This window comes from Micromonospora inyonensis (assembly GCF_900091415.1).
In the GTDB taxonomy this organism is placed as follows: domain Bacteria; phylum Actinomycetota; class Actinomycetes; order Mycobacteriales; family Micromonosporaceae; genus Micromonospora; species Micromonospora inyonensis.
In genome coordinates this window covers 3134451-3192121 of sequence record NZ_FMHU01000001.1, presented here as the reverse complement: position 1 = coordinate 3192121, position 57671 = coordinate 3134451, and the positions used below count along the sequence as shown (strand labels likewise).

The 57671-nt window shown below is 72.3% G+C and carries 43 protein-coding genes (2 of these 43 cut by a window edge); 18 read left to right on the top strand and 25 right to left on the bottom strand.

Annotation, left to right across the window (positions count from 1 at the left end; translation table 11 throughout):
* Positions 1 to 309: the 3' portion of an endonuclease/exonuclease/phosphatase family protein gene (locus GA0074694_RS14440; RefSeq protein WP_091458239.1), read on the top strand. The gene continues 687 nt to the left of window position 1, outside the view; 309 of the gene's 996 nt are visible here — the last part of the coding sequence; its start codon lies beyond the left edge, outside the window; its stop codon occupies positions 307 to 309.
* 48 nt (positions 310 to 357) lie between these two features.
* Here GA0074694_RS14440 and cimA read toward each other — a convergent pair whose 3' ends face one another.
* On the bottom strand, positions 358 to 1938 hold the full coding sequence (gene cimA, locus GA0074694_RS14435; protein WP_091458236.1) for a citramalate synthase: 1581 nt from the start codon (positions 1936 to 1938) through the stop codon (positions 358 to 360).
* Between the two features lie 341 nt (positions 1939 to 2279).
* Here cimA and GA0074694_RS14430 point away from each other — a divergent pair, with 341 nt between their 5' ends.
* The 4 genes from GA0074694_RS14430 (at position 2280) to GA0074694_RS14415 (ending at position 4862) form a co-directional block, all read left to right on the top strand.
* Positions 2280 to 2834 carry a peroxiredoxin gene (locus GA0074694_RS14430; RefSeq protein ID WP_091458234.1) on the top strand — a complete coding sequence of 185 codons (555 nt, stop codon included), beginning with the start codon at positions 2280 to 2282 and terminating at the stop codon, positions 2832 to 2834.
* A gap of 3 nt (positions 2835 to 2837) precedes the next feature.
* On the top strand, positions 2838 to 3368 hold the full coding sequence (gene ahpD / locus GA0074694_RS14425) for an alkylhydroperoxidase, AhpD family (RefSeq protein ID WP_091458232.1): 531 nt from the start codon (positions 2838 to 2840) through the stop codon (positions 3366 to 3368).
* A 239-nt stretch (positions 3369 to 3607) separates the two neighbouring features.
* Positions 3608 to 4063, top strand: coding sequence for a hypothetical protein (locus tag GA0074694_RS14420; RefSeq protein ID WP_091458230.1), 456 nt, complete (start codon positions 3608 to 3610; stop codon positions 4061 to 4063).
* A 49-nt stretch (positions 4064 to 4112) separates the two neighbouring features.
* A complete protein-coding gene (locus tag GA0074694_RS14415; protein ID WP_425413597.1) occupies positions 4113 to 4862 on the top strand; it encodes a tyrosine-protein phosphatase in 750 nt (249 codons plus the stop codon).
* 271 nt (positions 4863 to 5133) lie between these two features.
* On the opposite strand, the gene GA0074694_RS14410 is transcribed toward GA0074694_RS14415, so the two are convergent.
* The gene (locus GA0074694_RS14410; protein ID WP_091458226.1) at positions 5134 to 6231 is read right to left on the bottom strand and encodes a branched-chain amino acid aminotransferase; all 1098 of its coding nucleotides are present in this window, start codon (positions 6229 to 6231) and stop codon (positions 5134 to 5136) included.
* 222 nt (positions 6232 to 6453) lie between these two features.
* Positions 6454 to 7485 carry a 3-isopropylmalate dehydrogenase gene (locus tag GA0074694_RS14405; RefSeq protein ID WP_091458223.1) on the bottom strand — a complete coding sequence of 344 codons (1032 nt, stop codon included), beginning with the start codon at positions 7483 to 7485 and terminating at the stop codon, positions 6454 to 6456.
* A 220-nt stretch (positions 7486 to 7705) separates the two neighbouring features.
* Between GA0074694_RS14405 and GA0074694_RS14400 the strand changes: the two genes are divergently transcribed.
* Positions 7706 to 8545, top strand: coding sequence for an FAD:protein FMN transferase (locus GA0074694_RS14400; protein WP_091458221.1), 840 nt, complete (start codon positions 7706 to 7708; stop codon positions 8543 to 8545).
* Positions 8546 to 8999: 454 nt separating this feature from the next.
* Positions 9000 to 9401, top strand: a complete 402-nt coding sequence (locus GA0074694_RS14395) for a hypothetical protein (protein ID WP_091458219.1) — start codon at positions 9000 to 9002, stop codon at positions 9399 to 9401.
* A gap of 212 nt (positions 9402 to 9613) precedes the next feature.
* Here the strand turns inward: GA0074694_RS14395 and serA are convergent, their stop codons facing one another.
* The gene (serA, locus tag GA0074694_RS14390; RefSeq protein ID WP_091458217.1) at positions 9614 to 11209 is read right to left on the bottom strand and encodes a phosphoglycerate dehydrogenase; all 1596 of its coding nucleotides are present in this window, start codon (positions 11207 to 11209) and stop codon (positions 9614 to 9616) included.
* A gap of 348 nt (positions 11210 to 11557) precedes the next feature.
* Between serA and GA0074694_RS14385 the strand changes: the two genes are divergently transcribed.
* Positions 11558 to 11812: a hypothetical protein gene (locus GA0074694_RS14385; protein WP_091458214.1), complete on the top strand. Its 255-nt coding sequence runs from the start codon at positions 11558 to 11560 to the stop codon at positions 11810 to 11812.
* A gap of 66 nt (positions 11813 to 11878) precedes the next feature.
* On the opposite strand, the gene ilvC is transcribed toward GA0074694_RS14385, so the two are convergent.
* The 4 genes from ilvC to GA0074694_RS32910 all read right to left on the bottom strand — a co-directional run bounded on the left by ilvC (position 11879) and on the right by GA0074694_RS32910 (position 18294).
* Entirely contained in the window at positions 11879 to 12892 is a 1014-nt protein-coding gene (ilvC, locus tag GA0074694_RS14380; RefSeq protein WP_091458212.1) for a ketol-acid reductoisomerase, read from the bottom strand.
* A 120-nt stretch (positions 12893 to 13012) separates the two neighbouring features.
* Entirely contained in the window at positions 13013 to 13528 is a 516-nt protein-coding gene (gene ilvN / locus GA0074694_RS14375) for an acetolactate synthase small subunit (RefSeq protein ID WP_091458210.1), read from the bottom strand.
* 82 nt (positions 13529 to 13610) lie between these two features.
* Positions 13611 to 15467: an acetolactate synthase large subunit gene (locus GA0074694_RS14370; RefSeq protein ID WP_091458207.1), complete on the bottom strand. Its 1857-nt coding sequence runs from the start codon at positions 15465 to 15467 to the stop codon at positions 13611 to 13613.
* 235 nt (positions 15468 to 15702) lie between these two features.
* Positions 15703 to 18294: a putative bifunctional diguanylate cyclase/phosphodiesterase gene (locus GA0074694_RS32910; RefSeq protein ID WP_245714752.1), complete on the bottom strand. Its 2592-nt coding sequence runs from the start codon at positions 18292 to 18294 to the stop codon at positions 15703 to 15705.
* A 129-nt stretch (positions 18295 to 18423) separates the two neighbouring features.
* Here GA0074694_RS32910 and ilvD point away from each other — a divergent pair, with 129 nt between their 5' ends.
* Both ilvD and GA0074694_RS14350 read left to right on the top strand, forming a co-directional pair.
* A complete protein-coding gene (ilvD, locus tag GA0074694_RS14355) occupies positions 18424 to 20271 on the top strand; it encodes a dihydroxy-acid dehydratase (protein WP_091458205.1) in 1848 nt (615 codons plus the stop codon).
* Between the two features lie 89 nt (positions 20272 to 20360).
* On the top strand, positions 20361 to 20573 hold the full coding sequence (locus GA0074694_RS14350) for a hypothetical protein (RefSeq protein WP_091458204.1): 213 nt from the start codon (positions 20361 to 20363) through the stop codon (positions 20571 to 20573).
* An 82-nt stretch (positions 20574 to 20655) separates the two neighbouring features.
* Here GA0074694_RS14350 and ygiD read toward each other — a convergent pair whose 3' ends face one another.
* From ygiD to GA0074694_RS14325, 5 genes are all read right to left on the bottom strand, one after another.
* Positions 20656 to 21537, bottom strand: coding sequence for a 4,5-DOPA-extradiol-dioxygenase (ygiD, locus tag GA0074694_RS14345; protein ID WP_245714694.1), 882 nt, complete (start codon positions 21535 to 21537; stop codon positions 20656 to 20658).
* A gap of 209 nt (positions 21538 to 21746) precedes the next feature.
* A complete protein-coding gene (locus tag GA0074694_RS14340) occupies positions 21747 to 23894 on the bottom strand; it encodes a DEAD/DEAH box helicase (protein ID WP_245714693.1) in 2148 nt (715 codons plus the stop codon).
* On the bottom strand, positions 23891 to 25192 hold the full coding sequence (brxD, locus tag GA0074694_RS14335) for a BREX system ATP-binding protein BrxD (RefSeq protein ID WP_091458199.1): 1302 nt from the start codon (positions 25190 to 25192) through the stop codon (positions 23891 to 23893). The genes GA0074694_RS14340 and brxD overlap by 4 nt, the downstream gene beginning before the upstream one ends.
* Positions 25192 to 27957: a BREX-2 system phosphatase PglZ gene (gene pglZ, locus GA0074694_RS14330; protein WP_091458197.1), complete on the bottom strand. Its 2766-nt coding sequence runs from the start codon at positions 27955 to 27957 to the stop codon at positions 25192 to 25194. Before pglZ ends, brxD begins: the two co-directional genes overlap by 1 nt.
* Positions 27954 to 31712, bottom strand: a complete 3759-nt coding sequence (locus GA0074694_RS14325; protein WP_091458195.1) for a BREX-2 system ATPase PglY family protein — start codon at positions 31710 to 31712, stop codon at positions 27954 to 27956. The genes pglZ and GA0074694_RS14325 overlap by 4 nt, the downstream gene beginning before the upstream one ends.
* Positions 31713 to 31998: 286 nt before the next feature.
* On the opposite strand from GA0074694_RS14325, the gene GA0074694_RS14320 reads away from it, so the two are divergent.
* Positions 31999 to 32832 (top strand): hypothetical protein, encoded by an 834-nt coding sequence (locus GA0074694_RS14320; RefSeq protein WP_141714116.1) that lies wholly within the window; start codon positions 31999 to 32001, stop codon positions 32830 to 32832.
* The gene (locus GA0074694_RS14315) at positions 32829 to 34124 is read left to right on the top strand and encodes a 7-cyano-7-deazaguanine synthase (protein WP_091458191.1); all 1296 of its coding nucleotides are present in this window, start codon (positions 32829 to 32831) and stop codon (positions 34122 to 34124) included. Before GA0074694_RS14320 ends, GA0074694_RS14315 begins: the two co-directional genes overlap by 4 nt.
* A gap of 26 nt (positions 34125 to 34150) precedes the next feature.
* Here GA0074694_RS14315 and GA0074694_RS14310 read toward each other — a convergent pair whose 3' ends face one another.
* Genes GA0074694_RS14310 through GA0074694_RS32905 form a run of 3 tightly spaced genes read right to left on the bottom strand, consistent with a single transcriptional unit; the run spans position 34151 to position 36656 of the window.
* Positions 34151 to 36103, bottom strand: coding sequence for a hypothetical protein (locus GA0074694_RS14310; RefSeq protein ID WP_091458188.1), 1953 nt, complete (start codon positions 36101 to 36103; stop codon positions 34151 to 34153).
* A complete protein-coding gene (locus GA0074694_RS14305) occupies positions 36100 to 36351 on the bottom strand; it encodes a hypothetical protein (RefSeq protein WP_091458186.1) in 252 nt (83 codons plus the stop codon). Before GA0074694_RS14305 ends, GA0074694_RS14310 begins: the two co-directional genes overlap by 4 nt.
* Complete coding sequence (locus GA0074694_RS32905; RefSeq protein ID WP_091459167.1) at positions 36348 to 36656, bottom strand: DivIVA domain-containing protein; 309 nt, start codon at positions 36654 to 36656, stop codon at positions 36348 to 36350. The genes GA0074694_RS14305 and GA0074694_RS32905 overlap by 4 nt, the downstream gene beginning before the upstream one ends.
* Positions 36657 to 36952: 296 nt before the next feature.
* Here GA0074694_RS32905 and GA0074694_RS14295 point away from each other — a divergent pair, with 296 nt between their 5' ends.
* Both GA0074694_RS14295 and GA0074694_RS14290 read left to right on the top strand, forming a co-directional pair.
* Positions 36953 to 37834: a helix-turn-helix domain-containing protein gene (locus tag GA0074694_RS14295; protein WP_091458184.1), complete on the top strand. Its 882-nt coding sequence runs from the start codon at positions 36953 to 36955 to the stop codon at positions 37832 to 37834.
* Positions 37827 to 38021 (top strand): DUF397 domain-containing protein, encoded by a 195-nt coding sequence (locus GA0074694_RS14290; RefSeq protein ID WP_091458182.1) that lies wholly within the window; start codon positions 37827 to 37829, stop codon positions 38019 to 38021. Before GA0074694_RS14295 ends, GA0074694_RS14290 begins: the two co-directional genes overlap by 8 nt.
* Positions 38022 to 38126: 105 nt before the next feature.
* Here GA0074694_RS14290 and GA0074694_RS14285 read toward each other — a convergent pair whose 3' ends face one another.
* The 6 genes from GA0074694_RS14285 to GA0074694_RS14260 form a co-directional block, all read right to left on the bottom strand.
* Positions 38127 to 38417, bottom strand: a complete 291-nt coding sequence (locus GA0074694_RS14285; protein ID WP_141714112.1) for a hypothetical protein — start codon at positions 38415 to 38417, stop codon at positions 38127 to 38129.
* Between the two features lie 157 nt (positions 38418 to 38574).
* Positions 38575 to 39849, bottom strand: coding sequence for a PIN-like domain-containing protein (locus tag GA0074694_RS14280; protein ID WP_091458178.1), 1275 nt, complete (start codon positions 39847 to 39849; stop codon positions 38575 to 38577).
* Positions 39850 to 39853: 4 nt separating this feature from the next.
* Positions 39854 to 43360, bottom strand: coding sequence for a BREX-2 system adenine-specific DNA-methyltransferase PglX (gene pglX, locus GA0074694_RS14275; protein WP_091458176.1), 3507 nt, complete (start codon positions 43358 to 43360; stop codon positions 39854 to 39856).
* Complete coding sequence (gene pglW, locus GA0074694_RS14270) at positions 43357 to 47502, bottom strand: BREX system serine/threonine kinase PglW (protein WP_091458174.1); 4146 nt, start codon at positions 47500 to 47502, stop codon at positions 43357 to 43359. The genes pglX and pglW overlap by 4 nt, the downstream gene beginning before the upstream one ends.
* A 320-nt stretch (positions 47503 to 47822) precedes the next feature.
* Complete coding sequence (locus GA0074694_RS14265; RefSeq protein ID WP_245714692.1) at positions 47823 to 49460, bottom strand: DUF2075 domain-containing protein; 1638 nt, start codon at positions 49458 to 49460, stop codon at positions 47823 to 47825.
* A 377-nt stretch (positions 49461 to 49837) separates the two neighbouring features.
* On the bottom strand, positions 49838 to 50206 hold the full coding sequence (locus GA0074694_RS14260) for a nucleotide pyrophosphohydrolase (protein ID WP_091458173.1): 369 nt from the start codon (positions 50204 to 50206) through the stop codon (positions 49838 to 49840).
* A gap of 138 nt (positions 50207 to 50344) precedes the next feature.
* On the opposite strand from GA0074694_RS14260, the gene GA0074694_RS14255 reads away from it, so the two are divergent.
* A complete protein-coding gene (locus tag GA0074694_RS14255) occupies positions 50345 to 50848 on the top strand; it encodes a flagellar protein FlhE (protein ID WP_176737903.1) in 504 nt (167 codons plus the stop codon).
* Between the two features lie 63 nt (positions 50849 to 50911).
* Here GA0074694_RS14255 and GA0074694_RS14250 read toward each other — a convergent pair whose 3' ends face one another.
* On the bottom strand, positions 50912 to 53047 hold the full coding sequence (locus GA0074694_RS14250) for a putative bifunctional diguanylate cyclase/phosphodiesterase (protein ID WP_245714691.1): 2136 nt from the start codon (positions 53045 to 53047) through the stop codon (positions 50912 to 50914).
* Positions 53048 to 53226: 179 nt separating this feature from the next.
* On the opposite strand from GA0074694_RS14250, the gene GA0074694_RS14245 reads away from it, so the two are divergent.
* The gene (locus GA0074694_RS14245) at positions 53227 to 53607 is read left to right on the top strand and encodes a PH domain-containing protein (RefSeq protein WP_091458169.1); all 381 of its coding nucleotides are present in this window, start codon (positions 53227 to 53229) and stop codon (positions 53605 to 53607) included.
* A gap of 67 nt (positions 53608 to 53674) precedes the next feature.
* On the opposite strand, the gene GA0074694_RS14240 is transcribed toward GA0074694_RS14245, so the two are convergent.
* Complete coding sequence (locus GA0074694_RS14240; protein WP_091458165.1) at positions 53675 to 54598, bottom strand: 2-hydroxyacid dehydrogenase; 924 nt, start codon at positions 54596 to 54598, stop codon at positions 53675 to 53677.
* Positions 54599 to 54616: 18 nt separating this feature from the next.
* Positions 54617 to 56287 (bottom strand): glycosyltransferase family protein, encoded by a 1671-nt coding sequence (locus GA0074694_RS14235; RefSeq protein ID WP_245714690.1) that lies wholly within the window; start codon positions 56285 to 56287, stop codon positions 54617 to 54619.
* 125 nt (positions 56288 to 56412) lie between these two features.
* On the opposite strand from GA0074694_RS14235, the gene GA0074694_RS14230 reads away from it, so the two are divergent.
* Together GA0074694_RS14230 and GA0074694_RS14225 are read left to right on the top strand one after the other, a co-directional pair.
* Positions 56413 to 57585 carry a PQQ-dependent sugar dehydrogenase gene (locus GA0074694_RS14230; RefSeq protein WP_091458163.1) on the top strand — a complete coding sequence of 391 codons (1173 nt, stop codon included), beginning with the start codon at positions 56413 to 56415 and terminating at the stop codon, positions 57583 to 57585.
* 83 nt (positions 57586 to 57668) lie between these two features.
* Positions 57669 to 57671 carry the beginning of a metallophosphoesterase gene (locus GA0074694_RS14225; RefSeq protein WP_091458161.1) on the top strand. Its footprint extends 1530 nt past the window's final position, so 3 of the gene's 1533 nt are visible here — the first part of the coding sequence; its start codon is at positions 57669 to 57671; its stop codon lies off the right edge, out of view.

Genomic DNA, 57671 nt, shown 5'->3' with positions numbered 1-57671 from the left:
GCCGCCCAGCCCCCGGCCACCCCGGACGGGCAGCTGTCCGTCCTCGCCGGGGACTTCAACGCCACCCTGGACCACGCGCCGCTGCGGGACCTGCTGGACACCGGGTACGTCGACGCGGCCGACGCGGTCGGTGCCGGGCTGACCGGCACGTGGGGCCCGTACGACGGGGACCCGATCCCGCCGGTCGCCATCGACCACGTGCTGGTCGACCGGCGGATCGCGGTCCGCTCGGTGGCGGTGCGCCCGCTGCCGGGCAGCGACCACCGCACCGTCCTGGCCGAACTCCGCCTGCCCGGCCGCACCGCCTGAACCGGCCGCTGGCCGCGGGTGGCCGTAGCGTCCCGGCCCGGCACGGGGTCAGGCGTGTGCGCGGTCGAGACCGTAGGTCAGGGCGTCGACCAGGGCGTGCCAGCTCGCCTCGACGACGTTGGGATGCACGCCGACGGTGGTCCAGTCCCGGCCGGCACCGGTCGTCTCCACCAGCACCCGGGTGACCGCGCCGGTGCCCTGGCTCCCCTCCAGGATGCGCACCTTGTAGTCGGCCAGCCCGAAGTCGCGCAGCTCCGGGTAGTGCCGGGCCAACCCGACCCGCAGCGCCTCGTCCAGGGCGTTGACCGGGCCGTTCCCCTCGGCGGTGGCGATCACCCGCTCTCCCCGTACCCGGATCTTCACCGTCGCCTCGGAGACGACCGCGCCGTCCTCCCGGTGTTCGACGATCACCCGGTACGACTCCAGGGTGAACGGCTTCGCCGGGGAGTGGTCGGGCAGCTCGGAACGGACCAGCAGCTCGAAGGAGGCGTCCGCGGCCTCGAACGACCAGCCGCCGGCCTCCAGTTCCTTGACCCGGTTGGTGACCCGGGACAGCGTCTCCGGACGGCCGGCCAGGTCCAGCCCGAGCTCGCGGCTCTTGAGCTCGATGCTGGCCCGGCCGGCCATCTCGGTGACCAGGATCCGCATGTCGTTCCCCACCACGGCGGGGTCCACGTGGTTGTAGAGCAGCGGATCCACTTTGATCGCGCTCGCGTGCAGCCCCGCCTTGTGGGCGAAGGCGGCGGCCCCGACGTACGCCTGGTGGGTGTCGGGGGCGATGTTGGCGATCTCGGCGATGGCGTGCGAGACGCGCACCATCTGTTCGAGACACCCGTCCGGTAGGACGGGGATCCCGAGCTTGAGCTGGAGGTTGGCGACGACCGCGAAGAGGTCGGCGTTGCCGGGGCGTTCGCCGTAGCCGTTGGCGGTGCCCTGGAAGTGCCGGACCCCGGCCTCGACGGCGGCGACGGTGTTGGCGACCGCGCAGGCGGTGTCGTTCTGGCAGTGGATGCCGAGCCGCTCCGGGCCGACCCCGGTGCGGGCGGTCAGGTCGACGATGGCGGCGGTGACCTGGGAGGGCAGCATGCCGCCGTTGGTGTCGCAGAGCACCATCACCTCGGCCCCGGCGTCGAGGGCGGTCTCCACCACCGCCGCGCCGTACGCCGGGTCGGCGCGGTACCCGTCGAAGAAGTGCTCCCCGTCGACGAAGACCCGGCGTCCCTCGGCGACCAGGTGGGCCACGGTGTCCCGGATCATGGCGAGGTTCTCGGCCGGCGTGGTCCGCAGCGCCCGTTCGACGTGCCGCAGGTCCGCCTTGGCGACCAGCGCGATCGCCGGGGTCTCGGCGTCGAGCAGCGCACGGACCTGCGGGTCGTCGCCGACCGCGACCCCGGCGCGGCGGGTGGCGCCGAACGCGACCAGCAGGGCGTGACGCAGGTCGAGTTCGGTGCGGGCCCGGCGGAAGAACTCGGTGTCCTTGGGCACCGCGCCCGGCCAGCCGCCCTCGATGAAGCCGACGCCGAACTCGTCGAGCAGCCGGGCCACCCCGAGCTTGTCGACCACGGAGTAGCTGATTCCCTCGCGCTGGGCACCATCGCGCAACGTCGTGTCGTAGACCTGGTACGTCATGGGAGACCTTTCTGGAACCAACAAAAAGACCCCCCGCGGGATGCGGGAGGTCTGCGCGCTCGGCGGAGGGTCGCCGGCGCGCTAGGTGCCAATAATCAGGGCGGTCCTGGTCACAGTCCGTACTCTGCCACCTGCGAGCCGAATCTGGGAGGCAGAATCCACATCGCGGGACGGCCGGTGGCGGCGGGTCGTTCCGGCGGGCGACCGCCCCATGCCTGATCGGGGCATCGATCGGTGATCGACTTCACAGGTGGCCCGGCCGCCGGCCACCGGACTTGCGACTGCGACACAATCTGGAACCAGTCCAGTTACGGCCCTGCGCCACACGTCAAGGAGGACCTGTGCTCACTGTCGGTGACCGCTTCCCGGAGTACGAACTCACCGCCTGCGTCTCCCTGGAGGCGGACAAGGCGTTCGAGACGATCAACCACAAGTCGCACCAGGGCCAGTGGCGGGTCGTCTTCTTCTGGCCGAAGGACTTCACCTTCATCTGCCCGACCGAGATCGCCGAGTTCGGCCGGCTGAACGGCGAGTTCGCCGACCGCGACGCGCAGGTTCTCGGCGTCTCGATCGACAACGAGTTCGTCCACTACGCCTGGCGCAAGGACCACCCGGACCTGCGTGAGCTGCCCTTCCCGATGCTCAGCGACATCAAGCGCGAGCTGTCCGAGGCCTGCGGTGTGCTCGGCGAGGACGGCGTGGCCCAGCGCGCCACCTTCATCGTCGACCCGAACAACGAGATCCAGTTCGCCATGGTCACCGCCGGCTCCGTGGGCCGGAACGTCTCCGAGGTGCTGCGGGTGCTCGACGCCCTGCAGACCGACGAACTGTGCCCGTGCAACTGGAACAAGGGCGGCGGCACCCTCGACGCCACCACGCTGCTGGCCGGGGCCTGACCGATGGGCCTCGACGCCGTCAAGGCGGCTCTGCCGGAGTACGCCAAGGACATCAAGCTCAACCTCGGGTCCACGGTCGGCACCTCGACGCTGAGCCCGGTCCAGGCCTGGGGTACCGCGCTGGCCTGCGCGGTGGCCGCCCGCAACCCGGTGGTGCTGCGCGAGATCGCGGCCGAGGCGGCCGACCACCTCAAGCCGGAGGCGGTCGAGGCCGCCAAGGGCGCGGCCACCATCATGGCGATGAACAACATCTACTACCGGTCCAAGCACCTGATCGGTGACGAGTCGTACGCCTCGATCCCGGCCCGGCTGCGGATGCAGATCATCGCGAGGCCCGGTGTGGACAAGGGCGACTTCGAACTCTGGTGCCTGGCGGTGTCGGCGATCACCGGGTGCGGGGTGTGCCTGGAGTCGCACGAGAAGACCCTGCGCGGGTCCGGGTTCACCCGGGAGCAGGTGCACGAGGGGCTGCGCATCGCCGCCGTGGTGCACGCCGCCGCGGTGGCGCTCGACGCCGAGGCCGCGCTGGGCTGACGCCCCCGCGTCCGCCCGGGACTCCGGCCGGGGCCGTCCGATCGCTGGACGGCCCCGGCCGCGTCGTCTCCGGGTCCTCCGGTTCGCGCCGCCGGCCGATCCGCTCGTACCGCCGCCCCACCGCGCGCCCACGGGACCGGTCACGGCGGTCGGGTGTGCGACCGCGACCAGGGGGTACGAAGAGCCCTGACGGGAACAGTCTCCGCGATACGACGCAGTCGAGGCAGGAGGGCGGCGGAATGGACAGGCTCGATCCGGGTGCGGCGCACGCCTCACCGAAGCCGGTGACCGACGACGGACAGGGCGGGTTCGCCGGTGGCGCACCCGCAGGGGCGTTCGACCCCTGGCGCTACCGCGACGAGGCCGGGGTCACCGACGCCGACCTGGCCGGCTACAAGGTCGAGGCGACCGACGGGTCGATCGGGAAGATCGACGAGGCGAGCCACGAGGTCAACGCCAGCTACCTGGTGGTGGACACCGGCCCATGGATCTTCGGCCGGAAGGTGATGCTCCCGGCCGGCACGGTCAACCACGTCGACCACGACGCCCGTACGGTGTCCGTCGACCGGAGCCGCGACCAGGTCAAGGCCGCGCCGGAGTACGACGAGACCGACACCGACCCGGCATACCGGGACCGGCTGGGCGGCTACTACGACGACACGTACGCGCCCGTGCCACCGGGCACCGCCCGGTAGGTGACCACGACGTGACGGCCGGTGGGGTTCCGCCCCGCCGGCCGTTACCGTGTCGGGTGTGGACACCTCTCAGGTCAATCGACGAATCCCCTTCTCCGCGATGTTCAACTTCCGCGACGTCGGCGGCTACCGGAGCCACGACGGACGCACCGTACGGTGGGGCCGGCTCTACCGTTCCGACTCCCTGCACCGTGTCGACGAGACCGACCGGGCGGCGTTCACCGCACTCGGCGTCCGGACGGTGATCGACCTGCGCCGACCGACCGAGGTGACCCGCCACGGCCGGGTGCCGGCGTACGACGGGCTCACCTACCGCCACATCCACCCCGAGCACCGGTCGTGGGGGGAGCAGATGTACGACCCGGAGACCAGCCTGGCCGGCTTCCTGGTCGACCGGTACGTCGCCCTCGCCACCACCGGCGCGGCCGGGCTGGGCGAGGCGGTCGGGCTGATCGCCGACGCCGAGAACGCCCCGGTCGTGGTGCACTGCGTGGCCGGCAAGGACCGCACCGGCATCGTCTGTGCGCTGACCCTGTCGGTGCTCGGGGTGAGCGACGCGGACATCGCCGCCGACTACGCGCTGAGCACCGAGGCGTCGGCCCGGTTCAGCGCCTGGCTCGCCGCCAGCAACCCGGACGCGGAGGACCCGCCCGCACCGTTCCTCTCCTCACCGGCCGAGACGATGCCGCTCTTCCTCGACGAGCTGCGCGGACGGCACGGATCGGTCGAGGGGTACCTCCGCCACGCCGGACTGACCGACGCGCAGCTCGACGCGCTCCGGACTCACCTGCTGGAGTAACCCGCCGGGTGGAGCCGCCGGGGGCCCGCCCAGGACCGGCGGTGGCTCACGCGGTGACCGACAACTGCCGACATGCTGACTCCCTATGACGCACCAAAGGTTCTGCGTCAGCAAGATAGGTCAACATGGATGACCTCCGGTAGTCCGACGCGCCGGTCACCGACTGTGATCAGCGCCTCCACCGGCTGAAACAACGACATCCCGGGGTGATGTCCGATAGTGGACATCATCCCGGGACGCCGACGTGGAGGGGTCACGACCCCCTGACGGGTCAGAGCACCCGGTGGACCCAGCCGTGCGGGTCGGCGGTGACGCCGCGCTGGAGGTCGACGAGCTGTTGGCGCAGCTCCATGGTGACCCGGCCGGGCCTGCCCGCCCCGATGGGGAACTCGCCGTCGGGGAAGCGGACGTGCCCGATCGGCGTGATCACGGCGGCCGTGCCACAGGCGAAGACCTCACGCAACCGCCCGCTCACCGCGTCGGCCTGCCAGTCGGCGAAGCTGACCGACCGCTCCTGCACGGTCAGTCCCGCCTCGGCGGCCAGGGTCAGCACCGACTCCCGGGTGATGCCGGGCAGGATGCTGCCGGTCAGCGGCGGGGTCACCAGCGTGCTGTCGTCGTAGACGAAGAAGACGTTCATGCCGCCCAGCTCGTCGACGAAGCGCCGCTCGACCGCGTCCAGGAAGACCACCTGGTCGCAGCCGTGCTCGATCGCCTCGGCCTGGGCCGCCAGCGAGGCCGCGTAGTTGCCGCCGCACTTCGCCGCGCCGGTGCCGCCCGGCGCGGCCCGGGTGTAGTCCGGGGAGATCCAGACCTTCACCGGCTTGACCCCGCCGGAGAAGTACGCCCCGACCGGGGCGGCGATCAGGACGTAGAGGTACTCCCGGGCCGGCCGGACACCGAGGAAGACCTCACTGGCGAACATGAACGGTCGCAGGTAGAGACTGCCGTCCTCGCCGGTCGGGATCCACTCCCGGTCGATCTCGATCAGCCGGTGCAGCGAGTCGAGGAACGCCTCCGGCGGCAGCGGCGGCATCGCCAGCCGCTCGGCCGAGGCGACGAACCGGTCGGCATTGGCCTCCGGACGGAACAGCGTCACCCCGCCGTCGGCGGTGCGGTACGCCTTGAGCCCTTCGAAGATCTCCTGCGCGTAGTGCAGCACGGCGCTGGCCGGGTCCATCGGGATCGGGGCGCGTGCCTCGACCCGGGCGTCGTACCAGCCCTTGCCCTCCGCATAGCGGATCGTGACCATGTGATCGGTGAAGACCCGGCCGAAACCGGGGTCGACCAGCAGCGCGGCCCGGTCGGCGGCGGATACGGGCGCGGGGTTCCGACGGATCTCGAATTCGAGCTTGTCACCACCGCTCATCGCGCTGACCTCCCTGGGACGACGTCACGGCGCGCTGGAGCGCACGCCGAAGGACTGGTGTTGTGGAACTTACCCCGAACGGCCGTTCAGCGGGAGGGCCGACCAACGCCCCGGCGCTACGTTGCGTGACGCCGGGCCTGGTTGCAGGGGACCCCTCCTCATCACGAGACGGTAGGAGGGGCCCCCTGCAACCAGCGTCCGGGTAACGGACTGTGCGAGCGGTCAGCCGGCCGCGTACTCGGCCAGGCGGTCGCCCACCTCGTCGGTGCGCAGCGGTACGCCCGGCGCCCGGTTCGCCAGTTCGCTGGCTACGGCCTCGGTGACCCGGCTGGCGGCGTCGGCGTGGCCGAGCTGTTCCAGCAGCAGCGCGGCGGAGAGCACGGCGGCCACCGGGTCGGCGACGCCCTTACCGGCGATGTCCGGGGCCGAGCCGTGCACCGGCTCGAACATCGAGGGGTAACGGCCCTCCGGGTTGATGCAGCCGCTGGCGGCCAGCCCGATCCCGCCGGTGACGGCGGCGGCGATGTCGGTCAGGATGTCCCCGAAGAGGTTGTCGGTGACCACCACGTCGTACCGCTGCGGTTGCGTCACCAGGAACATCGCGGCGGCGTCGACGTGCTGGTACTCGGTGGTCACGTCGGGGTGCTCGGCGGCGACCGCCGCGAAGGCACGGGCCCAGAGCGAGCCGGCGTGGGTGAGCACATTGGTCTTGTGCACCAGGGTGACCTTGCGCCGTTCCCGGCGGCCCGCGCGGGCGAAGGCGTCCCGGATCACCCGTTCCACGCCGTGCCGCGTGTTCAGGCTCTCCTCGGTGGCCACCTCGGCGGCGGTGTCCCGGTGCAGCGAGCCGCCCGCGCCGGCGTAGAGCCCCTCGGTGCCCTCCCGGACCACCACCAGGTCGACCTCGCCCGGCTTGACCGTGGCGAGCGGCCCGGTGACGCCCGGCCAGAGGCGGGACGGACGGAGGTTGACGTACTGGTCGAAGGCGAAACGGAGCTTGAGAAGCAGGCCGCGCTCCAGCACACCCGGCGGGACGGTCGGGTCGCCGACCGCGCCGAGCAGGATCGCGTCGTGCCCGGCCAGCTCGGTCAGGACCGAGTCCGGCAGCACCTCGCCGGTGCGGTGGTAACGGGCGGCGCCGAGGTCGTACCCGGTGGCCTCCACCCCGGGGAGGACGGCGTCGATGACCTTACGGGCCTGCGTGACCACCTCGGGCCCGATCCCGTCCCCGGCCACCACCGCGATCCGCGTCACGTTCCACTCCTCAGCTCACCGTTGAACTCGTACGTTACGACGCCGTCCCGCCTCCCGGTACGTTACGCCCAGGATATGGGATATGGAGATGCACAGCAGCTTTCCAGGTGACATTCATGGTCCAGTCACCTCGGCCCCCTAGGGTGGGGTTCGCGCGGGTCACGGGGGCCCGTGACGGAGGGTCGGCGACGGCGCGGCACCGTCCGGAGGGAGCAGGCACATGCGCATCGAGGAACAGACGCGGACGCGGTGGGTGGACCGACCCACCCACGTCAGCCGCCGTCCCGACCTGCGGCTCGGCGGTCGCGGCCTGCTCGACCGCTGGGGTGGGGTGGCCACCGACCGGCTCACCGTCACGCACACCGTGCGCACCTCGACCGGTGAGTACACCCTCGTCCTGAACGCCCCCGACTGGCTCGGGCGGCGGGGGGTCGGCGAGGCGCTGCGCGACGCCGTCGCCGAGCTGCGCGCCGTCGACCTGACCTACGGGCCCGGTCGACCGCAGAGCCTGGTCTCCCGGCTGCGTCGGGGCGAGATCGGCACCGAGTCGTACGCGCCCCTGGCCGACCTGGTCAACCGCTGCACCGCGATGCGGGCCGCGACCGACGGCTGGTTCGACGCCTGGGCGGTGCCCGGCGGCTTCGACCCGGGTGGCCTGCTCGGCGGGTGGGCGGTGGAGCGGGCCGCCGCCCGGTTACGCGCCGCCGGGGTGCACGACTACGCCGTGGTCGCCGGTGCGGATTTGGTCGTCCGGGGCCACGCCCCGCACGGCGGACCGTGGCGGGTGGCGGTGCACCACCCGGACGGCGAACACGCCCCGCTGGTGCTGGAGATGACCGCCGGCGCGATCGGCACCTCCGGGGTCAGCGGCCGGCGCGACCACGTGGTGGACCCGCACACCGGGGAGCCGGCCCGCCAGATGACCGCCGCCACCGTGGTGGGGCCGGACCTGACGGTCGCGGACGCGTACGCCACCGCCCTCTACGCCGCCGGCCCGGCGGGGCTGGCCTGGTTCGCCGACGGGTCGCACTACCGGCCGCTCTTCGGCCACCGGCACTGACCCGCCTCGGCCACGGGCACGCCCGCCGCAGGCACCGGCACTGACCCGCCTCGGCCACCGGCACTGAACCCGCCTCACCCACCGCCACTGACCCGCCGACGGCTCCAGCACGACTCGCTGGGCACGGCGGGGTCAGGGGACGCGGACCGGGGAGAAACGCGATCGGCTCCCACGGTCGCGGCAACGACGGTGGGAGCCGGTCAGCGACGAGTGCGCGTGGCTCGCGCATCCGAGGGGTGCGGAACCGAAAGGTCGGACGCCGGACACCGTCACCCGAAGACAGGTCGACGCCGCGAGTTCGTTCAGTAACCGCACGTGTACGCTAGCGAACTCCCGTGGACCGCCGCAAGGGCCTCCACAGCGGACCGTCCCGGTACGACGCTGCGGCTTCCCCTCCGGACGGTCCAACGGGGTCGGTGACACGGCGCGTCGACCGGATGGCACGCTGTCCGCCGTGAGTTTCGATCTGAGCGTGTGGGCCCTACCGGAAGGGGCCTCCCCCGCCGACGTGCGGGCGGCCGTGCAACGGTGCCGTCAGGGACAGCACGTCGAGAGCTATCCCGACCCCCGGGTGGTCGCCTTCTACCGGGCGATCACCGCCAGCTACCCGGACCGTCCCGGGCCGGGATCGCCGTGGGAGGTGACGCCGTTGCACGCCGCCGCCGACCACGTGGCGATGTACCTCTATCCGACCTGTGAGGACCAGGTCCTCCTGGACATCGAACGGCTGGCCGCCGAGAACAACCTGATGCTCTTCGACCCCCAGGACGGCTCCGTCTACCCGCCGCCCGCGACCGTCCCTTCCCCCGTGCACCGCGGGTCCGCTCCCGCGCCCCACGGCACCCGCGTCGTCTAGGGCCGGTCACCGGGGGACGCCCTGGTGACCGGGAGCGGGCACCGACCCGCCGGGACGTCCGGGCCGGGAACGGGCACCGACCCGCCGGGACGTCCGGGCCGGGAACGGGCACCGACCCGCCGGGACGTCCGGGCCGGGAACGCGCGGGCCCGACGACGGCACCGGGGCCCGGCCGTCGCTGGCCGGGCCCCGGTGCCGTACGGGGTGTGGGACTACTCGTCGCGCAGGTCGGCGGCGGAGGCGGCGGTCGCGCCGATCGACTCGGCGGCCGAGGTGAGCAGGTCCGCGCCGAGGGCCTGGTCGACGGTGAGCGTCATCAGCGTCTCGCCACCGGCCTCGCGACGGGCCACCTGCATGGCCGCGATGTTGATGCCGGCCTCGCCGAGCAGGGTACCGACGGTGCCGACCACGCCGGGACGGTCGACGTAGCGGAGGAAGAGCAGGATGCCCTCCGCGCCGATCTCCACGTCGAATCCGTCGACCTCGGTCAGCTTGATGACGTCGCGTCCGCCACTGCTGGCGACGGTGCCCGAGACGCTGACCGTACGGCCGTCGGGCAGCGCGCCCCGGACGGAGACCAGGGTCGGCTGGTCGGCCTCGGCCTGGCTGGTCAGGGTGACCTCGACGCCGCGCTCGGCGGCGAGGTGCGGGGCGTTGACGTAGGTGACCTGCTCCTCGACGACCGAGCTGAACAGCCCCTTGGTCGCGGCGAGCTTGAGCACCGAGACGTCGTGGTTGGCGATCTCGCCGCGCACCTCGACGGTGACACTGGCGGCCACCCCGCCGGCCACGGCGGTGAACGCCCGACCGAGCTTCTCGGCCAGCGGCAGCAGCGGCCGGACGTCCTCGGCGACCACGCCGCCGGCCTGGACGTTCACCGCGTCCGGCACGAACTCGCCCTGGAGGGCGAGCTTGACGCTCTTGGCCACCGCGAGACCGGCCTTGTCCTGCGCCTCGTGGGTGGAGGCGCCCAGGTGCGGGGTGGCCACCACGTTGTCGAAGGCGAACAGCGGCGAGGAGGTGCAGGGCTCCTTGGCGTAGACGTCGACACCGGCACCGGCGACCCGGCCCTCGGCGATGGCGTCCGCGAGGGCCTGCTCGTCGACCAGGCCACCCCGGGCGGCGTTGACGATCCGTACGCCCGGCTTGACGATCGCCAGTTCCTTCTCGCCGATCAGGCCGACCGTCTCCGGCGTCTTCGGCAGGTGGATCGAGATGAAGTCGCTCTCCCGCAGCAGCTCCTCCAGTCCGACCAGGCGGACCCCGAGCTGGGCCGCGCGGGCCGGCTGGATGTAGGGGTCGTACGCGATCAGCCGGGTGCCGAAGGCGGCGATGCGGGACGCGAACAGGACGCCGATACGGCCCAGGCCGACCACGCCGACGGTCTTGCCCTGGATCTCGACGCCGGTGTACCTGGACCGCTTCCACTCCCCCGCCTTGAGCGCGGCGCTGGCGCTGGCGGTGTTGCGGGCCACGGCCAGCAGCAGGGCGACGGCCTGCTCGGCGGCGGAGACGATGTTCGAGGTGGGCGCGTTGACCACCATCACGCCCCGGGCGGTGGCGGCGGGCACCTCGACGTTGTCCAGACCGACGCCCGCGCGGGCGACCACCTTGAGGCGGGGTGCGGCGGCGACGGCCTCCGCGTCGATCTGGGTGGCACTGCGCACGATCACCGCGTCGGCCTCGGCGAGGGCGGAGAGCAGCGCCGGACGGTCGGTGCCGTCGACGTGACGTACGTCGAAGTCGTGGGCGAGCACCTCGATGGCGGCGGGAGCGAGTTCTTCGGCGATCAGTACGACAGGATTCATCGGTCCTCGTAGATATCGTCAGGGCGGTCGGCTACCTCGACGGGACGCCGCGCTGCGCCCTGTGCTTGACCGGGGCCATGGGCCGTGCGGGTGCCGGCAGCACCCACCGCGATGGCGTGCGGATGCCGGGAACACCTACCCGCGATGGTAGGCCGCCGCCCACCACGGCCGTCCCAGGTAGCGGGGTGAGGGCCCTCACACACCAGCCGGCCATGAGACGGTTCTCGACCGAACGTGCGGATTCGACGCGAGCACCGGAACGCCTCACCCGTCCGGCATCGTCCGTTCAACCGCTGGCCGCGGCCGGCCACAAGGGGAGACCGCACCCATACGGGGCGGGAGTCGCCGATGCCGCTCGTCGTCCGGATCGCGCTGCCACGCCCACCGGCCGGACGCCGGCCTCCACGCCGGGGTCCACGGCTGACCGAGGCGTTGATCACCCGGTCCCACCACCTGAGTGTGCTGCCCGGCGCGACCGCCCGGCGCGCGGCTGCGGCCCCGGTGGCGCTACCGGCGGTTGTCCAGCCTCCGGCGGGCCCGGTGGCTGCTCCGGTGGTCTGGCCTGCCTCGCTGCCGGGCACCGTGGAGCGGGCCGCGACATGACGGCGGCCCGTGGCCGGACGCCGGGGAGGCGTCGGCCACGGGCCGCGTCGGTACGCCCCGACCGGGTCAGGCGGTCTCGGTGAGCGGACGGTCGACCCAGCTCATCATGCCGCGCAGCTTCTGGCCGGTCTCCTCGATCGGGTGCGCCGCGCCCTCGGCCTGCCACTTGCGGTAGTTCGGGCGGCCCGCGTCGTCCTCGGCGATCCACTCGCGGGCGAACTCGCCGGACTGGACCTCGGAGAGGATCTTGCGCATCTCCTCCTTGACCCGGGCGTCGACCACCCGCGGCCCCCGGGACAGGTCGCCGTACTCGGCGGTGTCGGAGATGCTGTAGCGCATCCGGGCGATGCCGCCCTCGTACATCAGGTCGACGATGAGCTTCAGCTCGTGCAGGCACTCGAAGTAGGCCACCTCGGGCGCGTACCCGGCCTCGGTGAGCACCTCGAAACCGGTCTGCACCAGCGCGGACGCGCCACCGCAGAGCACCGCCTGCTCGCCGAAGAGGTCGGTCTCGGTCTCCTCCTTGAAGGTGGTCCTGATCACGCCGGCCCGGCTGCCACCGATGCCCTTCGCGTACGACAGGGCCAGGGCGAGCGCGTTGCCCGAGGGGTCCTGCTCGACGGCGACCAGGCAGGGCACGCCCTTGCCGTCGACGTACTGGCGGCGGACCAGGTGACCCGGGCCCTTCGGGGCGACCATCGCCACGTCGACGTCGGCCGGGGGCTTGATCAGCCCGTACCGGATGTTGAAGCCGTGGCCGAAGAAGAGGGCCTTGCCGGCGGTCAGGTTCGGGGCGATCGACTCGGCGTAGAGCTTGCGCTGCGCGGTGTCCGGGGCGAGGATCATGATCACGTCGGCCTCGGCCGACGCCTCCGCCGGGGTGAGCACCCGCAGCCCCTGCTCCTCGGCCTTGGCCCGGCTCTTCGAGCCCTCGGGCAGACCGATCACCACGTCGACGCCCGAGTCACGCAGCGACAGCGCGTGCGCGTGGCCCTGGCTGCCGTAGCCGATGACCGCGACCTTCTTGCCCTGGATCAGGCTCAGGTCGGCGTCGTCGTCGTAGAACACCTCAACGCTCATGAGAACTTCCCTTTCGTACGACGGCCCGGTCGGCCCGTCGTGGTCGGTGCGGCTGGGTTTCCGCGGCGCGCGACGCCGGTCCGGTCGGGTTCCGGCGACTCGCGACGCTCATCGGTCGGGTCAGGCGGCCCGCAGCGACGGACCGACGGTGATGGAGCGCGAACCGCGCCCGATCGCCACCGTGCCCGACTGGACCATCTCCTTGATGCCGAAGGGTTCGAGGTCACGCAGAAGGGCGTCCAGCTTGTCGGGGGTGCCGGTCGCCTCGATGGTCAGCGTGTCCGGGGCGACGTCGACCACCCGGGCGCGGAAGAGGTTCACCGTCTCCAGCACCTGGCTCCGGGCCGCGCGGTCGGCGCGCACCTTGACCAGCAGGAGTTCCCGGGCGACCGAGACCTGCGGGTCCAGCTCGACGATCTTGAGCACGTTGACCAGCTTGTTGAGCTGCTTGGTGACCTGCTCCAGCGGCGAGGACTCGGCGTTGACCACGATGGTGATCCGGGAGACGTCCGGGTTCTCCGTCTCGCCGACGGCGAGGCTGTCGATGTTGAACCCACGCCGGGAGAAGAGCCCGGAGACCCGGGCCAGTACGCCCGGCTTGTTCTCCACCAGAACCGACAGCGTGTGCAGGTTCATGCCACGGCCTCGCTTCGCTCGGTCGCGCCGGGGCGCGACATCCGACTGCGTCTGCTGATTCGTCCGCCTCGTCCACCCATGGTCAGACGTCGTCCTCGTCGAAGACCGGGCGGACGCCACGGGCGAACATGATCTCGTCGTTGCTGGTGCCGGCGGCGACCATCGGCCAGACCATCGCGTCCTTGCCGACCACGAAGTCGATCACCACCGGCGCGTCGTCGATCGCCATCGCGGCCTCGATGGTCTTGTCCACGTCGGCGGCGTTCTCACAGCGCAGGCCGACGCAGCCGAGCGCCTCGGCCAGCTTGACGAAGTCCGGGATGCGGTGCTTGTGGGTGCCCAGATCGGTGTTGGAGTAGCGCTCCCCGTAGAAGAGGGTCTGCCACTGCCGCACCATGCCCAGGTTGCCGTTGTTGATGATCGCGATCTTGACCGGGATGCCCTCCAGGGCACAGGTGGCCAGCTCCTGGTTGGTCATCTGGAAACAACCGTCGCCGTCGACCGCCCAGACCACCGTGTCCGGCTTGCCGACCTTCGCGCCCATCGCGGCCGGGACGGCGTACCCCATCGTGCCGGCACCGCCGGAGTTCAACCAGGTGTACGGCTTCTCGTACGAGATGAACTGGGCCGCCCACATCTGGTGCTGCCCGACGCCGGCCACGTAGATCGCGTCCGGGCCGACGACCTCGCCGAGCCGCTTGATCACGTACTGCGGGGCGAGGGTGCCGTCGACGGGCTCGTCGTAGCCGAGCGGGTAGCGCTCGCGCAGGTCGTCGAGCTGCGCCCACCAGTCGGTCAGGTCCGCCGTCCGACCGGCGGCGTGCTCGACGGTGACCGCCCCGATCAGCTCGTCGATCACCTGCCGGGCGTCACCGACGATCGGCACGTCCGCCGTCCGGCTCTTGCCGATCTCGGCCGGGTCGATGTCGGCGTGCACCACGGTCGCGCCGGGGGCGAACGAGTCCAGCCGGCCGGTCACCCGGTCGTCGAAGCGCGCCCCCAGCGCCACGATCAGGTCCGACTTCTGCAACGCATACACCGCGGCGACCGTGCCGTGCATGCCGGGCATGCCCAGGTGCTGGGCGTGCGAGTCGGGGAACGCCCCGCGCGCCATCAGCGTGGTGACCACCGGGATGCCGGTCAGCTCGGCGAGCCGGCGCAGCCCCTCGGTGGCCCCGGCCTTGAGCACGCCGCCGCCGACGTAGAGCACCGGCCGGCGGGAGCCGGTCATCAGCCGGGCCGCCTCCCGGATCTGCTTGCCGTGCGGGTGCAGGGTCGGCCGGTAGCCGGGCAGGTCGAGGGTGGGCGGCCAGTTGAACGTGGTCTGTGCCTGGAGGACGTCCTTGGGGATGTCGACCAGCACCGGCCCGGGACGCCCGGTGGCGGCCAGGTGGAACGCCTCGGCCAGCACCTGCGGGATCTCCTCGGGGGTCTGCACGAGGAAGTTGTGCTTGGTGATCGGCAGCGTGATGCCCTGGATGTCCGCCTCCTGGAAGGCGTCCGTGCCGATCGCCGGGCGCGGCACCTGGCCGGTGATCGCCACCAGCGGCACCGAGTCCATGTACGCGTCGGCGATCGGGGTGACCAGGTTCGTCGCGCCGGGGCCGGAGGTCGCCATGCACACCCCGACCCGGCCGGTGGCCTGCGCGTACCCGGTCGCCGCGTGCCCCGCGCCCTGCTCGTGCCGGACCAGGATGTGCCGGACGCGGGAGTCGTAGAGCGGGTCGTACGCCGGCAGGATCGCCCCGCCGGGGATGCCGAACACCACGTCGACGCCGAGCGCCTCGAGCGAGCGCACCAGCGAACCGGCACCGGAGACCTCGAGGGGGGTGACCGGAGCGGGTACCGCCGGAACGGCGACGCGGTCGGTGGCGGGCTCGGCGCTCGTGCGGGCTCGCCGAGTGGAGTGGGCGAGGGTCTCTGGCGTGGGTCTCGTCATGGCGGTTCTGACCTTCGGCTCGGGTGAGTGGCTCGTCAAGCAGTGCAACGCGGGCGGGGCCCGCCCCGATGGGTCCAACGGCAACAAAAACGGCCCACGTGCAGACACGCACGGGGCCAGCGCACTCTCACGAGGAGGAGAGTGCGCTCAGGTAAGTACTCGCGGGAAGCGGAACGACGGCATGGGGACAGCCTGACGCATCTCACGCGATGAGTCAACTGGTCTCAGATACTGGTCAACGGTGTGCCGCGCCACCGCGTATGTCCGGCGCCACACCCGGCCCGACCTGCGTCGACGCCACGTCGTTGGCGATCTGGTCGGACGCACCCTCCGGCAGGGATGCCGGGACGGCGCGCGGTGCCGGGGGCGACGCGGGAACGGCGCGCGGTGCCGGGGGCGGTGCCGTCCCGGCGCGCGGTGCCGGGGGCGGTGCGGCGGTCGGCTCCGACGGCCGGCTCTCCGCCGGGTCTGCGCCGGTGACCGGGGCCGGCCGCGCCAGGGTCGCGGCGTCGAGCATCGCCTCCAGGTGCTCCGCCGGTACGCCCCAACCGAAGAGCGCCCCCTGCCCGAACCGGCAGCCGGCGGCGACCACCGCGGCCAGTTCGGTCGGCGAGGTGACCCCCTCGGCGATCACCTCCAGGCCGAGCTGGTGGCCCAGCCGCATCACGACGTCGACCATCGGCGCGAACGGCGGCCCGTCCCGGTCCACCGGAGTGACCGGCTCGTGCTCGGCGACCAGACTGTGGTCGATCTTGAGGATGTCGATCGGCAGCCGGCGGAGCTGCCCCAGGGACGAGTACCCGGCCCCGAAGTCGTCCAGGGCGATCCGCACCCCGGTACGCCGCAGCGCGGTCAACCGCCGGATCAGCTCGTCGACGTCGGTCGCCACCGTGTGCTCGGTCACCTCCAGCACCAGCCGTTGCGGCGGCACCCGGTGCGCCCGCAGCGCCTCGGCGACCTGGGCGACGTACGCCTCGGCGTGCAGTTCCCGGGGGGAGACGTTCACCGACACCCAGACGTCGTGACCGTCGGCCAGCCAGCGGGACAGCTGGAGGCATGCCTGGTCGAGCACCCACGCGCCGAGCGCGGCGATCATGCCGCACTCCTCGGCGAGCGGGATGAACTCGTCCGGGCGGACGCTGCCCAGCTGCGGGTGGTGCCAGCGCAGCAGCGCCTCCGCCCCGACCGGACGCACCGACGGCAGGGAGGCCACCGGCTGGAACGCCAGGCGCAGCTCGCCGCGCCCGATCGCCCCGCGCAGCTCGTGCTCCACCGTCGTCCGGCGACGCAGCATCCGTTCGTACGTGGCGTCGTACCGCTCGACCCGGTTCTTGCCCTGCTGCTTGGCGTGGCGCAACGCCAGGTCGGCGTGGCGCAGCAGCACCTCGACGTCCGACTCGTCGACGTGGCGCGGCACCGGCGTGCCGTCCGGGCCCGCCTCGCCGGGCGACCGGTCGGCCTGCTCCGGCCCGGCCGCGCCGTCCGGCCGGTCGGCCTGCTGGGGAACAGCGGCGTCGTCCGGCCGGTCGGGAACAGCCGCGCCGTCCGGGTCGCCCCGTCCGGCCACACCGACGCTCACCGAGAGGAAGACCGGCCCGTCCGGCTGCTCGTACGCCTCGCCCAACGCGTGTAGCAGTTCCCGGGCGAGGCGGTCGACATCCTGCGGGCTCCGGTGGGTCAGCACCGCGAACTCGTCCCCGCCGAGTCGGGCGGGGAGGTCACCGGGGCCCTGGTGGGCGCGCAGCCGCCGCCCCACCTCGGCGAGCACCGCGTCACCGACGTCGTGCCCCCGCATGTCGTTGACGTGCTTGAACCCGTCCAGGTCGAGACCGAGCAGCGCCACCGGCTCACGGCCGGCGACGGCGGACGCCAGCGCACGCAGCAGCCCTCGCCGGTTCGCCAGCCCGGTCAGTGGATCGGTGTGGGCCAGTTCACGGAAGTGCGCCTCCCGCTCGGCCAGCCGGGCGGCGTACCCGCGCATGTCGTGCAGGGTGAGGTACTGGCGGGTGACCAGCGCGAAGCCCTCGAGGCTGCCGGCGGTGATCGCGAAGGCGTCGAAGCGGCCGTCCTGGAGGAGGTGGTACGCCGCCGACGCGGCCATGGCGATCATCGGGATGAAGGCGTACTCGCTGTCCCGGCGGATCAGGTCGGCCGCGACCTGGCCGGGCGGGTCGGTGGTGTGCACGGCGAGCCCGGCGCTGAGCAGCCCGACGGCGAGCAGCACCGCACCGGCGAGGGCCAGCCGGGTGCCGCCCCCGCAGAGTCCGCCGGCCACCCCCAACCCGCCGAAGACCGTGTTGGTGACGCCGCAGCAGAGCCCGGCCAGGCGGGCCCGGGGGCGGGGCGCGCGGGCGGCGACGACCGCGTTCAGCCCGGCGGCGAGGGCCGCGCTGACCGTGGCGAACAGGATCGGCGCGCAGGTCAGGTGCGTCGCGTCACCGAGCAGGCGGGTCGGCTCGGAGAAGAGCACCCAGCCGACGAACCAGAACGCCGCCGCCGTGATCACCCCGTCGAGGAGCAGCCGGACCGCCCCGGACGGCGATCCGACGACCCCGGGCATCCGGAGCAGCCCGGCGCAGCCCAGGAAGCCGCTCACCGCGATGCCGATCGAGACCGCGGTCGCCCAGCCTGTCCGTTCCCCCGGGTGGGACCCGTGGACGGCGGCGGCGAGCAGCCCGGTGGCCAGGCTGAGCGTCGCGACCGCGGCGCCGGCGGCCAGCAGCAGGTGGGCCTGTCGGTAGCCGCCGCTCCGGTGCCGGACCGAGACGAACAGCAGACAGGTGGCCGCTGTCGCCCCGAGCCCGCTCAGCGTCGCAACCGCGATCATGACCGGGGAGAACTGCACAGGGTCAACTCTGCCGGACGGCACGCGGGCGCGGGGGGCGGGGTGTGCATCTGTTGGGACACGGCCTGATCGCCGCCGACGGACCGGGCCGGTGGTGCCACACTTGACCCCATGCCTGAGCTGCGGTCGAGGACCTCCACCCACGGTCGGACGATGGCCGGCGCCCGGGCCCTGTGGCGGGCCACCGGGATGACCGACGACGACTTCGGCAAGCCGATCGTCGCCATCGCCAACAGTTTCACCCAGTTCGTACCCGGACACGTCCACCTCAAGGACCTCGGCGGCCTGGTCGCCGAGGCGGTCGCCGAGGCCGGCGGGGTGGGGCGGGAGTTCAACACCATCGCGGTGGACGACGGCATCGCCATGGGGCACGGCGGGATGCTCTACTCGCTGCCCAGCCGGGAGCTGATCGCCGACGCGGTCGAGTACATGGTCAACGCGCACTGCGCGGACGCCCTGGTCTGCATCTCGAACTGCGACAAGATCACCCCGGGCATGTTGCTGGCCGCGTTGCGGCTGAACATCCCGACCGTCTTCGTCTCCGGCGGCCCGATGGAGGCCGGCAAGACGGTGGCGATCGAGGGGATCGTGCACTCGAAGATCGACCTGATCGACGCGATGATCGCCTCGTCGAACGAGGCCGTCACCGAGGACCAGCTCGGCGAGATCGAACGCTCCGCCTGCCCGACCTGCGGCTCCTGCTCCGGCATGTTCACCGCCAACTCGATGAACTGCCTCACCGAGGCGATCGGGCTGGCCCTGCCCGGCAACGGCTCGACGCTGGCCACCCACGCCTCGCGCCGGTCCCTCTTCGTCGAGGCCGGCCGCACCGTCGTGGAGATCGCCAAGCGCTGGTACGAGGGGGACGACGCCTCGGTGCTGCCCCGGGCGATCGCCAACCGGTCGGCGTTCGAGAACGCCGTCGCGCTGGACGTGGCGATGGGGGGCTCGACCAACACGATCCTGCACCTGCTCGCCGCCGCCCGCGAGGCGGAACTGGACTTCGACGTCGCCGACATCGACGCGATCTCCCGGCGGGTGCCCTGCCTGGCCAAGGTCGCCCCGAACTCGCCGCAGTACCACATGGAGGACGTGCACCGGGCCGGCGGCATCCCGGCCATCCTCGGTGAGCTGGACCGCGCCGGCCTGCTGCACCGGGACGTCTCGTCGGTGCACTCGCCCTCGCTGGAGCGCTGGCTGGCCGACTGGGACGTACGGGGGCGCTCGCCGAAACCGGAGGCGGTCGAGCTGTTCCACGCCGCGCCCGGGGGCGTCCGCACCACCGAGCCGTTCTCCACCACCAACCGCTGGTCCACCCTGGACACCGACGCGGCCGGCGGCTGCATCCGGGACCGCGCGAACGCGTACTCCGCCGACGGCGGCCTGGCCATCCTGCACGGCAACCTCGCTCCGGACGGCTGCGTGGTGAAGACCGCCGGGGTGCCCGAGGAGTGCCTGACCTTCCGGGGGCCGGCGAAGGTCTACGAGTCGCAGGACGACGCGGTGACGGCGATCCTCGCCAAGGAGGTCGTCGCCGGGGACGTGGTGGTGATCCGGTACGAGGGCCCCCGGGGCGGGCCGGGCATGCAGGAGATGCTCTACCCCACCTCGTTCCTCAAGGGACGCGGGCTCGGTCGGTCCTGTGCGCTGCTCACCGACGGCCGGTTCTCCGGCGGCACCTCCGGCCTGTCGATCGGGCATGTCTCCCCCGAGGCCGCCTCCGGTGGGCTCATCGCGCTGGTCGAGCCGGGCGACGAGATCGTCATCGACATCCCGGGCCGGTCGATCTCCCTCGACGTACCCGAGGACGTGCTGGCAGCCCGACGCATCGCCCAGGAGAAGCGCGACAAGCCGTACACGCCGGTTGACCGGGAGCGTCCGGTCTCCGCCGCGCTGCGGGCGTACGCCTCGATGGCGACCTCGGCCAGCGACGGCGCGTACCGCCGCGTGCCGGAGTAGCGCCGGGCGGCCGGCGCCCGCTCAGGTGTTTGCAGGGGACCCTTCCTACCGTTTTTTGACGAGCAGGGGTCCCCTGCAAACACCCTCCGATGGCACGCCCAGGCGGTTGCCGGGACGCGGCGACCGAGAGCCGGGAGTACGCGAACGACGGCGACCTGGCCGACACGGTGGCCGCCGTGGGTCTGGCCGTGCTGCCGTCGCCGGCGCTCGCGTTGACCGCGCTGCCGCACCTGGACGCGAGCATCGGCGCGGTACCGCTGCCCCTGCACGCGGGCGTCGTCCACACGGCCGCATTCGCCTGACACGCCATCACGCCCCGCCTGTCGATGCCGCGACCTTGTCGGGGTCCGAGCCGGACTCCCAGCTCGGTGGATCGGGGCTCGGTCAGATGTTGGACGCCTCGGGAGGCAGGTCGGCCGGCGGTTGCGGGGAGCCGGCACCGTCGGGGCGGCTCCGCGCGGTGAGTCCGAGGGCGTACGCCGTCATCGACAGCGACCCGTACGCGTAGCCGTCGACAAGGATCTCGGTGGCCGGCGCGTCGGCGGCTCCGGCGAGGCCGGCGAGGTACAGCGCGGGAATGAAGTGGTCGGGGGTGGGCACCGCGAGGCCGTAGTCGCGGTGGGCGTCGAGGGTCGCGAACTCGGTCGGGTCGGTGAGCATGCGGCTCTTGGCGTCCTCGTCGAACCGCTGAGCCCAGTCGTAGCCGGCGTCGGCGAGCGTCCAGTCCATGCCGCGCAGGTTGTGCACCACGTTGCCGCTGGCGACGATGAGCACTCCCCGCTCGCGCAGGGGAGCCAGCTTCGCACCCAGTTCCAGGTGGTAGTCCAGCGGCTTGGCGGCGTTGATGCTGAGCTGGACGACCGGGATGGACGCGTCGGGAAAGGCGTGCACGAGCACGGACCACGTGCCGTGGTCGATGCCCCAACTGTCGACGTCCGCCCCCACCCACGTCGGGTGGACGACGTCGCTGACCTCGGTGGCCAACTCCGGCAGCCCGGGTGCGGGGTACTGCACCTCGAACAGTTCCCGCGGGAAGCCGTAGAAGTCGTGAATGGTGCGCGGCCTCGGCATCGCGGTCACGGCGGTGGCGTTGATGTACCAGTGGGCGCTGACCACCAGGATCGCGCGGGGTCGCGGCACCGTCTCGCCGAAAGCCTTCCACGCCGCGGTGTAGCGGTTGGCCTCCAGGGCGTTCATCGGGCTGCCGTGACCGAAGAAGGCCGCCGGCATCAGGACGTCCGAGGTCCTGACCGGGTCTGACGTCATGATCCGAGCCCTCCTCGATGCCCGTGGTGGCTTCGTCGCAGCCTGTCGTCAGGGCACGAAGGTCGCGGTGATCACGCCGCAGCCAGCATATCCACCGTCGTTGGCGCTCGCGCCGCTTCGCCCGTAACGACGCCGAGCGTGAATGGACGGACAAACCTGTGAGCAGCGAGATCAGTGGACGGATGGCACCGCCGCCAGCACCCGACCGGTTACCCCACCGGGGTGGTGAACCGGACCGGCTCAGACAGCACCGCCTGTGCTCCGGCCAGGTCCGCCGTCCGCGCCGCGAGTGTCGCCTCGGCCAGCCGGCGCGGAAGGGCCGTGCTGAACTTGAGGCCGGCCAGCGCACGCGCACCGACCTCCGGGAGGCAGAGCCGCTGTGCGGCATCCCCGACCAGCGAACGCCAGTCACCGGGCAGGAGGTTCTCCCGAAGCCGGACGGAGTGATCGTCGAAGCGCTGCGCCGGATCCACCACCTCACCCAGGCTGGCGGCCAGGGTGGCGTTGGCCCGCAGACCCGCCCACGTCCACCAGCGCAGGTCGCCGTTACGGCCTCGGACGACCAGGCTTCCGCCGGGGTGCACCAGCGGCGCCTGTTCATCCCGTTCGACGGCGAGGCGGCTTCTGGCGCGGGCAGTCAGCACGACCGGTGGGTCCGCGCCGAGCAGCACCTCCCGCATGGCCCGGGTCACCGGGAAGCTCGCTCCCACCCAGCCGGACGACGTCCACCGCGCCCGGCCGCCACCGTCCGCGGGCTCCACGAAGCAGCGGCGGCGACGCCAGTCGACGTACGTCACCCGCCAGCTACGACCGCCGAGCAGGAGGCGTCGCTCACCCTGCACCTCGTCGGTGAGCAGGCTCGGGTCGATCCGACCCAGCTCGGCGCGGCCGTGCAGCACGGCAAACTCCGGCGGCCCGGTGAAGACCGCCGTCAGCTCCATGAAATGGCGACGACCGAACCGCCGTTCCGCCTCCGGACCGACAAACAGCAGCCCGTCATCGACGTCCAGGTAGCCGTTGTCGACGAGATGCGCCACGATCGGCTCCGCCCCGGGACCGAAGGGAGGCAGGCCGTTCCAACACTGCGCCCACGTCCGGTCGCCGACCCGGCGTTCCTGCAGGCAGAGGGCGAGCACCTGCTGGGCGACGATGTGCCGGGGCTCCGGCGGCGGCATCACCGGCTCCACCCACCCGCGTCCCCAGAGCAGGAGCACGGCTGCGGCCCGGACCAGCTCCTCGCCGCTGCGGCAGAGGAAGAGGCAGTTCCGGACGGTACCGGGTCGCCGTCCGGTCCGCCCGAGCCGCTGCAGGAACGAGGCGACGGTCGCCGGGGCGTCGATCTGGATGACGCGGTCCAGGTCGCCCACGTCGATACCGAGTTCCAGAGTGCTGGTGGAGACGATCACGCAGTCCCGGGCCTCCGCGAACGCCTCCTCGGACCGGCGTCGTTCCTCCGCCGAGAGCGAGGCGTGGGAGAGGAAGGTGGTGACTCCCCGCTCCCGGAGCAACTGGCCGAGTTCCTCCACGGTCTGCCGCGATTCGCAGAAGACCAGCCGCTTCTCCCCGGCGTGCAGGGCGGCGATCACGGTAGCCGCGTTGACCAGCGAGCCGACGTGATCGAGTTCGATCCGACCGGGTGGTGGCTGGGCGACCGGGGCCGCGCTCTCGGGAGCGACCGCCGTGGCGGTCAGATCAGGGGCGACCACCCGGCCGGTACGGGTGCGCACGCCCGATCCCTGCAGCCAGTGCAGCAGTTCGGCGGGATTGCCCACCGTCGCGGAGAGACCGACCCGTTGCAGCGGATGTCCGACGACCCGGGTCAGGCGCTCGAGCACCGCCAGGAGGTGCCAGCCCCGGTCGTCGCCCGCGAAGGCGTGCACCTCGTCGACGACCACCGCGCGGAGGCCGGCGAAGAAGGCCCGGTGGTCGACGTTGACGCTGATCAGCATCGACTCCAGCGATTCCGGGGTGGTCAGCAGGACGTCCGGCCGCTGCCAGAGCACGGACCGGCGGGCGGACGTGCCGACGTCCCCGTGCCAGAGCGCGGCCGTACGCCCCAGCCAGCCGGCGTACCGCTCCACGCGGGGGTGGAGATTGTTGAGCAGGGCCTTGAGGGGGCAGAGGTAGAGCAGGGACGTTCCGGCCCACCGTTGCCCCGTCATGCGGGACAGCAGCGGGAAGAGGGCCGCCTCGGTCTTTCCGCCTGCGGTCGGGGCGAGCAGCAGCGCGTCGTCGCCGCGAAGTAGGGGCGAGACGGCGGCCCGTTGCAGTGGACGCAGGTCCGGCCAGCCGAGGCTGTTGACGACGTGGTGCAGCACGACCGGGTCGAGCTGTTCCTCCGGACGTCCGCCGGTCACATCGGCAACTGGATGTCGTCGGCCGAGGCGGCGTTCCGTTCGACCTCGGTCAGCTCGTCCACGCGCAGCGTCAGCTCGTAGTGCCGGCGGGGATCCCAGTCACCGAACTGGTCGACCCGGTCGAACACGTCCGCGACGAGCTTCTTCAGGTAGACCCTGGGCGCGATACCGACCTGCCGGCCGAGCCGGCCCGCGACGGCCCGCGCCAGTTCGCCGAGGTACGCGTCGTCGCACACCTGGCAGACCCGGGCGCTGCCGTAGATGTCGCGTACCCGGACACCGAGCCGGACGAGGGTCTCCTCGGTGAAGCCGGGCAGCCGGAGCTGGGTGGCGCGCGGGTTGTCCCAGCGCCACTCGGCACCGAAGTCGGTGGCGAGGCGCTGAGCCAGCGGGGCCAGGCGCTGCACGCCCTGCTGCCCGTCGTAGAAGGCCGGCGTGCCGGTGATCAGCAGGAACAGACCGGGGAAGCGTCCGCCGTAGATGTCGTCGATGAGTTGGCGCAGCGAGTTGAGCGCCTTGTCCCGGGCATCCGACCGGACCCGTTGCAGGGTCTCGACCTCGTCGAGCACCAGGAGAAGACCGGGGTGGCCGCTGTCCCGCAGGACGGTCAACAGGCCCTGCAGGAAACTGAGCGCGGCGAAGTGGTCGATGTCGCCCTTGACGCCGGCCGCCCGCCGCGCCGAGGCGGCCACGTGCGGCTGGCCGCCCAGCCAGGCGGCGAGGCCGTCGGCGGTGGCCGGGTCGCCCTCCGCAACGGCGGTCCGGTAGCCGCGCAGCGCCGCCGAGAACCCTGGTGTGTTCCGGGAGATCCCGGCCAGCCGCCGTTCGAGGAGATCGCCCACCGCCCGGTCGAGACCCTCCGCGTCCTGCTCGCTGACGGTGCCAGCAGCCAGGACGTCCTCCTCCAACGCGAAGATCCACCCGTCGAGGACGGGTCGTAACGCGCTCGGTGGGAACTGCTCGGTGGTCAACTGTTCGACCAGCCGGCGGTAGACGGTCTCCATCCGGTGCAGCGGCGTCTCCAGTTCGGAGATCTGCACCTCGGCGACGGCGAACCCGCGCCGCTTGGCCCGCTCTCCCAGCCAACGGGTGAAGAAGGTCTTGCCGGCACCGTACTCGCCGCGGACCGCCTTGAAGACGCTCCCGGCACCGGCCACCCGGTCGAGATCCTCGTCGATCGCGGCGGTGAACCGATCGAGCCCGACCGCGAGGACGTCGAGGCCGTTGGCGGGTACGGCACCCCGACGCAGCGCGTCGATGATGTCCCGGCGTCGCCGGGCACTGACCTCGACGGTCATCAGTTCTCCAACCCGAACTGCTCGACCAGCAGCGGGATGTCGAGCTTGGCGGTCCGCCCGTCCGGGTCGAGGCTGAGCACCGGATAGCCCTCCACCTGCAGCAGCCGGCGTAGTGCGGCGAAGAGCCCGGTGATCCGGTGGGCGGGGACGCCTGCCCGGGTGGCGAGCGTGTCCAGGGTGGCCCGGCCGTTACCGGCCACCAGCGTGGCGACCAGGGCGGCCACCCGTTCGTCGGCGATGGGTGCCCGGGTGTCGCGCCGCTCGGCGTAGATCGGACTGGCGAGCAGCGCCTCGACCAGCGCCTCCGCCGGATCAGCCGGTGGTGCGGTCGGGACGGGCGGCGGCGCGGCGAGCGGCGGTGACGACGGCAGGTCGAACAGGCCCTCGTCCTGCGCCGGGGTGCGGGGCCTGCGCGCCACGCGACCCGTGGTGCCGGACCCCGTCCGGGTAGCGGCGTCCGGCGTCGAGCCGGCGGCTCCGTTCTCCGGTGACGCCTGTCGCAGCGGCTCCCGCCACCACTCGGGGCTGCTCACCGGTGCACCCGCCCAGCCCGGCACGGCTGTCTCGTCGTGTGCCGCGAAGAGCAGCAGCGGGATGACGGCCTCGGCAGCTGACGCGCCGCCGTGGTAGCCGGCCTTACGCGGCCCGTACCGGAGCTGCTCCTGCCAGGGCAGGACGACGCTGCCTCCGCCCAGCGCCACCCGGCTGCCGCTGAAGAACAGCTCGCCGTCGCCCGGAGCGGTCGACGCGGGACGCCAGCGGTTCTCACTCGAGTCGGAGGGACGGAGTTCGGCCTCGGCTCCACGATCGACGACGTGCCCGTGGTCGGAGAGGAGGACAACCACCCGGTCCTGGGTGACCGCGAGCAGGTCCCGTAGCCCGTTGACGGTGTCGGGCCCCCACTCGGTGGTGCCTGGGTCGCTGCGGTCCAGGGCGTCGTCGATGGTGTTGATGACGGCCGCCACCATCGGCACGGCCGGGTCACCGAGGGCCTGGGCGACCTCGGGGTCGACGGCCAGGCCGGCGGGGGTACGCAGGTCCGCCTTGTGCAGCAGGACGCTGCCGGGGAAACGGGCGGTGAACTCCCTGACCTCGACGTTCCGGTCGCCGACGGTGATCCGGCCGCTGAAGAGGCTGCACCGGTTGACCATGGTGACCGTCGGCAGGGCGGCGAGGACGCCGGTGCGGGCCCCACCGCCGGGGGTCAACTCCGTCCAGGCGCCGTTGCGTGCCAGCGTCTCGGCGATCTCGATCCCGGCTGCCGCGCCCATCCCGTCCAACAGCAGCAGCAGGACCCGCCGGCCGTTGTCGAGGATCGGGCGGACCACCCGGTCGAGTACGTCCTCCACCCGCAGCAGCGCGCCGGGTTCCCGTTCGGCGGCCGTGGTGTCCTGCAGCAGTTCGGCGAAGTGCCGGTCGTGCCGGGACCGCCGGTGGTCGACCGCGGCGTGCAGGGACCGGTACGCCTGGGCGACCTGGGTGTCGGGGTCGCCGGCGAAGATGTCCAACCGGGCCCGGTCCACCCAGCCGTCCTCCCGGACCTGCCGGTGCACCGCCGCCAGCATGGTGGCCGGTGCCGACGCGTCCGGGGTGGCGAGCCAACGCAGCAGGCGGACCGCCATCCGGGCCGTCTCGACCCGTTTACGGTCAGCCGAACGGTGTGCCTCGACGTCGGTGAGCCGCTCCTGCGCCTGCTCGATCAGGCCGGCGTCGACGAGGTGCGACCGGGGCACGGGCACGGCGAGGCGTACGGCGGCGGCGAAGGCCCGCATCCGCTGGGTGAACCCGAGCGGCAGCAGGTCGGACGCGACCAACCGTCCGGTCATGTCGATCTCGGCGGCGATCTCCTCGGCCCGGCGGAGCATCCGACGGGCCTCGTGGCGGACCTGGTCGTCACCGTCGAGGGCCCGGTAGATCCACGCCTCTGCGGCTTCCAGGTACGCCGTCGCCTGCGCGTCGGTGAGCCGGGCTCCGCCGAAGTACCGCTCCAGCCGGGTCCGGGCGACGGCGGTCTCGACGTCGGTCGCGCTGCCGCCGCCCCGGGGCCACAGCACCCCGGCGAGGAGGCCGAGCGCGATCGCGTCGACCCCGTGGCCGGCCCGGACGGCCGCGACCACCGGTACGGCGACCGGACCGGCGATCTCGACCAGATAGGTGCCGATGCCGTCCACCCACTCGGCGGACAGGTCGAGGAAACGCATCTGGGTCGGGGCGTCGGTGCTCCACTGGAGCAGCCCCGCGCCGTCGAGTTCGTCGGGGTCGAGCCCGAGCACCGCCCCGGCGAGGTGCCGGAGCGCGTGGTCCCGGGTGACGATGGTGCCGGCCGGCGGTGCCCAGCCGTCGACCGGAGCCAGCTCGGTGAGCGCGTCGGCGACCCATCGGCCGGTCCGTACCAGCGTCGGGTCGAGATCCAACCGCGTCTGACCGCCGAACGCCTGCCGGACCAGCTCCCACGGGTCGACGCTGCGCGAGGTCTGCATGCTCACGTGGGCGAGGAGTCCGTCCCCGAGTTCGGCGTCGGACAGGTCGGTGAGGAGCACCAGCTTCTCGTCGGCGGCCCGGTCGGCGAGCGCGGCCCGTGCGGCGATCGGCGTCGGGCAGGGCACCACCCGCACCGGGGTGCCCGCCACGGTCAGCACCGGCTCGTCGGTCCATTCGGGACGGGCGAGCAGCACGATGGCGTCCGTGCCGTCCTGCTCGGCCAGCCACGCCTCGACCTTGCGCCGGACAGCGGCCGGCCGTACGGCGACCCGGGCGAGGCTCACGCCGACCGCTCCGGTGCGGTGACATGCCAGGTCACGGCAACCGTCCGCCCTGCGGCGACCTCCGCCCGGATCTCCTTGACCAGCCCGGCCAGGTCCGCCTCGGCGGCGATCATGGCGCTGTGCACGACGGCCGGGGGCGTGGCCCGGTCCCGAAGGTGCCCTGGCGTCCGCTGCCCAGGGATGAGCCGTGGTTCGTCGTCCACCCGCGTCGGTCGGCCCTCGGGTGCCGGGTCCTTCCCGGGCTCCGGGTCGTGTGGTTTTTCCGGTGCCAGCAGGGCAGCGGCACCGGCGACCGCCTGACGCAGCGCCTCGGCCAGATCGGAGCCGTGGTGCTCGTCGCGGGCGGCAGCCGTGAGCTGCGCGATGATGACCCGGGCCCGGTTGTCGGTCTCGGCCCGCAGGGCGATCGCCTCCAGCAGGGGCCACTGCGCGTCGGCGAGAGCCTTCAGCAAGGTCTGGGCCTGCTTGTAGACCTGGCTGGTGGCCTGCCCGTCGAGGCCGCCCAGGCGCTCCTGACCGCCGGCCACGATCCGGACCAGGACGACGTCGTCGCGTTCGTGGGCGACCTGGGTGAGCAGGTCGGTGACCCGTCGGGCGGTCGCCAGCCGGCCGGTGGGGGCCGCCACGTCGAGGCCCAATGGCTTCGCGTGTCGTTCCAACGCTGCCACGAGGTCACCGGCGGCGTTCTTGTGGGCGTTGGCGATCCGCCGCATGGTGGCGGCCATGGTGCCGAGGTTGGCCGGGTTACGGAAGAGGGGCAGCACCTCGCCGAAGAAGGGCTGGCCGAACTGGACGGCGGCCTTCCACTCCTCGTCGGTGGGCAGCTCCGGGTGGCGCAGCTCGAAGCGGTCCTCCACCCCGTTCACCGCGACGACAGCGACCTTTCCGCCGTTGTCGTACCAGCTGAGCTGCTGTTCGAGTGCGAAGACGGCGATGATCAGGTTCTGCAGGTCACGCTCGAAGCCCCGCCGCTTCGGCACGTCGAGGATCTCCCGCAGCACGTGCACCGGGAAGTGGTCCCGGTAGTCCCGCCGGGCGGCCTCCTGCAGCAGGTGCTGGCTCCAGTAGCAGGTGCTGATGTCGAGCACGTACCGGTGGTTGTCGACCAGCTCGCCGAGGCGCAACGGGTTGCAGATGCGCTTGAGGGCACGCTGGTCGGCGGCGGGGACGGCGACACCGTGGGTGGGGTCGGCGGCGGCCTGCCGCGCGTACTCGAGCACCTTGCCCAGCTCGGCGCGGGTGAGTGGCTTCTCGTCCACCGGCAGGGCCGGCGTGCCCGGGTACGCCCATTCGAGCAGCTCGCCGGTGAGGTTCCGGAAGGCGTCGGCGAGCGTGCCGCCGCGCGGGTCCCCGATGCGCAGCCCCTCGGCGAGGGTGTGCAGCACGCCGACGGTGTCGTCCTGGACGTCGGAGGGTTGGGGGTTGGCCGCCCCGTACGCCTGCTTGAGCGCGGTGACCAGCCCTTCGCGCAACTGGCTCTGCCGCTGCTGGAGGTAGACCCGGCCCTGCTGCCGGTCGGCCTTCGGCCAGTCGGCGGCGAGGGTGTTGAGGCGTTCCCCGGCTCCACCGACCCCGAGCAAGTAGTTGATCTTCGCAAGCTGGGCGACCCGGCCCATCATGTCGTCGGTCAGATAGAGCGGCAGCCAGAAGACGGTGTGCGAGCCGCGGGGCAGTTCCTCGATCCGGGCCCGGTCGGCGCTGCGCGGCAGGTCCTGCGGGTCGAACGGGTAGTCGATGACGATCCGCCACGAATCGCCCGGGGCGAGGAGAGCGGCGACAGGCATCGAGTCGCGGTCCCGGACGTTGCCGAACTTGACCTGGACGACGTGCCGTCGCCCCCGCCAGTCACGGGGCTGCTGCAGCTCGCCGTGGCTCCCCTCGGCCCCGGTCAGGCCCATCTCGGCGCTGATCAGCTCCCGCAGGAGCTGCTGCCGGACGCCGGCCGAGGTCTCGTTGTTGGGCACGAGTTCGAGCAGCTTGTCGAAGTCGACCGTGTGCAGCTTCAGCGAGACCACCGGGTCGTGGTCGTCGGTGAGGTGCAGTTCCCCGGCGTCCTGCTCGATCTTGCGGAGCCGGTTGAGCACGATGGTGTTCTCGTAGCCGGGAATCGGTGAGGCGATCGAGCCGAAGTTCAACGCGTGCAGCTTGGCGGCGGTGAGGTTGTGCAGCGCCGGCACCTCGGGCACCAGCGCACCGAGCAGGATCGTCTTGACCAGCTTGTCGTCGAGCTGGAACTGGGTGTGCCCGGCGGCCCGCTCGTCGTCGATGCCGTTGAGGGCGAGCAGGATGGGCCGCAGCTTGCGCAGGTAGAGGCTCCGGGCGGCCTCGAACTGCTGGCGGAGCTTGGGGCGGTCGGGCAGTTCGCCGTGCAGCACCAGCGGGTCGAAGAGGGCGGCCACCCCGATCAGGTCGTTGACCTTCAGGGTGTCCCGCCGGTCGACCAGCAGCTCGGTCATCACCTTCAGGGCGGTCCGCTCGCGCTGCAATGCCTGCGAGAGGGCCACCAGGGTCGCCACCAGGGCCGGCGAGAAGGGGTAGAGCTGCCGGAAGGCGGTGGCGTCCGAGCCGATGCCGGCGTCACCGTACTGTGCGCCGAGCAGGAGGGTGTCCCACACCTCGCGGTTGTGCTTCACCGCCGCGAAGGCGTTGTCGATGACCTGCCGGGCGGCGTCGTCATGGGGTTTGAGCAGCCGCTTCTCGGTGATCTCCGGCAGGTTGGTGTCGGCGAGGACGATCTCGCCGAGCCGTCCCTGCACACTGCGCATCACGTGCGCGAGCGCCTCCCGCTCGGTGCCGCCGACCTGCGGGCCGAGGAACTCCTCGAGGTTGCGCTGCCGGGCCACGAAGGAGACCAGCGGCAACGGTCGGGCCGCGTCGGCGGACTCGACCAGCTTGTTGAGCTTGGCACCCTCGGTGTTGACGAAGGTGTGGTCGGCGATCCGGCCGGAGAGCCAGAGGATCAGCTCGTCGAGGAAGAGGACGAGCGCGTCGTACCCGAGGGCCCTGGCGTGCCGGGTGATGACGGCGAGGCCGGTGTCCAGGTCGAGGTATTCGCTGCTGTGCACCGCCCCGCTGAAGAAGGTCTGGGTCAGCGCGCTGACCAGGGCGTCGCGGTCCTTGGTGCCGGGCGGCTGCGCGGCTGCCTCCGCGTACCGCTGCGGGGTCCAGCCCTCCCGCCGGGCGCGCTGCGCGGCCAGGCCGCCCCCGGACGCCCCCGGCGCGGCCCCGCCCTCGCGCAGCGCCGCGAAGAACCTGTCGTCGCCGAGGGTCTGGCGCAGCCGGGCGGCGTCCTCCAGCATCGCGTCGGAGCGGTGCACGGCGGGGACCGGCGCGTCCGGGTGGCGGGCGGTGACGTGGCGCAGGTATCCCTCGAGGATGGCCTGCTCGACGGAGCGGGCGTCGAGCATGTGCAGGGTCAGGGAGAGGAAGCGCCGCCCCTTGAGCCAGGGGTCGGCGGCGACCACCGGCCCTTCGAGGCCACGGATCTGCCGGGCGTACGGGTTGTGCGCGAGGATCTCCCGCAGCACGGCCATGAAGTGTGACTTGCCGGAGCCGAAGGAGCCGTGCAGGAAGACCGCCTGGGAGCGGCCGGTGTTGACCGCGTGCCCGATCCGCTGGAGCGCGCTGGTGAAGTTCTCCCGGAGCTGGTCGGTGACCACGTACCGGTCGAGGTCGGCCCCCTCGGCCGCCTTGACGACGAAGTCGCCCTCGCCGACCGACGTCGGGATGTCGATCAGGTCGCGCAGCAGCGTCACCGGTGGTCCTCCAGCCTCCCCAGGGTGCCCGACACGGTACCCACGGCCACCGGGACGCGAGTACCTCTCCGGATGGCCCCCACCTGGCCTGATCGACGGGACTGCATGACCGGTGAGGAGCCGCCGACCCCTCGACCGGTCGAAGCGCAGCTCAACCGGGGCTTCGGCCGAACCGTCAGCACACTCCACGAGGGAGTGTCGGATTGCCGACAGAGTCCAGTAAGCAGTATCCACAACAGACTCAATACCCAGTGAACATGGACGACCACGTTCAGTGTCCATACAATTGCCATCGATCATCGCCAACGTCTACGGGGTGCGGATGGGGACGTCGAGCAGGCTGCCAACACCCCGGGTCGCCTCCTGGGGACGCGTCCTCGGGCAACTCCGCAGCTGGTCGGCCGGTGCGGAGGGCCCGGGTGACGCTGCCGGCTCCGCACCGGACGGGCCCACCCCGGACACGACGCCAGTGGATGCGGCGACCACGGCCGAGCAGGACGCGGAGCGCTTCCGGCGGCTGCTGGCGAAGGCACTCGGCGAGGACCCGGACATGTCCGGGCTACGCCCGGCCGCCCTGGGCTCCGGAGCGCGCCTGGTCGACGCCCTCGCCGACCTGTTCGCCGGCAGGTCGGGTCTGCTGTCCGGCATCCCGGACGGGACAGCCGACGACCGCGAGGACGCTTTCGTCGCCCGGTTCGTCGCCGCCGTCGGTGGCGACGGCGGACTGATCGGTGACGCCGTCGCCCGACGCGCCGCCCGCCGTACCGCCGAGAGGCTGCTGGCCGACGACCCGACGCTGGCGTCGGCGGTCCACTCCGGCGTCCCGTCGGCCCGCGTCACCGGAGAAGTGTTCTGCACCGCCTACCGGTTCTTCTTCGGCGAGTTCATGGGTGAGTTCGTCCGGGCCAGCATCGCCGAGAGCGTCCCGTTGGTGCTGCCGGTCGACCCCACCGGTCTGATCACCGCAGCCGTCGCCCGGAAGGTCGTCGACCTGATCCCCGACCCGTGCGACGGGGCCGAGCGTCGGGCACCCGGCCCCGGCCGGCTCGCGGAGACCGCGCGGGAGCTGGTGACCGACGCGGTGGAGCTTGCCCTCGGTCTGCGGGAGGAGCATCCATGACCACCGGCCGCCACGCCTACCACTTCACCACCGGCCGCTACCGCCGGTTCCCCGGGCACTACCGGGCCCTGGACGAGCGGCACTTCCGCGCCGGCCCGAGCGCGATCACCAACAACCTTGCCCCGGCCCCGGACGTACCGCCGGTCTGGGCCCAGGACCTGCTCCAGGTCGCCAAGGCGGTGTACCTCGTCGACAAGCTCTCCCGCCGGGCCACCGCCCCGGACCGGTGGACCCGGGATCTCACCCTGTCGGTCCAGGTCATCGAGCCGGAACGGTGGTCCGACCGGGTGGAGCCACTGCTCACCGCCCTGTTGGAGCTGCTCACGGCGGACCGCTGGACGGTGGGCTTCCACGGCGGTGCGGCAGCGCTCCGGACCGTACCGACCCGGTTGTTCGAGGGTGACCCGGCCGAGGAGGTCACGCTCTTCTCCGGGGGCCTGGACTCCACCGGTTGGGTGGCGCAGCGGATCGGCGTGGACGCTGGCCCGCTCCTGCTGGTCTCCTACTACGAGGGGACGTTGAAGACCCGCCAGAACCAGGTCTTCGCCGCCCTCCGCCGACTGGGCGCACGAGCGGTGGAACGCCGGCAGGTGCTGCAACAGGTCAAGGGGTTCGGGCCGCCACTGGAACTCAGCTCGCGCTCGCGGGGGCTGCTCTACCTCGCCACGGCGGTCCACGTCGCCGCCGCGCACCGGGTCCGCGAGGTCGCCGTACCCGAGAACGGGCAGCTCGCGGTCAATCCTCCGCTGACCGCCTCCCGGCTGGCCGCCTCCTCCACCCGATCGGTGCATCCGCGCACCCTGCACCTGCTCAACCGGCTCATCGCGGCCGTCGGCGGAGACGTGACGGTGGTCAACCCGCTGGTGGACGACACCAAGGGTGACGTGTGCCGTCGGGCGCTGACCGCCGGCCTGCCGCTGCCCACCCTGGCGGAGACGGTGAGCTGTGGTCAGCCTCCCGAGAACCGTGGTGCCAGCCGCTTCGCCCAGTGCGGGTGCTGCTATCCCTGCCTCATCCGCCGTTCCGGGCTGCTTGCCGGGACCGGTCGGGACGACACGGCGTACCGGACGGACGTGTGGGCCCTGCCCGACGACGCCGACCTCGCCCGGCACCGCCGTGCCCTCGCCGCCTGGATGTCCCGGGGGTTCGGCATCCGCGACCTGACCACGGACGTGCCGCTGCCACCGGGGGCGGACCCGGCGGCCCTGCTGCGGACCGTCCGGCGCGGACGCGACGAGATCCGCCAGCTCTTCGAGCGTTTCGCCCCCGGGACCCTTCCGGCCGGCACGTGACCACCACCCCGGGCGGGCTGTCGACGTCACGCCGGAAGGTGACCCTGGTCCGCCAGCCGGCGTACGCCGTCGTCGTCATGCCGGTGGGCGGTGTGGCCGGCACGGGTGAAGCGCAGCGTGACCGCCCGGCCGGGGTGCGCGGCGGCGAGCCGCAGCAGGCCCGGCTCCGGGTCCGGCACCGGCGCGCAGGGGCTCGTGCCGGGCACCGGCAGCGGCACGTCCGGGTCGGCCGGCACCAGCCCGGCCAGGTCGTCGGCGAGGTGGACGAGGCAGTCCTCCAGGGCCGCCGCCAGGCTGGGTCGGGTCGGCAGGTCGTCCGGGTGCACCGGGGCGTCCCGGGGGCGCAGCTCCACGGCCCAGTATCGACCGTCGGCCCGTAGCGGATGCCCGGCGTGCTGCCGCAGGTCGAGGAGGCTGACGTGCAGCGCCAGGTCCAGGCCGACCACCAGCCGGACCAGCTCGGCCAGCGGGGGCACGTCGGGTCGTAGCGCGGTGACGACGAGCCGGCCGGCGGGCAGCCCCCGACCCACCGCACGGAGGTACTCCCCCACCGGGTCGGCACCCGGCCAGGGCAGCGTGACGCACCCGTCGCGCAGCTCACGGGGGATGGCGTGGCCGCCGTCGGCCTCCGCCAGGTCCTCCGGGCGTACGCCGAACACGCGCGCCCAGGCGCCCAGCCGGTACCGCTCGGGAAGCCGCACCACCGGCCGCCCGCCGGGGGTGGTGGTGACCTCGCAGGTCACCTCCGGGGTGCCGGCGTGCCAGGTCAGGTGCACCACCCGGTGCCGCAGGTCGGTGATGGTGACCAGCACGCTGCGGCGCAGCCGCCGGTTGCCGCCGCAGGTGGCGCAGCGCAGCGCGGACCGCCGTCGGCCGGTCCCGCGGCAGCGGTCGCAGTCGGTGGCCGGGCGACCGCCGGCCACGCACCGGCAGGCCCGGGTCAAGCTCTCCGCCCGGCAGTCCGGGCAGGGGCCGCCGGGCACGACCTCACCGAGGTACGCCGGGTCGGGTGGCTCGACGACCCGGTACAGCGTCGGCTGGTCGCGTGGACCGTCGGGGCGGGCGGGAGCGCGTAGGCCCGAGTGCCACCAGTGGCCGTCCCGCCGGGTGGCCTGCGCGCCCGGCCGGTCGGTGCCCTCAACCGGCGCGACCAGCTCGGCGCGGACGCGCCGCTCCAGCCGGCGGACCGGATCGTCGACGTGCCCGGCGGGCGGCACCGGGGTCAGCGGCCCGCCCGGCCTCGGGCGCGGCGACCCATCGGACGGCACCGGACCCATCGGCCCGCCGGGCGGCGCACCCGGGAACGCCAGACCCGCTTCGAGCAGCCGGGCCGGCGCGGTCAGTCCCCGCTCGGCGAGACCGGTCAGGGCGTCCGGCACGTCGGTGCGGACCAACGCGGTCGCCAGGTCGGGGCTCCCGACGAACGGACCGGCCGGAACAGGCGAGCCGGGAACCTCGTACCGGACGGCCCAGCGGAGGGTGTCGCCGTGCCGACGCACCTCCACCACCAGGTCGACCAGGAGCAGGTCGGCGAGGCGGCAGAGCCGGGCCAGCCGGGCGGCCGGGTCCACCGGGGGCACGGCGGCCGGTCCGCCCAGCCAGAGCCGCCACGGCTGGCGGCGTGCCGCGTCGGCGAGGGCGTCCGCCAGGTGGGCGTGCCGGTCGGCGGCGGGCAGGTCGGGCCGCCACTGCGGCGGCAGGCGCACCAGCAGCGGGTCGGGGTCGAGCGCGGCGGCGACGGTGGCGGCCAGCTCGCGTACCCGGGGCGTCAGGTCGGCCACCCAGCCACCCGCCGGGTCCGGGCGGGGGTCCAGGTCGGCGGGCGTCACCCGGTGCGAGGCGACCGCGCCGGTGTCCCGGTTGGCGACGGTGAGCAGGATCTGGGCCCGGCGGCGACCCCGCCAGTGGCAGCGCGGGCAACCGCTGCCGGCACACTCCGGGCAGCCGGCCACATCGCCGGCCGGGGCGGTCCCGCTCATCGGGGCCTCTTCGGTGAGCAGGGTCCGTCGTGGTCGACCCGGCGCACGCAGCGGCGGCGGTCGGCCAGGGGCAGGTCACAGAAGACCCGATGCCGTACGCCCTGCTCGTCCTCGAAGCTGACGGTGACCTCGGCGGCGTCCACCTCGGACAGGAAGCTCACCGAGCGGGCCAGGGTGCCGGCGAACTGCCGGGCGGCGGGCAGGTCGGTGGCGGTGAACGGCAGGTGCGCCACGAACCGTTCGCTCACCGGGCACCCGCCATTGATCCGCGCTGGGCCATCTCGGTCTGCCACTGCCGCAGGGCCTCCCTGACCCGGTCGGCCTCGGCGTGGGCACGGGCCACCTCGGCGTAGCAGGCGGCCAGGTCGTCGGCGACCCGGTCGAGGAAGATCCGCACCTCGGCCGCGTCCACCCCGTGCCGGCCGCGCGGGGTGAACAGCCGGTCGCGCACCTGCCAGGGCCGCAGCGGTCCGGCCGCCCGACTCCGGTACGCGGTCCCGCGCCCGCTGGGAGCCTCCGAGCGGACCGGTTCTCGCTGGGATTCCCACCGAATGCCAATCGCGCGGCGACCAATTTCGACAGCTCGACGGAGAAATGCGCGCACGGGGCGACCCGCTCCTTTCCGTAATCGCGAAGACGACCTATACCCGCAGGTCAGGACGTCAGAGAAGTGGACGCGGCGGCCGGAACCGGGGGAAGCGGAGACCGCCGCGCCACGGCCATCCTGCGGCCCTGACCAGCACTGGCGCAACATTTTCCGGCCCCGATTCTTGACTTATTTATGCCCAACAGTTAGGTATTCCAGAGGCGGTGTTCCGGATGTTAAAAAAACGGATGGAGGCGTGATCGTTGGCCGAAGACATGGGTTCGACGGTGCCGCGACGGCAGCTCGGTCGGGCGCTGCGACAGTTGCGCACCGAGGCGGGGGTCACCCTGGACGCGGCGGCCGAGGCACTGGAGTGCAGCCGGCAGAAGGTGTGGCGGATCGAGAGCGGCCTCGGGTCGGTGCGCTCGGTGGACGTCCGGGCGATGTGCCAGCTCTACGACGCCACCCCGGAGCTGACCGGTGCACTGGCTGCCCTGGCGAGCGAGACGAAGGCAAGAGGCTGGTGGCACGCCTACGGCGACGCCATACCGGAGTGGTTCGAGCTGTACGTGGGCCTGGAACAGGCAGCCCACCGGCTCAGGTTCTTCTACGACGCGATGATTCCGGGACTTCTGCAAACGAGGGAGTACGCCCACGCCGTATACCAGCACCGATCCGAGGTCGGTGACGACGAGCGGGAACGGCTGGTTGAGGTGCGACTACAGCGGCAAGCGCTCCTGAGCCGCCGTTTGCCGCCGGCTCCTCGATGCGCGGTCGTTCTCTCCGAGGCAGCGCTACTGCGGGTCGTAGGTAGCAGCGCAACGATGGCGAGCCAGCTCCGGCACCTGCTCGCGCTCAGCGAACGACCGAACGTCTCGATCCGCGTGCTGCCGCTTACGGCTGGGCTCCATCGTGGCGTCGAAGCTGGCACGTTCGTGATGCTGGAGTTCCCGCCAGGCACCCGGACAACACCCGAACCGCCAGTTGTCTACAGCGAGTCGTGGACCGGTGCGCTGTACCTCGACCGGCCCCAGGAATTCGCCGCATATGAGAAGGTCTGGATGAGCATCGATGAACTCGCTTTCGACCAGGGACAATCGAGGCGGCTGATCGACAAGATCGTTGGGGAGGTACACCATGGCTGATCTGACCGGTGCCCGGTGGCGCAAGAGCACCCGCAGCGGCAGCAACGGCGGCGAGTGCATCGAGGTGGCTGACAACCTGCCCGGCCTCGTCGCCGTACGCGACAGCAAGGACCCGGCAGGCCCGGCCCTCACCTTCACCCCCACCGCCTGGACCACCTTCGTGCGGGCCACGAGAACCACCCACTGACGCCCGCGCAGTACGAACGCCCCGGCCCGCCCGGGGCGTTCACGCGTCCTGGCCCGCTGCTCGTCGCGCAAACCATGGGGCCTGAGACGGGGCAGCAAGCGGCACCTACGACTTTCTTCGATCGGACCAATACTGGTAGCAGGCGGTCTGCTCAGTCCCTGCGTCTCCGATGAAGGCATCCCCTGGCTCACGCGTGTCACCGCGGGTTACCAACGCAGCAAGCGATGGTTCATCGTGATCAAAGCAGTCCTGCGACAGCACATCAAGAAGATCACCAAGCTGGCGGTAGTGGTACCGCTGGTCGATGGCAATCGAAAGCTCTTTGTAGGTGATCGTCTGGCCGCGAAGAGCAACGGAGATCAGGACGCCCCGCATGATGGGCAGCGTCTCCTGCATAAGCTCGGTGAAGTGGACCGTTCGCCTCCTCCACTGGCTGTCGACCCGCTGACCGACCGCGTAGGCAAAATGCCCAGTTCTTCCCACAACCCGTCCCCTCTGCTCACCCTGCCAAGGTGGTTAGCGCTGTAGCTTCCTGTCGCCCTGTTCGAGCCTGTCAGTCCTCACCGGCTACGCATTCGACGATGGACCGGGGCACGACGAAGCCCTCTGCCTTGCCGGGCCGGAGATAGTGGGCGCGCAAGGCCGGTTCGAGCCCTCCAGGCAGGTCGCCCGTCTCCTCAAGGGTGCGCATCGCGTTGATGATCGGCCGAGTGAACCCGACCAGGAGCCGTTCGTCCGGGTACTCGCCGAGTTCGTAGATCCGGCGACGAGGGATGAAGCCCTTCGGGTCCCGCGCCGCCTCCCGGAGCACATCGACCCGCAGCGGATAGTTCCACTCGTCAAGTCGGGTCAGCAGCGTCTCGAACAGTTCGCGGGTCCACGGCAGCGGTCCTTCGGGCTCGGGTTCCTCGGCCATACGCTCGGTGGTGTCGAGCGTGCTCTCGCTGACCTCGACTTTGAACGCCTCGGCCGCCAACTCCAGGAAGTCCTGCGGCAACGCCATAAAGAAGCCGACGCCAGCCCGGTCGGCCATCTCCTTGATCAGCTCGACCCGCGGCCCGATGGGCTCCCGAGCAGCATCGAGCCGCCACCAGTCCTCCTTGCGGTCACGGGTGACGAAGAGGAGATCCTTGCGCTCGGCTGCGGCGTACGCGATCAGTTGCTCCCAGATCAGGTAGTCGCCGGTGCCCTCCTCCTGCTGATCCGCCTTCTCCGCGTCCAGGTAGCCGGGCGGCAGTCGACGCGCGAACCGCTCCCGACCGACGGCGACCAGCTCCGCGAACCGCTCGGGGGTGAAGGGCTCGCCGGCGCGACCGTCGAACAACGCTTCGAGCCGCGCCAGCACGGGATCCTCCTTGAGATCCCGAAGCGCGTCACGAAGGTTGAGCCCGCTCCCACCCTGCTCGACGCGAGCGATCACCTGCCGGAAAGCGGCATCCAGCAACGTATGCAGCTCTGCGGCCTCGCTGCCGGACATCGTCCGGTTACCCCAGGCGGAAATCTCACCCGCCGCCTTCTTGCGGGCCTCCCGAAGGCCACCCACCGAGTTCGTGGCGATGACCTCCCGCATGACCTCGTCCCGGTTGCGCCAGAACTCCGTCAGCACCTGCGCGGGCAAGAACAGCGCGCCGGCCACCGCCTCCAGCGCGGAGAAGATCTGGTTCCGGGGCTCCCGCGCGTACCGGTACAGGTCGAGGAGCACGTTCGTGTCCAAAGCCACGATGCCCGAACGGAGCACCCGGTCCAGGTCTGCGACCCGCGCACTGCGGTAACCCTCGAAGCCGTCGAAGAAACCGCGCAGCTTCCCGGCGCTCGGCACGTCACCCATGCTCCTACGCACGGTCGCGGCCTTCGACGGCAAGGCCCCGCAGCGTCAGCAGGGTCGCCCGGTCGGCACCGAGCTGCGACAGCTCGGCGTCAACAAGGTCCGTGAAGAACTGCGCCGGGGAGCCGGGGAAGTCGGGGCGTTCGTCGGCGTACCACTGGTGCAGCCACGGCTCCAGCTCGTTGATCCCGGCGAGGATCGGCAGTAGCCGCTCCGCCGGCCAGGCCGCCTGGAGCTTCCGGTCGAGGTAGACGGTCGCCAGCGCCTGGGCCTGCGCGAGGTGGTCCCACCCGGCCCACCCGAGCAGTTCCGTGCCGTCGCTGTCGCGGCCCGCCTTTGGGTACGAGATGAAGCGCTCCTTCGGCACGTCGAGCTTGCCCCGCGCCCGCCAGTACGACGGCTTGGCGAAGTCGGCCGAGGTGTACTTCGGCGGGACCTTGATGTCCACGCTCTCGCCCGCGTCCTCCAGGCGCTGCTGCGCCCAGGTGCGCTCCCACTGCACCCGCTTGCGCAGCCCGGACGGCTTGTAGCGGTAGGCGGGCAGGTAGGGGACGTGCTCCTCAGCGACAAGCTTGGCGAGCGTCTTGGTCAGGTCGTAGTCGTCCCGCCCGACCCACAGCTCCAGCACCGAACGGAAATCCTCGTCGTGGCGCACCTTGTCGGCGAGCTGCGCCACGGACTGCGGCGTCGGCCGGTCACCCCACAGCTCGGGAGCCTCCAGCCGGTCGAGCAGCCACTCCCGCAGCGCCTTCGCCTGCATGGCGTCCCAGCCCTCGGTGGCCCATCGCCGCTTGCACTCCGGCCGCTCGATCAGCGCGATGTTGCGATCCGACTCGATGACCTCGATCCGCCGCTCCACCAGCCTTCGGTACTCCTCCGGCCAGTGCGCCGGCAGCTCCGTGATCGGCGTCGACCCGTGCCGCGCGAACCACTGCGTCTCCACCTCGCCGGCCGCCATCTTCCGCGCCAGCACAATCTCGAACGCGCGCTCCCCCAGCTTCAGCTCCGGCGGCTCGGCACAGGTCAGGTCCTCATCCAGCAGCCCATAAAGCCGATAGACCTCCCAGTCCAACTCCTCCTGCACGGCAATCATCTGCGCGCGGGTCGAGTGGTAATCGACGCACACTAGATTCATCCGTTCACGGCCCGGTACAGCAGCGACCGCTGCGGGCGTCAGACTGGCGAGTTGCTGCGCCAGCGAGTCGAGTAGCCGCGCTCGCCCGAATGGATAGACCTCGGGCAGCGGAAAATCTTGAAGCTTGGTCCCAGTAAACTCATACCTTGGCTCCCAATCTTCGTCGCCAATCCCACCACCAATTCCACCATTCCCCTTGTTGTGGCTAACCTGTTTCAGCCAAAAGCAGGCGGTTGAACTGTTCAAGTAACCAAGGAGTCGTAGATGATCATCTTCACTCGCCTCCTCCGGCAACTTAATGACCGGCGCAGACTGCTTAAAAACCTTCCCCCCTCGGTCCAACACGAAGTGGTTATGCGTCGCCACAAAAGCAAAGGCAATTGAAGAGCCAACACGATAGCGTTTGGGGAAGAACATACTGTGATCCCACCAGCGCAGCCCACGCTCCTCCGGGGTGCTGCCGAAATCCAGCCTGGATCGTAGCCACGCGCGCGTCAGCCAGTAGTAACCCTCCTCCTTGCTCGAAAGGGGACGCGGATTACCGGCTTCGTCATAGGGAAACATGGTCACGGTCGGCGCTGTCAGATTAAAATCCCGGACGTCTTCGCCGAGAACTACCGGCACAACCGCCTCGGCCAATCCTCGCGTCGCCGCCGAGGTAGCAGGCAGGTAAAACGCCTCGTCCAGTCCAGTATGGGTCGTGCGGCCGATAACCTCGATCTCAGAATCCAGTCGCCGCCGGCCAAGGCTTAGGGCGGAGTGCAATTCGCCAGCACCACCGCCGGACAGGCTCCACGGATAGGCGTTCAGGCGAGACCTATCGGTGTCATGAACGCTCACCCACTCAGAGCCAGACCCCTGGGAATCGATGTTGGCTACAATCGATGACCACACCATCCCCTCTGCAGGTATGGCCGGCTGCGACGGTTCTCCTCGGATACCGAGGACCGCGCGGATGGTCGCGTGGCGACGCCGGTCCTTGGCGCGACCAACGAGAATTACGGTCGGTGTGCCATGACCTGGAATGTAGGCACCGGAAGTATCGATGACTTCAGTCAGTTCAACCTGGTAGGCGAAGTAATCCTCAATTAGCTTCCTGCCGAACTCACGCTTCATGAAAGCGTTGCCGGTAATCTGGCCGACGTGACCAGCTCCCTCGCCGTTCTCGTCCGACCTTCTCGCCAGATCAAAAAAGCGCTTGGCGAAAGGCACCGTAAGCGCGTACTGCCGATGGCAGACCTCGGGGTAGATGCTTCGGTAGAGCTGATTGCGGGCCTGGTCTGCGACGGTGATGTAGGGCGGGTTGCCGACCACCACCGTGTACTGTCCCTCTTCGAGGTAATGGCCAAGCACATCGGCATCCTCGGTTGCGTACGCAAAGGCGTCACGCCCCTCAAGCTGCGCCATCAGATCACCCTGGTGCCGGGACGTCCGTCCCCAGTGCAACAGTGAGTCGCCCGTCGCCACCCGTACCGGCCAACCCGGCGTGCGTTCGAGCGACGTCAGCCCGCACTCCTTCATTCCGGCGATGAGCAGCCGGAAGCGGGCGATCGCCACCGCGAACGGGTTGATGTCCACGCCCGTCACCTGGCCGAGTGCGCGCTCCACCAGTACTCGGATGTCGGTGGCCGGTTCGCGCTTCTTCCATAGGTTCACCAGGCGCTTGAACGCGCCCAGCAGGAAGTGGCCGGAGCCGCAGGTCGGGTCGATGACGGAGGTTTCCGACAGGCCGAACTCCTTGACCGCCGGTTCGAAGGTCCGGTCGAGGATGAACTCCTCCACGAACTCCGGGGTCTGGAGCAGCGCGTAAGTCTTCTTCGCGTGCGTGGACAGGTCCTGGTAGAGGTCGCCCAGGAAGCGGGTGTCCAGGTCGTCCTTGCGCAGTGACACCAGCCCGGGGCCGCGCCGGAAGAAGTCGGAGAGCTTCTCGGCGGCCTCGCCGCTGATCGGGAAGCGCCACACCGGGTTGTGCTCGTCGAAGATCTTGCCAGTCGCCTTGAGCGTGCGCAGGTAGCCGAACGCCTCGCGCAGCCACTCCCGGTCGTGGTGCCGGGGGTTCTCGATCAGGTGCTGCTGGCGGTTCGCCAACGCCCGCTCGACGGGGGCGGTCGGCTCGGGGCCGCCGATCCAGAGCGGCTCGACCAGGTTGTTGTCCTCGCAGAAGCGGACGAAGACGCAGCCCAGCACCCAGGCCACCGCCGCCTGGTCGAGGATGTCCTCCAGCCAGGTCTCGAAGGCGCCGGCGGTCCGTTTGGCCTCCGTGGCCGCACCGTGCTCCTTCTCCAGCGAGGAGTGCAGCTCCGAGTCCCGGTAGACCTGACCGCGCAGGTCGTCGGTGAGGGCGGTGACCTGGCCTTGCAGCGCCTTCAGCGCGATCATCGAGCGGTGTTCCTTCCGGGGGTGGTGGCGGGGGTGGCGGCGTCGATCCACTCCTCGGGCAGCCACAGCGACTGGCTGGCCGGCGAGGTGAGGGGGAGCTGCTGGCCGTCGAGGGACACCGATCCGGCGCTGCGGACCGGCACGAGCAGCAGTCGGGCGGCCGGGCGGGGTCGGGTCGGGTCGGCCAGCTCCTGGATCAGCCGGAGCTGTTGGTAGCGGACCAGCGGGGCGGCCTCGGTGATCAGCACCGGCCGGTCGGTCCCGGCGAGGGTCTGCTCGATGGTCGGCATCACCTCGTGCTGCACCAGCTCGACAAGGGAGCGGAAATCCGGGTCGGTGGGTGAGCCGTTGTCGGCGGCGACGATCGACTCCCAGGGGAAGCCGAGCGAGCGGAGCCGGTCGAGCAGGATCGCGGTGACGTCCACCTCGACCGGGTCGAGCCGCTCCAGCAGCGCCCGGCGGGCGGCGGCGGGCCGGCGGATCGAGGTGAGCACCACCAGGAAGCCGCGCCGGTCGATCGTCTGGTGGAGCCGGGCGGTGGTCCGGGCGGCGGCGTCCGGGGCGAGGATCGGCGCGACCGTGCTGACCATCCGGGTGCCGGTGACCGAGGACGTCCGGTCCGGCGGGGTGTACCGGCTGTTCGGCGCGTCCCACACCAGCGGGATGTCGCGCAGCAGGGCGTCCAGCGCCGGCCGGGGCGGCAGCTCCTCGGCGCGCGGAAAGCGGGTGCGCACCCGGGCGCGTACCGTGTCGGCGTCAAGGGTCTGGCCGACCAGCGCGCCCGCGGCGAGGCGGAGCGCGCGCCCGGCGGGCATCCCCACCGGGTAGAGCTGGCCCTGCGCGTTGACCGCGACGCCACCGCCGCTGCCGGCGGCGGCGAGCTGCAGCAGCCGGGCGTCGCTGAGCGCGGGCATGCCGGCCGGCGGCGGCTCCAGGGCCCGCAGCTCGTCGACGGCCCGGCCCCGGCTGGGCAGCGGGTCCGCCGCCGCCAGCGCGCCGGCCCGCCTCCCCAACCGCGTCACGTACGCGAGGAGGTCCGCCGCGCTGCCCTCGGCGGTCGGGTCGTCCGGCTCCCGGCCGATCAGGACGGTTTCGGTGCCGCGCAGCCGGTGCATGGCGATCCGGGCGTCGCCGCCCCGCGCCAGTTCGGTCTCCACGGCGGCCCGGACCAGGCCGATCGCCTGCGCGGTGCGTTTCGGCTCGGGAGTGTAGGAGCCGCGCGCGGCGATGAGGGCCTCGGCGATCTCCTCGGCGGACATCACCCCGCCGCGCCCGTCGAGCAGGACCACGATCTCGTCGCGGACCAGGGTCAGGGCCGGGTGGGGCTGCCAGTCCCGGTCGACCGCGCGCCGGATCGCGCGGAACAGCTCCGGCTGGCTCTTGCCGACCGCCCGTGCCGCGTCCGCCTGGGAGGGCCAGCGCAGGTAGTCGCCGTCGCCGGTGGCGGCCTGACCGAGCAGCACCTGCAGGGCGGTGCGGTGCCAGGTGGCGCGGCCGGTCGGGGCGGGCAGCAGGGTGGCGCAGAGCGCCTCGATCCCCTGCGCCTGCGGGGCTGTGGTCGGGCCGGGCGGCGCGGTGCCGGTGGCGTCGAGCAGGTCGCGCAGCTCGCGGGTGCGGGCCAGGATCTCCTTGCGGGTGGCATCCGGGACGCCCCTGGCCCGGGTGAGCGCGGAGGGTTCGGCGTCGAGCAGTTCGCCGACGGTGGTGATGCCGAGCCGTTCCAGGGCGGAGCGGGCGCGGGCGGTCAGCTCGGTGCCCTCCAACGGCGAGGTCCGGCCGAGCGGCGCGGGACTGCCGGTGTCGTCGGTGACCGCCGCCGGTTCCGGGATCTCCCGGAAGATGGCCCGCCACGCGTCGGTCATCTCGTCGAGGGTGTCGAAGCGGGCGGCGGTGTCCCGGGCGAGGGCCTTGGCGAAGAAGGCCACCAGCCGGTCCGCGACGGCCGGGTCGAAGGCGGCCGGGTCGAGGGTGACCTCGACGCTGACCGTGGCCGGGTTGGCCCCGTCACCCCACCTCGGCAGCGCGCCGGTGGCCATCTCGTAGAGGGTGACGGCGACGGCGAACCGTTCGGCGGCGGCGTCGTAGCGCAGCCGGCGCGGCGGCCCGAGGAACGGGTCCAGGTAGCCGGTGGTGCCCGCGCGGAGCTGGTCGGCGGGGACGGACGCCAGGGAGAAGTCGAAGATGCAGAGGTGCGGCTGCTTGTCCTTCGGCCGGGGGCGGGAGGCGAGGTTCGCGGGTTTGATGTCGCGGTGCCAGACGCCCTGACCGTCGAGGAAGGCGACGATCTCCAGCAGGTCCCGGCCGTAGCGTTCCAGCAGGTCCAGGGCGAGCCGGCCGCCGCGCAGCTCCTCGGCGAGGGTGCGTTCGCCGGCGTTCTCCAGCAGTAGGGCGGTGCGGCGGCCGACCTTCACCGGGCCACGGGCCAGCGCGGCCACCCGGGAGTCGCGGAGCTTGTCGACGGTACGCGCCTCGGCGGCGAAGCGGTCGGCGTACTGTTCGTCCCGGGCCACCTTGAGCACAAGCTCGCGCCGCCCCTCCGGGGTGTCCTCGGCGACCAGCAGGGCGATGGCGGTCGCCCCGCTGCCCAGGTTGCGCAGCACCTGCAGGCCACCGTCGAGCACGTCGCCCCGGTGGGCGTGCAGGGGGTCGACCACCGGCTCCGGCTCCGGCGCGGTCAGCTCCTCCCACACCGCGTCGAGCCATTGGAGGAACTCGCCGACCCGCTTCATCCGCTGGGCCGGATCACCCCGGGTCGCGTCGTAGATGGCCTGGACGAGGTACTGCGGCATGCCGTCGGCGACCGCGGCGAGTTGCAGGCCGCCGTCGGCGACCGCGACGACCAGTTCCTCGGCGGAGGCCGCCGGCTCCACCCCGGAGAAGATCCGGTACGCGAGCGCGCCGAGTGAGAAGAGATCGAGCTGGTGGCCGGGGAGGCTGTCGAGGGTGGCCGCCTCGGGGGCCTGGTAGCGGCGGACCGCGTCGTCGAAGAAGAGTTCCAGGCTGGCCGGGTCGGTGGCCGCGCCGAGCGAGGTGAGCCGGGTGCCGGGGATCCGGCCGCCGGTCTGCCAGTCGGTGACCACCAGGGTCGGGCGGGCGCTCTCCGGGTCACAGACGTAGACGGCCCGGGGGTTGAGGGAGCGGTGCGAGAGCCGCCGGGAATGCGCGTGGTCGACGATCTCGGCGAGATCCTGGACGAGTTGCAGCCGCTGGGCCAGTTGCAGCTTGCCGTCCCGCTCGCCGAGCCACTGGTCGAGGCGTACCCAGTCCTTGTGGTGGTCGAAGACGACCGCCGGCCCCCACGGGTGCTCGACCAGGTCGAGCGCGCGGGCGATGCCCGGGTGGTGGATGCCCTGCAGCAGGCGGAACTCCCGCTCGGCGGCGTGCCGGATCGCCGGTACGTCCTCCTCGGCGGCCCGGCTGGTCAGGTAGAACCTGACCCGGCGCAGTTGGGTGGGGTCGACGGTGTGGTCGGCGAGGAAGTCCTGCCAGCCGTTGCCCTCGGCGAAGGGACGCTGGTGCAGTTGCAACTGGTTGACCCGGCGGTCGGCCACCGAGGGGCGGATCTTCGCGCCTTTGACCAGCTCGACGATCTGCCGGCCCCGGACGGCGTCGACGTGGTGCCGGACGTCCGTGGGCGGGGCGAGGAGCATCCGCTTGAGGCTGTCGAGCCGGCCGGGGTTGCCGTCGAGGCCGTAGACGTGCTGGCGGCCGATGTCGTCCAGTTCGGAGCGGATGGTGCGGGCGTGCAGGAAGACCGCCGCGTGGACGAACGGGATCTTCGCGGTGGGCGGGGCGTACTGCTGGATGACGCTGCGCAGCCGCTTGGCCTTGCGGTTGGCGAGGATCAGCGGGCTGTCCTCCACCCGGACACGCCCGCTGGGGAGCCTGCGGCGCCACTGCTGGCCGTCCCCGGCGATGCTGCCCTGCCAGTGCTTCAGCTCGATGACGTAGAGACCGCTTCGGGTGAGCACCAGCGCGTCGACCTCGTTGATCGAGCCGTCGGTGCCGACGAACTCCACGTTCGCCCAGACGTGGTACGGCTCCGCGTCCGGCAGGTACGACGCCAGTTCGCGCAGGCCCTCCTGCTCGTGCTGGAACGCACTCGGGTTGATCTGCTCCCAGCGCGGTGAGTCCTCACGCATGTCGCACCGTGCGCCCCCGCGCGATCATTCGCACCACTCCCCGGTTGTCAAGCCGCCCTACGATCCCGTGCACGGTACCGGCCACTGTGGAAGGACGCCAGGGTCGACATTCCGTCAGCCAAGCGACAATGCCGTCCCGGCTCGCCGGGATACCCTCGACGTCACGCCTGAACTGCGGAGATGGCGGAACGGCCGGAGCTGGACGCCACCCGTCGCCGGGGTGTCCGGCGACGGTGAAGTACGCCCGCGACCTGTCGGTGAACGCGCAGACCCGGCCGACCAGCTCCTCCACCGCTGTACCCAGCGTCGCGCGCTGGTGGCTACCGGTCCCGGTCGACCTCGTACCGGGTCTCCGGGGCCCGCTCGACCCGGACCAGGCCACGCAGGTGCTCCCGGGTCTCCGGGTCCGTCGCGTAGATGACCGTGCCGCGCAGGCCGCGGGTCAGCAGCACCTTGTAGGTGTTACGGATCAGCCGGTCCGCCTCGAGGTCGCTGACCGCCTTGCGGCTGCGGAACGCCGGATCCTTCGACTCCGCGCGCCGGGTGACCAGCTTCCCGTCCCGGGCCACCAGGTCCGGGCCGATGATCACGCCCGACCAGTCGTACTCGAAGCCCTGCGCGGTGTAGACGCATCCCACCTGACCGAAGCCGTTCGGATCGGTGGCCCAGAACGCGCTGCCCGGCGCGTCGCCCACGCTCCGCTCGCTCTTGACGTTCCACGGCCGGGCCCAGCCGCCGACGGTCACGTCGGGCACCAGCGTGCCGTCCGGGCGGGGATCGCTCCAGGGCCAGCAGTACCCGGCGGACATCCGCGCGGTCCCGCTCACACCCTGCCGCTCGGCCAGGTATGCCTCCAACTCCTCCGGCGAGTCGACCACGTGCACGTCGAACCGGCCGTCGCCGGTCCAGACCGTGGGTTCCCCACCGTCGAGGCCGAGCAGGTCGAGGACCCACTGTTCGTACGCCTCGCTGCCGCCGCAGCGGAACTGGTCGTGCAGCGAGACGACCTCCACCTCCAGCCCCAGCTTCTCCGCGTAGGCCGAGATGACCTCGACGTTGCCCAGCTCACCGGGCTTCACCACCTGGTGCTCGTCGAGCAGGAAGACCGGCACACGGGCGGCGGCGAACAACTCCTCGATCTGCGGCCGGGCGGCGGTCCGCCGGTCCTTCGTGGTGAACCGGTTGACCGAGGTCTCCCGGATCCGGTGCGCCTCGTCGCAGATCAGCACCTCGACGTCGTTCGGTTCGGCGCTCATGAAGCTGTTGAAGTACTTGAACAGGCTCTGCAGCCGGGTCGACCCGCGACCGGCATAGCGGCGCAGGGTCTGGGTGAACGATCGGGATCCGGTGGCGTGCAACACCGTCCGGTTACGCCGGGCCAGCTCACCGAGGACGGACAGCGCGATGACGCTCTTGCCGCTGCCCGGTCCGCCGGCCACCACCACGGCCCGCTTGTGGTTGCCCGTCCGGGCCCGCTCCACCGCGTGCATGACCAACTCGTACGCCACGCGCTGCTCGTCGAGCAGGATGAAGTGCGAGCGTTCCTTCAGCTCCGCCGCCGCGTACGCCAGCAGGTGCCGGCTCGGGCGGACGGTGCTGGTCAGGAAGCGGTCGCCGGCACCCGCACCGGAGTCCGGAGCGAAGCGGCTCCGCAGGTGGTCGAGCCACTGCCCGCGCCGCTGCTTGGTGAAGATCCGGCTCTGTTCGGTCGCCGGACGGTCGAGCAGGTCGGCGACGTCCCGGTCGACCGCGTTGTGCAGGTACGCCGCGCCCCGTAGCGGCTTCGCGTCCCGGCCGAGAATGCCGAGGAAGTCGGTCAGGTAGCGGCAGTACTCCTCGACCTGCACACCCGGATGCAGCCGTGGACCCGGCACCTGCTCCACGGCGACGAGCGTGTCGGAGTCCTCGTACGCGGTCGCGTAGGACCACTGCTTCAGCTCGACGACCAGATAGCTCACCGGTACGGGGGTCGACGCCGGCGAGCACCGCGTCGACCCGGCGGCTGGTCAGCGGAAGCTGATACTCGACGAGCACCTCTACCTGGCTCAGCCCGGCGTCGACAAGATCCTGCGCCAGCACCGGCAGGCTCCTTGCCCACGACCGCTTCTCGGCCGGGCCGGCACCATGGCCGTTGAACCGGGCGTGCTCGGTCAGTACATCCACGAGCGTGTCCTCAGTGGACAGACGCAGCAGACCATTTGCGGACGTTCGGTACGCCGACATCGACAGGAGCCCCCGGGCAGCACGAAGTGATCGTGCGGATGGGGGGCATATCCCTGGTGCGGAAGCCCGTCGGACCGCTTACTGCCCACGACTCTAACCGGAGCCGGTCTGACTACTCCCCGGCAGCCTTGGCGGCTGAGCCCCGGGCATTTTCGACGGGGTACCGGCGGGCCGAGTCGGCGAGCTTGTCGGTGGCCGCCTCGACCAGGTCGATCCCGAGGGCGTCGGCCAGCCGGACCAGGTAGATCATCACGTCGCCGATCTCGGCGCGGACCCGGCCGCCGGCCCCCGGGTCGGCCATGACCGCTACGGATTCCTCCGGGGTCAGCCACTGCAACTCGGCGAGCAACTCCCCCACCTCACCGGCGAGCGCCATGGCGAGATTCTTCGGCGTGTGGAACTGCCCCCAGTCGCGCTCGTCGGCGAACCGTCGCAGTGCGGCGGCGAGGGCGTCGATCCCCGGGTCGCTGCTGGTCGTCATGGGAAGCGACCCTAACGCCACCACGCCGGCCTCGATCGCCATCCTGCTGACGGGTGACGACCAATGGATGTTTACCCTCTGCAGTCAGGACGGCACCCAAGGCTAGGTTTGTGGCCTTCCCACGAATGGAGGTCGCCTGTGACCACCGTCCGAAGATTCGGCATCGTGATCGTCGCCGTGATCGCCGTGCTGCTACCCACCTCCGCCGCCCAAGCCTCCGACGCCGCCTACGTCGTCAACCCGACCGGCCCCGTCCTGTACCAGACCAACTGGTGGTACTCCAGCACCACCGTCAACGCGCCGTCCAGCGCCCCGGCGGCCTCATCGATCGACACGATCTACTGGTCGTACTCCATCTCCAACCAGTCGAACGTGATCGCCCAGCTCTGCAACCCGAACGGCCCGGGGCAGTTGCTCTGCCTCGACCTGCCCAACGGCTGGGCCACCGGCAACACCACGGCCTGGCAGGGCCTCTCCGCACAGCGCGGCTGGCTGTTCCGGCTCGCCGTCCTGGACCCGGTGACGAAGATCCTCAGCCCGTACCGGTACGCCGGGCAGCACCAGGTGATCGTGAACTACAGCTACGCCACGCCGTCCCCGGCCCACACCCAGACCTCACCCCTCCGGCTCGTCTCCCGCTGACCGCCGCCACCCCAGCACCAAGCACGAGGCGCGAGCCGACGGCCGGTGCTGGGGCCGCCCCGGTCAGGCGAACGCGCCGGGTGACGGGTGCTCCTCCAGGAGCGCCTCCACCCGCTCAGCGGTCGCCGGGCGGGAGAGCGCGAAGCCCTGCCCGTACCGGCAGCCGGCCTGGTACGCCCGGTCGACCTGACCTGTCGACTCCAGTTCCTCCACCACGACCTCCAGCCCGAGCCGCCGGGCCAGGTTCGCCACCACGTCGACCAGGGGCTGCTCCCCCTCGCCGCCACCGACCGCCCGCGGATCGACCTTGACCAGGTCGATCGGCAGCTCCCGCAGCCGCCGCAGCGAGGCACGGCCGGCGTGGAAGTCGTCCAGCGCGGTCCGGACGCCGAGGGAACGCAGCCCGGCCAGCCGGGCCACCACGGTCGGCAGGTCGACGTCGAGCCCGGCCTCGCCGACCTCGACCACCAGCCGTTCGGCCGGCACCCCGTACCGGGCGAGGGTGTCCGCCACCCGGGTGACGACGTCCGCGGCGGTCAGCTCCTCCGGGGTCACGTTGACCGCCATCCAGAGCGACGGGTGCACCGCCGACCAGGCGGCGAGCTGCCGGCAGGCCCGGTCCAGCACCCACTGCCCCACCTCGCCGAGCAGGCCGAGGTCGACCGCGACCGGGATCAGCTCGGCGGGAAGCACGGTGCCGAGCAGGGGGCTGCGCCAGCGCAGCAGCGCCTCGGTGCCCACCGGCACCCGGTCGGCCAGCCCGTGCACCGGCTGGTAGACCAGGTCCAGCTCACCCCGGGCCACCGCACCGGCCAGTTCCCGCTCCAGGTCCAGCCGGCGGACCAACTGCTCCTCGAGGAAGACGTCGTACCACTCGATCCGGTCCCGGCCGAGCTGGCTGGCCCGCCGCCGGGCCAGGTCCGCCTGCCGCAGCACGTCGTCGGCACTGCCGGCGGCGGTGTCGGCCAGCCCGATGCTCACCTCCAGGCGCACGTACGCGCCGGGCAGCCGGTACGGCGCGGTGAGCGCGTCGAGCAGGCGGAGGGCGAGCCCGTACGCGGGCACCGACCCGCTCCCGACGACCACCGCGAACTGGTCCCCGGCCAGGCGGGCGACCAGGTCGTCCGGACCGGCGGTGGCGCGCAGCCGTCGGGCCGCCTCGACGCGCACCCGGTCGCCCGCGGTCGGCCCGCTGCCGTCGTCGACGGCGCAGAGGCCGTGCAGGTCCAGCACGAGCAGCGTGGCGGGTTCCCCCGTCCCGGCCCGCCGACCGGTCAGCGCCCGACGCAGCTCCCGCCGGTCGGCCAGTCCGGTGAGGTGATCGGTGCCGGCGAGATCCGGCACCGGCTCCGGACGGCGTCGCTCGTCGGCGTCGCGGGCCTCCCGCTGGCGTCCCTCGTCGGCGTCGCGGGCCTCCCGCTGGAGTCCCTCGTCGGCACCGCGGGCCTCCCGCCCACCGAGGCGACGGGTGTCCGCGACGGTCAGCAGCTCGCGGACGACCATCGGCGGGATCACCGCCAGGCCGAGCACGACCTCGGTGCGGTCGAACTCCCCGACCCGGACGAGGTGGTAGCCGGCGGCCAGGGCCGCGATCACGGCCGGGGCGGTGATCCGGGGCCAGAGCCCTCCCGGGGCGGTGCGCTGTGGCGGGGCCGCGCGGGCCAGCCGGCGGGCACCGGACGCGGTCAGCAGCGCCCCCGCCGCGGTCAGGAGAGCCACCGGCAGCGTCGCCTCCTGCGGGGCCCGGTAGGCGTGGAGCAGCACCAGCCCGGCCAGGCCGAGTTGGCCCGTCACGGCACCCGCCCGCCAGACGACCGCCCCGACCGGGGACGGGCCATCGGTCGGGGCGGTGACCAGGACCGCCGAGATGCCGACGGCGGCGACCACCAGGGCCGCCCGGACGGGCACCGGCGCGGCACCGGCGGGCAGCAGCATCCAGCTGGCGAAGGCGAGGCCGAGCCCGAGGCCGACCGCCTCGGTCGCCGCCCGCAGTCGGACACCGGCCGGTCGGGGCGCGCGTCCCGGCACCGGGAGCGGCCCGACGGCGTGCAGCAGGGCGACGGCGCACAGTCCGCCGGTGGCGACCGCGGCCCGGCAGGCGGGGGTGGCCGGGCCGGCGACGACGAACAGCAGCACGACCGCGACGACGGCGGGCTCCGGCACCGGTACGGGAACACGGGGTGGCGGTGCGAGGGACACGTCGGTCACCTCCAGGGGCGGGGTCGGGTGAGGCGGATGCGAAACGGATACACCTCTGCTCCCGAAACGACCCCGGGCGCGTGCCGGTTACGCGCCCCCGCCCGTGACCCCGGTCACCGTCGTCCGGTGCGGCGCCGCCCGACGCCGGGGCGGGTCCCGGGAGGTGGGATCATCGGGGGGTGAGTCGCACCGACACTCTCCGTTTCCGGCACAGCCAGGCCCTCCTGGTCGCGGCGGTGGTCGCCGTCATCGGCGCGCTGCCGATCGCCGACGCCCGGTGGTATTTCCTCCCGGTGCTGCTCGTCCCGCTGGTGATCGCCATCTGGGCGTGGCGGGCCGGCACCGACGCCGACCCCCGGGAGGTCCGGGTCCGCGCGCTGTTCGGGCAGCGTCGACTGCCCTGGGCCCGGATCGTCGAGCTGGCCGCCGACCCGAGGGGACGGGCGGTCGCCCGGCTCGACGACGGCGAACGGGTGGCCCTGCCGGCGGTACGCGGTGCCGACCTGCCCCGGCTCGTCGCGGTCACCGGCCAGACCCTCCCGGACCGCGCGGACGACTGACCCGCCGGGCCCGGCCGTCAGCGGGGAACCGACCGGCCGTCGAGCCCGGATCCGGTCGCGGCCCGGCTCAGTAGCCGTCGGTGACCACGTTCGCCAGCGGCCGGCCCGCCGCCAGCCGGCGCAGCTGCTCGGCCACCAGCCGGTAGGCCCGGGGCAGCAGGCCCCGCACCGAGCCGGCGACGTGCGGGGTGATCAGCACGTTGGGCAGCTCCCACAGCGGGTGGTCGGCCGGCAGCGGCTCCGGGTCGGTGACGTCGAGGGCGGCGGCGATCCGGCCGGTGGTCAGCTCGGCCACCAGTGCCGGGGTGTCGACCACCGGCCCCCGGGCCGCGTTGACCAGCAGGGCCCCGTCGGCCATCGCGGCGAGGAAGGCCGCGTCGACCAGGCCCCGGGTCGCGTCGGTCAGCGGCACCAGCAGCACCACCACGTCCGCCTGCGGCAGAAGCGCGGGCAGTTCGTCGACGCCGTGCACGCCCTCGTCGGGACGGGCGGTCCGGGCGACCAGGGTGAAGCTCACCTCGAAGGGCGCCAGCCGGGCCCGGAGCGCCGCGCCGATCGACCCCGCGCCGACGATCAGCACCCGCTTGCCGGCCAGTTCGTCGGTCGGGGCCACGTCACCGTAGGCCCACTCGCGCCGACCCTGTGCCCGGGCCAGGGTGTCGAAGCGGCGCAGCCGGGACAGGATCGCGGTGACCACCCACTCGGCGGTGCCGGAGTCGTGCACGCCCCGGGCGTCGCACAGGGTCACCCCGACGGGCAGCCGACCGACCCAGACGTCCGCCCCGGCGCTGAGCAGCTGCACCACCTCCAGGTCGGGCAGCCTGCCGGCCAGCTCGACCACCTTGCCGGTGGAGAGGAACGGCGGCACCCAGAACCGCACCCCGGCCGGGTCGCCGGGGAGCCGGTCCGGGCTCTCGGCCGCCTCGACGGTGACGCCGGGCAGCTGGTCGAGCAGGGCCCGGCCCTGCTCGTGCGGGATCCATACCTTCACGCCCGCCGACCCTAGCCGTCAGCGCAGCGGCAGGCCCACCGGGGCGGCGGGCAGGTGGATGTCGTACCCGGGCACGGTCGTCCGGGTCACCGGCGTGCCGGAGACGGCCAGCCAGTCGGCGACCGCCCGGCTCAGTGCGGTGCCGGCGGGCAGCACGTACGCCACCCGGTCGGCCCCGGCCACCCGCGCCGGGTACGCCGGATGGCGGTCCCAGCCGGCGCGCAGGTCGTCCCGGATCACCCCGCAGGCCAACCGTTCCCGGCTGGCGAAGACGATCGGGTAGCAGGTCCAGTAGTCGGTGTAGAAGTGCCGGATGCCGAGCCGGTCGAGGGCGGCGACCAGGTCGTGCCGCCGGTCGTCGGCCCGGGTGAGGTCGTCCGCCTCGGTGACCAGCGTCCCGGTGGCCAGCAGCGCGCTCCCGGCCACCGCGGCCAGTCCGGCCCGCCCGAGGCGCCGCAGCCCGGCGGGGAGCCGGCCGGGGTGCGCACGGGCCGCCGACCAGAGTGGCCAGAGCAACGCCGGCAGGGAGACGAGTAGGCAGGACAGGTAGCGGGAGCTTTCCACCGGGGTGGTGCCGGCGGCGGCGCTGCCGGCGTACGCGGCGAGACTCACCGCCGCCGCCCCGACCAGGGCCAGCCGCCCGCCCTGCCGGATCCGCGCCGTCCGGATCGCGGCGTCGTCGGGCAGGGCCGTCCGGATCGCGGCGTCGCCGGCTGGTGCCGGGCGCAGTCCCCACAGTGCCCGGAGGGCGAGCAGTCCGGCCAGGAGCAGCAGCAGCGGGGCGACCGCTCCCCACCAGAGCTGCCAGTCCGCGCACCGGCTCGGCGCACAGAACCCGGTGCCCATCGGCAGCCCGAACAGCACACCGCCGTGCAGCCGGTCGGTCCAGTCGCCGGGCGTACCGCCGCCGAGCTGCCGGTAGGCGGCGAGCGAGCGGTGTTCCGGCGCGGCGGTGAGGTTGTGCGCCACGATCGGCAGCAGCCCGACGGCGAGCCCAGCGGCCAGCGCGGCGCCACCGCGTCCGGCCAGGTCCCGACCGGCTCCGGCGAGCAGGAGCAGCCCGGCGGCGGCCACGTACGGCAGGACCAGCCAGTCGTCCCAGAGGGTGAGGCCGGCGACCAGGCCGAAGGCGGCGAAGGCCGGCGCGCGACGGCGTACCGCGCCGAGGCCGAGCAGCACCGCGAGCAGGACGAGCAGCGCTCCGGCCGGGTTCATCTCCGGGTAGCCACCTGCGGCGATGAGCTGGTTCTTGAGGATCCGGTCGGAGCCGAGCGCGAGCAGGCCGACCACGGCGGTGGCGAACCACGGGTGGTAGAGCCGGCGGGTGAGCTGCCACATCAGGACGAGGAAGAGGGCGTAGAGCACCAGGTTCGGCAGCCGCAGCGCGACCAGGCCCGGGCCGGTGAGCGCGAACAGCCCGGCGGCGAGGTACGCCTCCAACGCTCCCATGTAGTGCTGTCCGTAGAAGAAGAGCGGGAACTCCCGGGCCTGCGCGACGTGCGTGGCGACCAGGCCGGTGACCGCCTCGTCGCTGTTGGTCGGCGGCAGACCGGCCAGGAGCGCCGCCGCCCGGTAGGCGACGCCGAGCGCCCCGAGCACGAGAGCCGTCCGGCCGGCGGACACCGTCCGACGCCGGTCCGGCACCCCGGACGGTACGGGGTCCCGCGCCGGCCGGTCGGTGATCACCACGGCCGCCAGTGTCGCAGGACGCGCGGTCGACCAGCTGACATATCCGTCTTTGTCGGCGTGTTTCCGGGTGGAGCCCCCGGATCGCGTACCGGAGCCCCGCCCGGTGAACGGCTAGTCTGGTCCGGGTGAGCGCCCGTCTCCCGTACCCCCGCTTCGGCCGCCTGATCGCGACGGCGGCGGCGTCCTGCACGGCGCTGCTGATGGTCACCGCCGGGTGCAGTCTCGGCGAACCGGAACCGGACCCGGCCGGCGAGCCGCCGAACCTCCCCACCCCCTCCGCGACCGCCAACGAGCAGGGTGAGCAGGAGGTCGTGGCCACGGTGCTGGCCAAGGGACTGCGGGTCCCGTGGGCCGTCGCCTTCCTGCCGGACGGCGGGGCCCTGGTCACCGAACGCGACAACGGACGGGTCCTCCAGGTCGGACCGGAGTCCGGGCCGGACGGGCTGAAGGTCACCCCGGTGCAGACCATCGCCGACGTCGAGGCGTCCGGTGAGGGTGGCCTGCTGGGCATCGCCGTCTCCCCCGCCTACGCCACCGACCGGACGGTCTTCGTCTACCACTCCACCGCGCGGGACAACCGGATCGTCAAGTTCACGCTCGGCGGGACACCGACGCCGATCCTCACCGGCATCCCGGTCGCCGGTATCCACAACGGCGGCGGCCTGGCCTTCGGACCGGACGGCTTCCTCTACGCCAGCACCGGCGACGGCGGCGACCGTCCGCTCTCGCAGGACGTCAGGAGCCTCGGCGGCAAGATCCTCCGGATCACCCCGGACGGGAAGCCGGCCCCCGACAACCCGTACCCGAACTCGCCGGTCTGGTCACTGGGGCACCGCAACGTCCAGGGCATCACCTGGGACGCCGGCAAGCGGATGTACGCCGTGGAGTTCGGGCAGAACACCTGGGACGAGGTCAACCTGGTCACCAAGGGCGGCAACTACGGCTGGCCGCAGGTCGAGGGGAAGGCCGGCGACCGCCGCTACCGCGACCCGATCGTGCAGTGGCGCACCGCGGACGCGTCCTGCTCCGGCGCGGCGGTGGTGGAGCGCCTGCTGGCCGCCGCCTGCCTGCGCGGGGAACGGCTCTGGCTCGTCGAGCTGACCGACACCGGCACCGTGCTCGGCCAGCCCCGGGAACTGCTCACCGGCCGGTACGGCCGGCTGCGGGCGGTCGCCGCCGCTCCCGACGGCTCGCTCTGGGTGAGCACCTCCAACCACGACGGCCGGGGCGACCCGGAACCGGAGGACGACCGCCTGCTCCGGTTGGTCTTCGCCGGTGGCGGAGCCGGTCGCAGCTGAGCTGGACAGACGTCGACGAGCCACGGCGGCTCGGCAACCCGGGGTTTGCCAAGATCCCCCATTGGGCAGGTCAGAATCTCACCATG

Coding starts and splice junctions, on each gene's coding strand:
- GA0074694_RS14315 (WP_091458191.1), top strand. CDS start 32,829: ATGACCACCGGCCGCCACGCCTACCACTTCACCACCGGCCGCTACCGC.
- GA0074694_RS14285 (WP_141714112.1), bottom strand. CDS start 38,417: ATGCAGGAGACGCTGCCCATCATGCGGGGCGTCCTGATCTCCGTTGCT.
- GA0074694_RS14310 (WP_091458188.1), bottom strand. CDS start 36,103: ATGAGCGGGACCGCCCCGGCCGGCGATGTGGCCGGCTGCCCGGAGTGT.
- GA0074694_RS14260 (WP_091458173.1), bottom strand. CDS start 50,206: ATGACGACCAGCAGCGACCCGGGGATCGACGCCCTCGCCGCCGCACTG.
- GA0074694_RS14420 (WP_091458230.1), top strand. CDS start 3,608: ATGGACAGGCTCGATCCGGGTGCGGCGCACGCCTCACCGAAGCCGGTG.
- GA0074694_RS14290 (WP_091458182.1), top strand. CDS start 37,827: ATGGCTGATCTGACCGGTGCCCGGTGGCGCAAGAGCACCCGCAGCGGC.
- GA0074694_RS14400 (WP_091458221.1), top strand. CDS start 7,706: ATGCGCATCGAGGAACAGACGCGGACGCGGTGGGTGGACCGACCCACC.
- GA0074694_RS14280 (WP_091458178.1), bottom strand. CDS start 39,849: ATGGGTGACGTGCCGAGCGCCGGGAAGCTGCGCGGTTTCTTCGACGGC.
- ilvN (WP_091458210.1), bottom strand. CDS start 13,528: ATGAACCTGCACACGCTGTCGGTTCTGGTGGAGAACAAGCCGGGCGTA.
- GA0074694_RS14385 (WP_091458214.1), top strand. CDS start 11,558: ATGCCGCTCGTCGTCCGGATCGCGCTGCCACGCCCACCGGCCGGACGC.
- ilvD (WP_091458205.1), top strand. CDS start 18,424: ATGCCTGAGCTGCGGTCGAGGACCTCCACCCACGGTCGGACGATGGCC.
- ygiD (WP_245714694.1), bottom strand. CDS start 21,537: ATGACGTCAGACCCGGTCAGGACCTCGGACGTCCTGATGCCGGCGGCC.
- GA0074694_RS32910 (WP_245714752.1), bottom strand. CDS start 18,294: ATGATCGCGGTTGCGACGCTGAGCGGGCTCGGGGCGACAGCGGCCACC.
- pglX (WP_091458176.1), bottom strand. CDS start 43,360: ATGATCGCGCTGAAGGCGCTGCAAGGCCAGGTCACCGCCCTCACCGAC.
- cimA (WP_091458236.1), bottom strand. CDS start 1,938: ATGACGTACCAGGTCTACGACACGACGTTGCGCGATGGTGCCCAGCGC.
- ahpD (WP_091458232.1), top strand. CDS start 2,838: ATGGGCCTCGACGCCGTCAAGGCGGCTCTGCCGGAGTACGCCAAGGAC.
- GA0074694_RS14370 (WP_091458207.1), bottom strand. CDS start 15,467: ATGACGAGACCCACGCCAGAGACCCTCGCCCACTCCACTCGGCGAGCC.
- ilvC (WP_091458212.1), bottom strand. CDS start 12,892: ATGAGCGTTGAGGTGTTCTACGACGACGACGCCGACCTGAGCCTGATC.
- pglW (WP_091458174.1), bottom strand. CDS start 47,502: ATGCGTGAGGACTCACCGCGCTGGGAGCAGATCAACCCGAGTGCGTTC.
- serA (WP_091458217.1), bottom strand. CDS start 11,209: ATGAATCCTGTCGTACTGATCGCCGAAGAACTCGCTCCCGCCGCCATC.
- brxD (WP_091458199.1), bottom strand. CDS start 25,192: ATGACCGTCGAGGTCAGTGCCCGGCGACGCCGGGACATCATCGACGCG.
- GA0074694_RS14410 (WP_091458226.1), bottom strand. CDS start 6,231: ATGAGCGGTGGTGACAAGCTCGAATTCGAGATCCGTCGGAACCCCGCG.
- GA0074694_RS14350 (WP_091458204.1), top strand. CDS start 20,361: ATGGCACGCCCAGGCGGTTGCCGGGACGCGGCGACCGAGAGCCGGGAG.